General features: G+C 66.8%; 50 protein-coding genes and 1 other RNA gene (2 of these 51 running past the window's edge). 21 read left to right on the forward strand and 30 right to left on the reverse strand.

Annotated features, from left to right (window positions below):
• The 3 genes from ACM0M4_RS29070 to gshA all read left to right on the forward strand — a co-directional run.
• On the forward strand, nt 1-721 hold the final stretch of the coding sequence (locus ACM0M4_RS29070) for a Tex family protein (RefSeq protein WP_095558080.1). 1,619 nt of this gene lie to the left of the window's left edge; only the last 721 of its 2,340 coding nucleotides appear in the window; its start codon lies beyond the left edge, outside the window; the stop codon is at nt 719-721.
• Nucleotides 722-759: 38 nt separating this feature from the next.
• A complete protein-coding gene (locus tag ACM0M4_RS29075; protein ID WP_042115369.1) occupies nt 760-1,122 on the forward strand; it encodes a PaaI family thioesterase in 363 nt (120 codons plus the stop codon).
• Between the two features lie 206 nt (nt 1,123-1,328).
• Nucleotides 1,329-2,912 (forward strand): glutamate--cysteine ligase, encoded by a 1,584-nt coding sequence (gshA, locus tag ACM0M4_RS29080; protein ID WP_003100075.1) that lies wholly within the window; start codon nt 1,329-1,331, stop codon nt 2,910-2,912.
• A gap of 42 nt (nt 2,913-2,954) precedes the next feature.
• Here the strand turns inward: gshA and argA are convergent, their stop codons facing one another.
• The gene (gene argA / locus ACM0M4_RS29085) at nt 2,955-4,253 is read right to left on the reverse strand and encodes an amino-acid N-acetyltransferase (protein ID WP_003096265.1); all 1,299 of its coding nucleotides are present in this window, start codon (nt 4,251-4,253) and stop codon (nt 2,955-2,957) included.
• 336 nt (nt 4,254-4,589) lie between these two features.
• Here argA and ACM0M4_RS29090 point away from each other — a divergent pair, with 336 nt between their 5' ends.
• Complete coding sequence (locus ACM0M4_RS29090; RefSeq protein WP_003096266.1) at nt 4,590-5,291, forward strand: MarC family NAAT transporter; 702 nt, start codon at nt 4,590-4,592, stop codon at nt 5,289-5,291.
• Here ACM0M4_RS29090 and argE read toward each other — a convergent pair.
• The 3 genes from argE to ACM0M4_RS29105 all read right to left on the reverse strand — a co-directional run bounded on the left by argE (nt 5,264) and on the right by ACM0M4_RS29105 (nt 8,508).
• Entirely contained in the window at nt 5,264-6,418 is a 1,155-nt protein-coding gene (gene argE / locus ACM0M4_RS29095) for an acetylornithine deacetylase (protein WP_030047076.1), read from the reverse strand. The genes ACM0M4_RS29090 and argE overlap by 28 nt on opposite strands.
• Before the next feature lie 99 nt (nt 6,419-6,517).
• A complete protein-coding gene (locus ACM0M4_RS29100) occupies nt 6,518-7,786 on the reverse strand; it encodes an inorganic phosphate transporter (protein WP_030047074.1) in 1,269 nt (422 codons plus the stop codon).
• Nucleotides 7,787-7,830: 44 nt separating this feature from the next.
• Nucleotides 7,831-8,508, reverse strand: a complete 678-nt coding sequence (locus ACM0M4_RS29105; RefSeq protein ID WP_003100081.1) for a TIGR00153 family protein — start codon at nt 8,506-8,508, stop codon at nt 7,831-7,833.
• A 113-nt stretch (nt 8,509-8,621) separates the two neighbouring features.
• On the opposite strand from ACM0M4_RS29105, the gene ACM0M4_RS29110 reads away from it, so the two are divergent.
• The 4 genes from ACM0M4_RS29110 to ACM0M4_RS29125 all read left to right on the forward strand — a co-directional run bounded on the left by ACM0M4_RS29110 (nt 8,622) and on the right by ACM0M4_RS29125 (nt 12,943).
• Entirely contained in the window at nt 8,622-9,986 is a 1,365-nt protein-coding gene (locus ACM0M4_RS29110) for an inorganic triphosphatase (protein ID WP_003100082.1), read from the forward strand.
• Between the two features lie 37 nt (nt 9,987-10,023).
• Nucleotides 10,024-11,808, forward strand: a complete 1,785-nt coding sequence (locus tag ACM0M4_RS29115; RefSeq protein WP_221345455.1) for a GspE/PulE family protein — start codon at nt 10,024-10,026, stop codon at nt 11,806-11,808.
• A 221-nt stretch (nt 11,809-12,029) separates the two neighbouring features.
• Nucleotides 12,030-12,482: an NfeD family protein gene (locus ACM0M4_RS29120; RefSeq protein ID WP_115288908.1), complete on the forward strand. Its 453-nt coding sequence runs from the start codon at nt 12,030-12,032 to the stop codon at nt 12,480-12,482.
• 131 nt (nt 12,483-12,613) lie between these two features.
• The gene (locus tag ACM0M4_RS29125; RefSeq protein WP_003096280.1) at nt 12,614-12,943 is read left to right on the forward strand and encodes a DUF2388 domain-containing protein; all 330 of its coding nucleotides are present in this window, start codon (nt 12,614-12,616) and stop codon (nt 12,941-12,943) included.
• A 34-nt stretch (nt 12,944-12,977) separates the two neighbouring features.
• Here ACM0M4_RS29125 and gcvP read toward each other — a convergent pair whose 3' ends face one another.
• From gcvP to ACM0M4_RS29155, 6 genes are all read right to left on the reverse strand, one after another.
• Nucleotides 12,978-15,854 (reverse strand): aminomethyl-transferring glycine dehydrogenase, encoded by a 2,877-nt coding sequence (gcvP, locus tag ACM0M4_RS29130; protein ID WP_115288989.1) that lies wholly within the window; start codon nt 15,852-15,854, stop codon nt 12,978-12,980.
• 173 nt (nt 15,855-16,027) lie between these two features.
• Complete coding sequence (gcvH, locus tag ACM0M4_RS29135; protein ID WP_003107397.1) at nt 16,028-16,417, reverse strand: glycine cleavage system protein GcvH; 390 nt, start codon at nt 16,415-16,417, stop codon at nt 16,028-16,030.
• A 46-nt stretch (nt 16,418-16,463) separates the two neighbouring features.
• Nucleotides 16,464-17,546, reverse strand: coding sequence for a glycine cleavage system aminomethyltransferase GcvT (gene gcvT, locus ACM0M4_RS29140; RefSeq protein ID WP_023089728.1), 1,083 nt, complete (start codon nt 17,544-17,546; stop codon nt 16,464-16,466).
• Nucleotides 17,547-17,696: 150 nt separating this feature from the next.
• On the reverse strand, nt 17,697-19,316 hold the full coding sequence (locus ACM0M4_RS29145) for an ABC transporter permease (protein WP_003099178.1): 1,620 nt from the start codon (nt 19,314-19,316) through the stop codon (nt 17,697-17,699).
• 67 nt (nt 19,317-19,383) lie between these two features.
• A complete protein-coding gene (locus ACM0M4_RS29150; RefSeq protein WP_003096289.1) occupies nt 19,384-20,382 on the reverse strand; it encodes an extracellular solute-binding protein in 999 nt (332 codons plus the stop codon).
• 67 nt (nt 20,383-20,449) lie between these two features.
• Nucleotides 20,450-21,364, reverse strand: a complete 915-nt coding sequence (locus ACM0M4_RS29155; protein WP_003099180.1) for a LysR family transcriptional regulator — start codon at nt 21,362-21,364, stop codon at nt 20,450-20,452.
• 96 nt (nt 21,365-21,460) lie between these two features.
• On the opposite strand from ACM0M4_RS29155, the gene ACM0M4_RS29160 reads away from it, so the two are divergent.
• Both ACM0M4_RS29160 and ACM0M4_RS29165 read left to right on the forward strand, forming a co-directional pair.
• Entirely contained in the window at nt 21,461-22,654 is a 1,194-nt protein-coding gene (locus ACM0M4_RS29160) for an MFS transporter (protein WP_003114048.1), read from the forward strand.
• A 38-nt stretch (nt 22,655-22,692) separates the two neighbouring features.
• A complete protein-coding gene (locus ACM0M4_RS29165; protein ID WP_003118038.1) occupies nt 22,693-23,514 on the forward strand; it encodes a hypothetical protein in 822 nt (273 codons plus the stop codon).
• Nucleotides 23,515-23,549: 35 nt separating this feature from the next.
• On the opposite strand, the gene ACM0M4_RS29170 is transcribed toward ACM0M4_RS29165, so the two are convergent.
• The 5 genes from ACM0M4_RS29170 to ACM0M4_RS29190 are packed head-to-tail and all read right to left on the reverse strand — an operon-like array spanning nt 23,550 to nt 28,373.
• Nucleotides 23,550-24,767: a 2-octaprenyl-3-methyl-6-methoxy-1,4-benzoquinol hydroxylase gene (locus ACM0M4_RS29170; RefSeq protein WP_003120388.1), complete on the reverse strand. Its 1,218-nt coding sequence runs from the start codon at nt 24,765-24,767 to the stop codon at nt 23,550-23,552.
• 28 nt (nt 24,768-24,795) lie between these two features.
• Entirely contained in the window at nt 24,796-25,278 is a 483-nt protein-coding gene (locus ACM0M4_RS29175) for a hotdog fold domain-containing protein (RefSeq protein ID WP_003099189.1), read from the reverse strand.
• 4 nt (nt 25,279-25,282) lie between these two features.
• Entirely contained in the window at nt 25,283-26,467 is a 1,185-nt protein-coding gene (gene ubiH / locus ACM0M4_RS29180; RefSeq protein ID WP_009314483.1) for a 2-octaprenyl-6-methoxyphenyl hydroxylase, read from the reverse strand.
• A gap of 7 nt (nt 26,468-26,474) precedes the next feature.
• Entirely contained in the window at nt 26,475-27,809 is a 1,335-nt protein-coding gene (pepP, locus tag ACM0M4_RS29185) for a Xaa-Pro aminopeptidase (RefSeq protein WP_003096308.1), read from the reverse strand.
• Between the two features lie 9 nt (nt 27,810-27,818).
• Nucleotides 27,819-28,373: a YecA family protein gene (locus tag ACM0M4_RS29190; RefSeq protein ID WP_003099193.1), complete on the reverse strand. Its 555-nt coding sequence runs from the start codon at nt 28,371-28,373 to the stop codon at nt 27,819-27,821.
• A 188-nt stretch (nt 28,374-28,561) separates the two neighbouring features.
• Here ACM0M4_RS29190 and ACM0M4_RS29195 point away from each other — a divergent pair, with 188 nt between their 5' ends.
• The 4 genes from ACM0M4_RS29195 to ACM0M4_RS29210 all read left to right on the forward strand — a co-directional run bounded on the left by ACM0M4_RS29195 (nt 28,562) and on the right by ACM0M4_RS29210 (nt 29,915).
• Nucleotides 28,562-28,771, forward strand: coding sequence for a TIGR02449 family protein (locus ACM0M4_RS29195; protein WP_003096314.1), 210 nt, complete (start codon nt 28,562-28,564; stop codon nt 28,769-28,771).
• A complete protein-coding gene (locus tag ACM0M4_RS29200) occupies nt 28,768-29,082 on the forward strand; it encodes a cell division protein ZapA (RefSeq protein ID WP_003096316.1) in 315 nt (104 codons plus the stop codon). The genes ACM0M4_RS29195 and ACM0M4_RS29200 overlap by 4 nt, the downstream gene beginning before the upstream one ends.
• 33 nt (nt 29,083-29,115) lie before the next feature.
• A non-coding RNA gene (gene ssrS, locus ACM0M4_RS29205) (6S RNA) lies at nt 29,116-29,294 on the forward strand.
• Between the two features lie 9 nt (nt 29,295-29,303).
• Nucleotides 29,304-29,915, forward strand: a complete 612-nt coding sequence (locus tag ACM0M4_RS29210; RefSeq protein WP_003096321.1) for a 5-formyltetrahydrofolate cyclo-ligase — start codon at nt 29,304-29,306, stop codon at nt 29,913-29,915.
• Between the two features lie 50 nt (nt 29,916-29,965).
• Here the strand turns inward: ACM0M4_RS29210 and ACM0M4_RS29215 are convergent, their stop codons facing one another.
• Entirely contained in the window at nt 29,966-30,097 is a 132-nt protein-coding gene (locus tag ACM0M4_RS29215) for a hypothetical protein (RefSeq protein ID WP_003096323.1), read from the reverse strand.
• Nucleotides 30,098-30,281: 184 nt separating this feature from the next.
• Between ACM0M4_RS29215 and ACM0M4_RS29220 the strand changes: the two genes are divergently transcribed.
• A complete protein-coding gene (locus tag ACM0M4_RS29220) occupies nt 30,282-30,740 on the forward strand; it encodes an EVE domain-containing protein (protein WP_003114044.1) in 459 nt (152 codons plus the stop codon).
• A gap of 9 nt (nt 30,741-30,749) precedes the next feature.
• Here ACM0M4_RS29220 and ACM0M4_RS29225 read toward each other — a convergent pair whose 3' ends face one another.
• The 4 genes from ACM0M4_RS29225 to ACM0M4_RS29240 form a co-directional block, all read right to left on the reverse strand.
• On the reverse strand, nt 30,750-31,874 hold the full coding sequence (locus tag ACM0M4_RS29225) for an ABC transporter permease (protein WP_003099197.1): 1,125 nt from the start codon (nt 31,872-31,874) through the stop codon (nt 30,750-30,752).
• A 3-nt stretch (nt 31,875-31,877) separates the two neighbouring features.
• Complete coding sequence (rbbA, locus tag ACM0M4_RS29230; RefSeq protein ID WP_054376187.1) at nt 31,878-34,628, reverse strand: ribosome-associated ATPase/putative transporter RbbA; 2,751 nt, start codon at nt 34,626-34,628, stop codon at nt 31,878-31,880.
• Entirely contained in the window at nt 34,625-35,698 is a 1,074-nt protein-coding gene (locus tag ACM0M4_RS29235) for an HlyD family secretion protein (protein ID WP_003099200.1), read from the reverse strand. Before ACM0M4_RS29235 ends, rbbA begins: the two co-directional genes overlap by 4 nt.
• Before the next feature lie 206 nt (nt 35,699-35,904).
• A complete protein-coding gene (locus ACM0M4_RS29240; protein ID WP_003096328.1) occupies nt 35,905-36,324 on the reverse strand; it encodes a flagellar basal body-associated protein FliL in 420 nt (139 codons plus the stop codon).
• A gap of 154 nt (nt 36,325-36,478) precedes the next feature.
• Between ACM0M4_RS29240 and ACM0M4_RS29245 the strand changes: the two genes are divergently transcribed.
• Together ACM0M4_RS29245 and glpT are read left to right on the forward strand one after the other, a co-directional pair.
• Complete coding sequence (locus ACM0M4_RS29245) at nt 36,479-37,456, forward strand: NADPH:quinone oxidoreductase family protein (protein ID WP_003096329.1); 978 nt, start codon at nt 36,479-36,481, stop codon at nt 37,454-37,456.
• A 249-nt stretch (nt 37,457-37,705) separates the two neighbouring features.
• Nucleotides 37,706-39,055 (forward strand): glycerol-3-phosphate transporter, encoded by a 1,350-nt coding sequence (gene glpT / locus ACM0M4_RS29250; RefSeq protein WP_003110671.1) that lies wholly within the window; start codon nt 37,706-37,708, stop codon nt 39,053-39,055.
• Between the two features lie 33 nt (nt 39,056-39,088).
• Here glpT and ACM0M4_RS29255 read toward each other — a convergent pair whose 3' ends face one another.
• The 5 genes from ACM0M4_RS29255 to trxA form a co-directional block, all read right to left on the reverse strand.
• Nucleotides 39,089-40,057 (reverse strand): CDP-6-deoxy-delta-3,4-glucoseen reductase, encoded by a 969-nt coding sequence (locus ACM0M4_RS29255; RefSeq protein ID WP_003096331.1) that lies wholly within the window; start codon nt 40,055-40,057, stop codon nt 39,089-39,091.
• A complete protein-coding gene (gene ubiD / locus ACM0M4_RS29260; protein WP_003096332.1) occupies nt 40,057-41,523 on the reverse strand; it encodes a 4-hydroxy-3-polyprenylbenzoate decarboxylase in 1,467 nt (488 codons plus the stop codon). The genes ACM0M4_RS29255 and ubiD overlap by 1 nt, the downstream gene beginning before the upstream one ends.
• 78 nt (nt 41,524-41,601) lie before the next feature.
• Nucleotides 41,602-43,590, reverse strand: a complete 1,989-nt coding sequence (locus tag ACM0M4_RS29265) for an acyltransferase family protein (RefSeq protein WP_054376188.1) — start codon at nt 43,588-43,590, stop codon at nt 41,602-41,604.
• 69 nt (nt 43,591-43,659) lie between these two features.
• On the reverse strand, nt 43,660-44,919 hold the full coding sequence (gene rho, locus ACM0M4_RS29270; protein ID WP_003096334.1) for a transcription termination factor Rho: 1,260 nt from the start codon (nt 44,917-44,919) through the stop codon (nt 43,660-43,662).
• Between the two features lie 244 nt (nt 44,920-45,163).
• Entirely contained in the window at nt 45,164-45,490 is a 327-nt protein-coding gene (trxA, locus tag ACM0M4_RS29275) for a thioredoxin TrxA (RefSeq protein WP_003096336.1), read from the reverse strand.
• A gap of 198 nt (nt 45,491-45,688) precedes the next feature.
• Here trxA and ppx point away from each other — a divergent pair, with 198 nt between their 5' ends.
• Entirely contained in the window at nt 45,689-47,194 is a 1,506-nt protein-coding gene (gene ppx / locus ACM0M4_RS29280) for an exopolyphosphatase (protein ID WP_003114040.1), read from the forward strand.
• Here ppx and ppk1 read toward each other — a convergent pair.
• Complete coding sequence (gene ppk1, locus ACM0M4_RS29285; protein WP_003099209.1) at nt 47,181-49,391, reverse strand: polyphosphate kinase 1; 2,211 nt, start codon at nt 49,389-49,391, stop codon at nt 47,181-47,183. The genes ppx and ppk1 overlap by 14 nt on opposite strands.
• Nucleotides 49,392-49,408: 17 nt before the next feature.
• Nucleotides 49,409-50,422 carry a porphobilinogen synthase gene (gene hemB, locus ACM0M4_RS29290; RefSeq protein ID WP_003096352.1) on the reverse strand — a complete coding sequence of 338 codons (1,014 nt, stop codon included), beginning with the start codon at nt 50,420-50,422 and terminating at the stop codon, nt 49,409-49,411.
• Nucleotides 50,423-50,665: 243 nt separating this feature from the next.
• Here hemB and ACM0M4_RS29295 point away from each other — a divergent pair, with 243 nt between their 5' ends.
• The 3 genes from ACM0M4_RS29295 (at nt 50,666) to ACM0M4_RS29305 (ending at nt 52,658) form a co-directional block, all read left to right on the forward strand.
• Nucleotides 50,666-51,256 (forward strand): DedA family protein, encoded by a 591-nt coding sequence (locus tag ACM0M4_RS29295; RefSeq protein ID WP_003096354.1) that lies wholly within the window; start codon nt 50,666-50,668, stop codon nt 51,254-51,256.
• A gap of 164 nt (nt 51,257-51,420) precedes the next feature.
• Nucleotides 51,421-52,089 (forward strand): isoprenoid biosynthesis glyoxalase ElbB, encoded by a 669-nt coding sequence (gene elbB / locus ACM0M4_RS29300; RefSeq protein WP_003099212.1) that lies wholly within the window; start codon nt 51,421-51,423, stop codon nt 52,087-52,089.
• 95 nt (nt 52,090-52,184) lie between these two features.
• A complete protein-coding gene (locus tag ACM0M4_RS29305; RefSeq protein ID WP_003111254.1) occupies nt 52,185-52,658 on the forward strand; it encodes a thioesterase family protein in 474 nt (157 codons plus the stop codon).
• Here ACM0M4_RS29305 and ACM0M4_RS29310 read toward each other — a convergent pair.
• The 3 genes from ACM0M4_RS29310 to ACM0M4_RS29320 form a co-directional block, all read right to left on the reverse strand.
• Entirely contained in the window at nt 52,643-53,125 is a 483-nt protein-coding gene (locus tag ACM0M4_RS29310) for a YaiI/YqxD family protein (RefSeq protein WP_003099218.1), read from the reverse strand. The two genes, ACM0M4_RS29305 and ACM0M4_RS29310, sit on opposite strands and share 16 nt — an antisense overlap.
• Nucleotides 53,126-53,191: 66 nt before the next feature.
• A complete protein-coding gene (locus ACM0M4_RS29315; RefSeq protein ID WP_031633305.1) occupies nt 53,192-55,093 on the reverse strand; it encodes a cytochrome c/FTR1 family iron permease in 1,902 nt (633 codons plus the stop codon).
• A gap of 104 nt (nt 55,094-55,197) precedes the next feature.
• Nucleotides 55,198-55,260: the final stretch of a LysE family transporter gene (locus ACM0M4_RS29320; protein ID WP_003096365.1), read on the reverse strand. It continues 567 nt past the right edge of the window; 63 of the gene's 630 nt are visible here — the last part of the coding sequence; its start codon lies beyond the right edge, outside the window — the gene reads right to left on this strand; the stop codon is at nt 55,198-55,200.

Consider the following 55,260-nt stretch of genomic DNA (forward strand, 5'->3'; position numbering starts at 1 on the left):
GAAGAAAGTCAGCCGCCTGGGCGAAAAGACCTTCGAGCAAGCCGCCGGCTTCCTCCGCGTGATGAACGGCGACAACCCGCTGGACGCCTCGGCGGTGCACCCGGAGACCTATCCGCTGGTGCAGCGCATCGCCGCCGACACCGAGCGCGACATCCGCTCGCTGATCGGCGACTCGGCGTTCCTCAAGCGCCTCGACCCGAAGAAGTTCACCGACGAGACCTTCGGCCTGCCGACCGTCACCGACATCCTCAAGGAACTCGACAAGCCCGGCCGCGACCCGCGTCCGGAGTTCAAGACCGCAGAATTCCAGGAAGGCGTCGAGAGCCTCAAGGACCTCAAGCCGGGCATGGTCCTGGAGGGCGTGGTGACCAACGTCACCAACTTCGGCGCGTTCGTCGACATCGGCGTCCACCAGGACGGCCTGGTGCACATCTCGGCGCTGTCCGAGAAGTTCGTCAAGGATCCGTACGAAGTGGTCAAGGCCGGCGACATCGTCAAGGTCAAGGTCATGGAAGTGGACATCCCGCGCAACCGTGTCGGCCTGTCCATGCGCATGAGCGACACCCCCGGCGAGAAGGTCGAAGGCCAGCGCGGCGGGCGTCCCACCGGCAGCGGCCAGCCGCGCCAGGAGCGTGGCGCCCCGCGCGGACAGAGCGCGCCGCCGGCGAACAACGCCATGGCCGCGCTGTTCGCCAACGCCAAGCAACTGAAGAAGAAGTGACGGAGCCGTCCATGAGCGAGATGCCCGCCCGCGAGCAGATGATCAGCGCCTACAGCGAACTGGTCGGCCTGGACCCGGTCAGCCTCGGCGACGGCGTCGCCGAGGTACGCCTGCCGATGGCCGCGCACCTGCGCAACCGCGGCGGGGTCATGCACGGCGGCGCGCTGTTCTCGCTGATGGACGTGACCATGGGGCTGGCCTGCTCCAGTTCCCATGGTTTCGACCGCCAGAGCGTCACCCTGGAATGCAAGATCAACTACATCCGCGCCGTCGCCGACGGCGAGGTGCGCTGCGTCGCCCGCGTCCTCCATGCCGGGCGCCGCAGCCTGGTGGTGGAAGCCGAGGTGCGGCAAGGCGACAAACTGGTCGCGAAAGGACAAGGTACCTTCGCCCAGTTGTAAACCGGCGCGGCCGCCATGCGGCAGAATGGCGCGCAACGGCGATCCCGATCCGTGCCGGGCGCCCGCCTCGACGGCTCCCGCCGAAGTCGCGGCGACCGGCCCCAGGACGAAGCGAAAACGCATTTACGTCCTCCCTCTTGTAGACCGCTCGGTCCACCCTCATATTGGGGCGACCGATCTGGGACGCGATCACAAGGAATCCCGACTTGAGCGATCTTCTCTCCCGCCGCCTGGCTCTGCTCGGCGCCGCAGCCAACCTGCCCCTGCTGACCGAGTGCCTGCATGGCATCGAGCGCGAATGCCTGCGAGTCGATAGCGACGGCAAGCTGGCGCTCACCCCCCACCCCCGGGCGCTGGGTTCGACCCTGACCCATCCGCAGATCACTACCGACTACTCCGAGGCCTTGCTGGAGTTCATCACGCCCACGGAAACCGACGTCGCCGACACTCTGGGCGATCTCGAGCGCATCCACCGCTTCGCCAGTTCGAAACTGGACGGCGAATACCTGTGGAGCCCATCGATGCCCTGCGAGCTGCCGGACGAGGAGAGCATCCCGATCGCCCGCTACGGCAGCTCGCTGATCGGCCGCCTGAAGTACGTCTACCGCAAGGGCCTGGCGCTGCGCTACGGCAAGACCATGCAGTGCATCGCCGGCATCCACTACAACTTCTCCCTGCCGGAGAGGCTCTGGCCGCTGCTGCGCCAGGCCGAAGGCAGCGAGCTGTCGGAACGCGACTACCAGTCCGCCGCCTACATCGCCCTGATTCGCAATTTCCGCCGCTACAGCTGGCTGCTGATGTACCTGTTCGGCGCCTCGCCGGCCCTCGACGCCGGCTTCCTGCGTGGCCGCCCGAGCCAGTTGGAGCGCCTCGACGAACACACGCTTTACCTGCCCTACGCCACCAGCCTGCGGATGAGCGACCTGGGCTACCAGAACAACGCCCAGGCCGGCCTGACGCCCTGCTACAACGACCTGCAGAGCTACATCGACAGCCTGCGCCAGGCGGTCAGCACGCCCTACCCGCCCTACGAGAAGGTCGGCACCAAGCAGGATGGCGAATGGGTGCAGCTGAACACCAACATCCTGCAGATCGAGAACGAGTACTACTCGAGCATCCGGCCAAAGCGCGTCACCTACACCGGCGAGCGTCCGGTGCAGGCCCTGGCCGCTCGCGGCGTGCAGTACGTGGAAGTGCGCTGCCTGGACATCAACCCGTTCCTGCCGCTGGGCATCGACCTGGACGAGGCGCGCTTCCTCGACGCCTTCCTGCTGTTCTGCGCGTTCAGCGACAGCCCGCTGCTGAACGGCGAGTGCAGCGACGCCACCGACAACTTCCTCGCCGTGGTCAAGGAAGGCAGGCGGCCGGGCCTGCAATTGCAACGTCGCGGCCAGCCGGTGGAATTGCAGGTCTGGGCGAACGAGCTGCTCGAACGAATCGCCGACACCGCGGCGCTGCTCGACCGCGCGCGCGGCGGCGAAGCCCACGCGGCGGCGCTGGCAGCGCAGCGGGCGAAGGTGGCCGATGCGGAACTGACGCCTTCGGCGCAGGTGCTGAAGGTCATGCGCGAGCGCGGCGAGAGCTTCGAAGCGTTCTCCCTGCGCCAGAGCCGCGAACACGCGGAGTATTTCCGCCAGCATCCGCTGGCCGCCGAAGAGCAGGCGCGCTTCGAGAAGATGGCCAGCGACTCCCTGGCCGAACAGACGGAGCTGGAACGCGACCAGGATGGCGACTTCGATACCTTCGTCGCCGCCTACCAGGCGAGCATCCTCGGCCTGATCAGCAACTGAGCCAAGCCGGCGCGCCCCTGCGCCCAGGGACGCGCCGGCGGATCACAGGCTCTTCTCGAATACCTGCGAATTGCGCTGGAAGTTGTACAGCGAGGCCCGCGCCGCCGGTAGCCGTTCGACGCTGCTGGGCTGGAAGCCGCGCTCGCGGAACCAATGCGCGGTCCGCGTGGTGAGCACGAACAGGGTCTTCAGGCCGAGTCCGCGCGCGCGCTCCTCGATCCGCTCCAGCAGTTCGTCGCCACGCCCGCCGTGGCGGTACTCCGGGTTGACCGCCAGACAGGCCAGCTCGCCCGCCTCGGAATCGGCGATCGGGTAGAGCGCGGCGCAGGCGATGATCAGCCCTTCGCGCTCGACGATGCTGAACTGTTCGATCTCGCGTTCCAGCACCTCGCGGGAACGGCGTACCAGGATGCCCTGCTCTTCCAGCGGGCGGATCAGCTCGATCAGCCCGCCAACGTCCTCGATGCCCGCCTCGCGCAACTGCTCGAACTGCTCCTGGGCGACCAGGGTGCCGTTGCCGGTGCGGGTGAATAGCTCGCTGAGCAGCGCGCCGTCCTCGGTGTAGCTGACGATATGGCTGCGCTTGACCCCGGCCCGGCAGGCCTGCGCCGCGGCGTCCAGCAGCTCGGCCTGGTAGCTGTTGCCCAGCCGTTGCAGGTGCGCGGGCACCTGCTGCGGGCGCAGTTCGCGGACCAGCTTGCCGGATGCGTCCAGCAAGCCCTGTTCGGCGCCGTAGAGAATCAGCTTTTCCGCTTCCAGGTCGATGGCGGCGCGCATGGCCACGTCTTCGCAGGCCAGGTTGAAGATTTCCCCGGTCGGCGAGTAGCCCAGCGGCGAGAGCAGGACGATGCTGCGCTCGTCGAGAAGACGGCCAATGCCCTTGCGGTCGATGCGACGGACCTCGCCGGTATGGTGATAGTCGACACCCTCGACCACGCCGATCGGCCGCGCGGTGACCAGGTTGCCGCCAGCGACCCGCAGGCGCGCGCCCTGCATCGGCGAGGCGGCCATGTCCATCGACAGCCGCGCCTCGATGGCGATGCGCAGGCTACCCACGGCGTCGATGACGCACTCCAGGGTCGGTGCATCGGTCACTCGCAGGTCGCGGTGATAGCGCGGAGCCAGGCCGCGCGCGGCCAGGCGCGCCTCGATCTGCGGACGCGAACCGTGCACCAGCACCAGGCGCGCACCGAGGCTGTGGAGAAGGACCAGGTCGTGGACGATATTGCCGAAATTGGGATGCTCCACCCCTTCGCCGGGGAGCATGACCACGAAGGTGCGGTCCCGGTGCGAGTTGATGTAGGGCGAAGCGTGACGTAACCAGTTGACGTAGTCGGGCATGGTGGGGAAAGCCTGTCGTTTCGTGAGCGAGAGCAAAGCGTGAGCGGCCGGGACGGCCCGAAGGGCGCCGTTATCGTCGTCGCAGCAACATCGACAGGCTTCTCCTCACTTTCTGGTTAACGAGACGGATGGATCACGCGCGAGTTTAAACCCTCGGCGGCCCCGCAGCGGCGGGATTCGACCATGGTACGGGGCCTGGGACCGGACCGAACCGTTTTACCACTATTTTTGAAAAAAACTATCCGAAAACCCCGGTTAACTCGCACAGCGCTTTTTCGCTAGGCTGCCTCGTTCGCCGTGCCGTCCGGCGCGCACCCACGCGAACGAGGAAAATCCATGAGCGAATACTTCCATCACGTCCTGGTCGGCCTGCTCGCCGTGCTCCCGGTAGCCAACCCGCTGACCAGCGTCTCACTGCTGCTCGGCCTCGGCGGCAGCCTGCCGCCGGCGGAGCGCAACCGGCAGATATTCAAGGCCAGCCTCTACGTGGCGCTGATCATGCTGGTCAGCTTCTACGGCGGCAGCCTGGTGATGCAGGTGTTCGGCATCTCCATTCCAGGCCTGCGCATCGCCGGCGGGCTGATCGTCGCCTATATCGGCTTCACCATGCTGTTCCCCGCCACCACGCCGGACGAGACCGAAGTCCAGCACGACCTGCTGTCGGACGAGGAAAAGATCACCCCGCACTTCCGCGACCTGTCCTTCGTTCCGCTGGCCCTGCCGGGTACCGCGGGGCCGGGGACCATCGCCCTGGTGGTCAGCTCGGCGTCGACGCTGCAATCCACCTACGGAAGCATTCCGCTGTTCATCCACCTCGCGGCGATCACCGTCACCCTGCTCACCGCGCTGATCTTCTGGATCGCCCTGCAAAGCTCCGGGCGCATCATGAAGTTCCTCGGCGAATCCGGGATCGACGCCATCTCGCGAGTGGTCGGCTTCCTGCTGGTGGCGATGGGCGTGCAGTTCGTCATCAACGGCGGCTTCGAGCTGGTCGCCGGCCACGCCGCGCTTCAGTCGGCGGCGGGCGTCAGGCAGTAATGCTGGATCAGCCGGCGCAGCACGCCGACCATCGGTTCGATACGCGCCAGTTCGAGGTGCTCGTCGGGCTGGTGGGCACAGGCGATGTCGCCGGCGCCGAGGACCAGGGTCTCGCTGCCCAGGCGCTGGAAGTACGGCGCCTCGGTACCGAACGCCACGGCCTCGGCGCGATGCCCGGTCAGGCGTTCGGCGACGCGTACCAGTTCGCTGTCCTGCGCCTGTTCGAACGGCGGCACGGCAGGGAACAGCGGCTGGTAGTCGATGCTCACCTGGTGCCGTTCGGCCAGCGGCCGCAGGCGCTGGCGGATCGCCTCGCGCAACTGCTCAGGCTGCATGCCGGGTAGCGGGCGCAGGTCGAATTCCAGCGAACACTGGCCGCAGATGCGGTTGGGATTGTCGCCACCGTGGATGCAACCGAAGTTCAGGGTCGGCTGGGGCACGCTGAACTGCGGGTTGTTCCAGGCCCGCTGCCATTCCCCGCGCAGCGCCATCAGCTCGCCGATGGTCGCGTGCATGGCCTCCAGGGCGCTACGGCCGAGGTTCGGATCGGACGAATGGCCGCTCTGCCCGAGAATCTCGATGCGCTCCATCATCACCCCCTTGTGCAGGCGGATCGGCCGCAGGTTGGTCGGCTCGCCGATCACCGTGGCGCGACCCAGCGGTCGCCCGCTTTCGGCGAGGGCACGGGCGCCGGCCATCGAGCTTTCCTCGTCGCAGGTGGCGAGGATCATCAGCGGCTGGCGGAACGGCTGGTCGAGCAGCGGCAGCAAGGCCTCGATGGCCAGCGGGAAGAAGCCCTTCATGTCGCAACTGCCGAGGCCGTACCAGCGGCCGTCGCGCTCGTCCAGGCGCAGCGGATCGCTGCTCCACAGCGCTTCGTCGTAGGGCACGGTATCGCTGTGGCCGGCCAGCACCAGCCCGCCGGGACCGCTGCCGTAGCTGGCCAGCAGGTTGAACTTGCCCGGCGAGACTTCCCGGATCTCGCAGCGGAAGCCTAGATCGCCCAGCCAGGAGGCCAGCAGGTCGACCACCGGGCGGTTGGTCTGGTCCAGCTCGGGCTGGGTGCAACTGACGGAAGACGCGGCGATCAGCGCGCCGAACTGGTCTTTCAGAGACGGCAACGGCATGGGACTCTCCACACGGATCGAGCCCCATCATGGCCTATCGCGGCAGTGGATAAAACCGTCCGTTCCGGTTCCGCCTGCGCCAGCCGACGAAGATCGCGCTCAGGCGCCGAACAGCGCGCGCAGGACCAGGAAGAACAGGATCGCCAGCACCGCGCCGGCCGGCAGGGTCACTACCCAGGACAGGAAGATCGAGCCGATCACCCGCAGGTTGAGCGCGCCGATGCCGCGCGCCATGCCGATGCCGAGCACCGCGCCGACCAGGGTATGGGTGGTGGATACCGGCAGGCCGATGGCCGAGGCGCCAACCACCGTGGAGGCGGTCGCCAGCTCGGCGGCGAAGCCGCGGCTGGGGGTCAGCTCGGTGATCTCCCGGCCGATGGTGGCGATCACCCGGTAGCCATAGGTAGCCAGGCCGATGACGATGCCCACCGCGCCCAGCAGCAGTACCCAGGACGGCACCGGCGAACGGCTCACCAGATCCAGGTCGCCGCCGGCCTGGACCACCGCGACGACCGCCGCCACCGGGCCGATGGCGTTGGCCACGTCGTTGGCACCATGGGCGAAAGCCATGGAGCAGGCGGTGAAGATCATCAGCACCGCGAAGACCCGCTCGACGCTGGCGAAGCCGCCACGCGGATCGGCTCCGCCAGTGGATCGAATGCGCAACAGCAGGACGATGCCCAGGCCCATCACCAGGCCGCCGGCGAGCAACGCCAGGCCCAGCGTCTGGAGGCCGGAAAGCTCCAGGCCGACATGCTTCAGGCCCTTGCCGACGGTCATCAGCGCGACCATGAAGCCCGCCAGGAACATGTACAGCGGCACGTAGCGGCGCGCGCTGCGGAACGGGTCCTCGGCATGCAGTACCAGCCACTGCACGCTCCTGAACAGGGCGAAGGCGAGCAGCCCGGACAGCACCGGCGTCACCACCCAACTGGCGACGATCGGGCCGATCGCGCCCCAGTGCACCGCGTGCACCGAGACACCGACCGAGGCGAAGCCGATGATCGCGCCGACGATGGAGTGGGTGGTCGACACCGGCCAGCCCTTGATCGTCGCCAGCAACAGCCAGACCCCGGCGGCCAGCAAGGCCGAGAGCATGCCGAAGACCAGCAGCTCGGGGGTCATGTACTGCGGGTCGACGATGCCGCTCCTGATCGTTTCGGTGACTTCGCCACCAGCGAAATAGGCACCGCAGAACTCGAAGACCATGGCCACCAGGATCGCCTGGCGGATGGTCAGAGCGCGCGAGCCCACCGAAGTGCCCATGGCGTTGGCGACGTCGTTGGCGCCGACGCCCCAGGCCATGAAGAAACCGAACAGGCAGGCGAGTACGAGGAAGGCGAAGCCGTGGTCGGCGATCAGGGACATGGGCGGTATCCGTGTGCAGGCAGGGTCGGAAAGAAGACTGGCGCTCACCGCGCCAGCAATTGCTCCAGGCGGTTGCCGACCCGCTGGGCGCGGTCGGCGACATCGCCGATCCATTCGATGATCTGGTAGAGGAACATCACGTCCACCGGCGGCAGCTCGCTTTCCAGACGGAACAGCTCGCGGCGTACCTCGACCTGGATGCGGTCGGTATCGTTCTCGATCGCCTCGAGTTCCTCCACCATGCTCTCCACCAGGCTGGTCTCGCGCCCGCCGAAGCCGGTCTCGAGCAGTTCGTTGAGTTCGTTGACCACCCGCAACGCCTGGGCGCTGGCGTCCACCGAGCGCTGCACATAGGCGAGCATCTGGCCCTGTAGCGGCAACGGGATGCGCATGCGCCGGCCCAGCATCAGCCCGACGATGTCCTTGGCGCGATTGGCGACTTTGTCCTGTACACTGAGCAGCTCCAACAGATCGGAGCGCGGCACCGGAAGGAACAGGCTCTTGGGCAGGTGCATCCGGACGTTCTTCTTCAGCCGATCGGCTTCCTGCTCCAGTCGCACCATGTCCTGCTGAACCTGTTCGACCTGCGCCCAGTCCTCGGCGATCACCGCGCGGAAGAACGGCAACAGGCCGGCCGCGCATTCGTGGGCCTTGGCGATGTGCTGCTGCATCGGCCCGATCGGCGAACGGCCGAACAGGCTGATGAACGGATTGGTCGGCATGGAACGCCTCCCTGGTGGAAATGCCGAAAAGTATAGGCCACCCACCCCGCGCGCCTTTGATCTGGAACACCTTCACCCGCGGACGCCTGGCGTCCCGAGCCGGACATCGCCCCATGCAGAAAGAAACCGAAATCAAACTCCGCGTCAGCCGCGCCACCCTGGAAGCCTTGCAGGAGCACCCGTTGCTGAAGAAGCGCAACAAATCGGGCTGGGAGCGCCGCGAACTGTACAACCAGTACTACGACACCCCCGGCCGCGAGCTGGCCCGGGCCAAGGTCGCGCTGCGCATGCGCCGCGACGGCGAGCAGTACATCCAGACGCTGAAAAGCCGCGGGCAGAGCGTGGCCGGGTTGTCCGAACGCAACGAGTGGGACTGGTACCTGGAAAAGAACAAGCTCGACCTGAAGAAACTCGACGACAAGTGCTGGCCGGCGGCCCTCAAGGATCTCGACAAGAAGCAGCTCAAGCCGATCTTCAGCACCGACTTCGTCCGCCAGCGCGCCGAGATCGCCTGGGGCCGCGGCAAGGCCAGGGTAGTCGTGGAGGCGGCGCTCGACCTGGGCAAGGTGGTCGCCGGCGACAACCAGGAGGAAATCTGCGAACTGGAGCTGGAACTGCGCCAGGGCGATGCCGCCGCGCTGCTGGAGCTGGCCGCGGAACTGGCCGCCGACCTGCCGCTGATGCCCTGCGACATCAGCAAGGCCGAGCGCGGCTACCGCCTGTTCGATCCGAACAGCTACGAGGTCGATCCCCCGGCCCAGAAACTGCTGGCGGAAACCCCGCTGGACGGTGCCTTCGCCGCCATCGCCTGGTACCTGCTCGGCAGCAGCCAGCGACTGGCCGAACAGTATCGCTTCAACGGCCACTGGCGCCTGCTGGAGGACTGGCTGCAACACCTGCAGGACCTGCGTACCCTGCTCGGCAGCCTCGGCCAGGCGGTGCCACGCGCCAGCAGTCGCGAGCTGCGCGAAGCGCTGGACGCTCTCCTTGCCGACTGGGCGCCGCGCATCGAGCGCGGCCGTGACGACGAGACGCTACGCCAGCAGGCGCCGCAACTGTTCCGCGGCGAACTCGACGAGACCCGCTGGGGCCTGTTCTCCCTGAATGCCTCGCGCTGGCTGCTGGCCAAGGCCTGGACCGAGTCGCGCAACGAGCGCGGCAACCGCCAGGGCTCTGCCGCGCTGGGCAAATGGCTGCTGCGCAGCCTTGCCGAAGAAGCCCAGGCCACGCCGCTGGCGCGCGCCCACCAGCATCCCGAGCTGCTCCCCGACCAAGCGCCGCGCCTGCAGCGCATGCTTACCTGGTTGCGCCTGGCGCGCGGCGTGCTCGACCTGCCGGAAGCCGACCGCCTCTACGGCGAACTGGCCAAGTTGCTGGAGCTGCTGCGGCAACCTGTCGATGCCGAGCGCCTGGCTGCCCGCGCCACGCAGGCCCATACTGTGCTGACGCTCAAACCCTGGAAGGCGCTGATGAAATAAGCTTCGCCGCTACCGCCATCATCCGAAGGGAGTCTGCATGTCCGTGTTCGCCACCGCCGCCCAGGACCGCCTGCTGGACCTCGGCGACCTGCTCCGCGAGCTGGTCGCCCAGGGCCGGGTCGGGCAGGAGCAGGCCGAACAGTGCCTGGCGATCCGCCGCAGCGCGGTGCGCAACCAGCAGCATCCGCTGGAGTTCCTCGCCGCGCAGCAGGTCGAGGATCTCAAGCGCCCCGGACGCAAGCTCGATCTGGAGACCCTCACCCAGTGGCTGGCCGAGTACGCCGGCCAGCCCTACCTGCGCATCGACCCGCTGAAGATCGACGTCGCCGCGGTGACTCCGCTGATGTCCTACGCCTTCGCCCAGCGCCATGGCATCCTCGCCGTCGCGCTGAGTCCGGAGGAAGTCACCATCGCCAGCGCCCAGCCCTTCGTACAGGGCTGGGAAAGCAACCTGGTGCATGTGCTCAAGCGACCGATCAAGCGGGTGGTGGCGAACCCGGCGGACATCCAGCGCTACACCGTCGAGTTCTTCCGCCTGGCCCGCTCGGTCAGCGGCGCCACCTCGCCGGACCAGAAGATCAGCAGCGTCGGCAACTTCGAACAGTTGCTCAACCTCGGCGCCGCCGACCAGGAGCCGGACGCCAACGACGCGCACATCGTCACCATCGTCGACTGGCTGTTCCAGTACGCCTTCCAGCAGCGCGCCAGCGACATCCACATCGAGCCGCGCCGCGAGCAGGGCACCGTGCGCTTCCGTATCGACGGCGTGCTGCACAACGTCTACCAGTTCCCGCCGCAGGTGACCATGGCGGTGGTCAGCCGCCTGAAGTCGCTGGGACGGATGAACGTGGCGGAGAAACGCAAGCCGCAGGACGGCCGGGTCAAGACCAAGACCCCGGACGGCGCCGAGGTGGAGCTGCGCCTGTCGACCCTGCCCACCGCCTTCGGCGAGAAGATGGTGATGCGCATCTTCGACCCCGAGGTGCTGCTCAAGAGCTTCGACCAGCTCGGCTTCTCCGCCGACGACCTGCGCCGCTGGCAGAGCATGACCAGCCAGCCCAACGGCATCATCCTGGTCACCGGCCCCACCGGCTCGGGCAAGACCACCACGCTCTACACCACGCTCAAGCAACTGGCCACCGATGAGGTGAACGTCTGCACCATCGAGGACCCGATCGAGATGATCGAGCCCTCGTTCAACCAGATGCAGGTCCAGCACAACATCGACCTGACCTTCGCCAGCGGCGTACGCGCCCTGCTGCGGCAGGACCCGGACATCATCATGGTCGGCGAGATCCGCGACCTGGAGACCGCCGAGATGGCGATCCAGGCGGCGCTCACCGGGCACCTGGTGCTCTCCACCCTGCACACCAACGACTCCCCCACGGCGATCACCCGCCTGCTCGAACTGGGCGTACCCTACTACCTGATCCGCGCCACGGTGCTAGGGGTCATGGCCCAACGCCTGGTGCGCACGCTCTGCCCGCACTGCAAGGCGCCGATGCAACTGGCGGACAGCGACTGGCACGAACTGACCCGCCCCTGGAGCGCCCCGCCGCCCAGCGGCGCGCACCAGGCCGTGGGTTGCCTGGAGTGCCGCGACACCGGCTATCGCGGGCGCGCCGGCGTCTATGAAATCATGCTGCTCAGCGATAGCCTGAAAGAACTGATCACCGCCGACACCGACCTGGTCGCCCTGCGCCGCCAGGCGTACAAGGAAGGCACCCGCAGCCTGCGCCTGTCCGGCGCGCAGAAGGTCGCCGCAGGTATCAGTACGCTGGAGGAAGTACTGCGGGTGACCCCGCAGAGCGAACAGAAGTAGCGGCACATCCCGTCGGCGGAGTTCCGACGGTTGCACGGCACAACGCCGGACGGGCCTGCCAGGCCCACAGACAAGGATGTAGACGATGACGAGCGTTCCCCCCGCCGTCCCCGCGCCGACGCTCCCCAGCCGCGGCGCACCGCACCTGCGGCGAGCCGCGAGCGGCGTCCCTGGCTCGATGTGGCTCGGCCGGCCGCCGAGCCGGCGCTGAGGGCCGGCCGATGGAAATCCTGCTGCTACGCCTGGACTTCTGGGACTGGCTGGCCTTCGGTACCGTCCTCCTGCTCCTGGAAATCTTCGGTGCCGGCGGCTATCTGCTGCGGGTCGGCCTCACCGCCGCTTGTGTCGGTGCGCTCGGCGCGCTCCTGCCGGGACTGGCCTGGCCTTGGCAGGTAGGGCTGTTCGTCCTGCTCTCCGGGCTGGTCGCCGCCTTGCATCGGCGCCGTCGCCGCAAGGCCGGTAGCGTCGAGAAAACGCCAGGGTTGCAGCGACGCGGCGACGACCTGTTCGGCCGCACCTTTCCCTTGCACCGGGCGATCGTCGGCGGGCTCGGCGAGCTGCGCGTCGAGGACGCGTCGTGGCTGGTCAGCGGTCCCGACCTGCCGCGCGGCGCCCTGGTCCGGGTCACCGGCCAGGACGGCGCCCTGCTGCACGTCGAGCCTGCCGCGCCCTGAATCGCTGTAGCTCCCGGCCGGCGGGGGCTGTACGACAGCGGAAAAAGCGACCGGACGGTCATCCCCGCTGGAACTCCGGGACGGCAAACGCGATCTGATGTAACACGCAGCCCCCTATCAGGAGTTCCCCCATGCGTTCCGTCAAACTCGCCGCCGCCACCCTGGTCATCGCCGCCCTGCCGCTGGGCTCGGCCATGGCCGATACCTTCTGGCGCAACATCATTTCCTCGGGTGCCACCACGGCCTCCACCTACCTGACCTTCCGCCACGACCACAAGCTGATCGTCGCCGCGCAGGACGACGCCGGCAGCTACATCGCCAGCGACGGCGCGATCCGCGGGCCGTACCTGGAAGCCGCCCTGCAGAAGCTGCGCAACGACAACCCGGACCTGCAGGCCAGCGACATGGAACTGGCCAGCGCGATCCTCGCCGGCGGCGAGCAGTCCGCCGTCCAGCAGTAGGCCCCGGCGACCTCGCCTCCGCCCGGAGGCGAGGTCACTCGCGGTAGTCGTCCAGCGGCACGCAGGCGCAGAACAGGTTGCGGTCGCCGTAGACGTTGTCCACCCGGTTAACCGCCGGCCAGTACTTGAACGCCCGCGCATGTTCGCTCGGGGTCACTGCCTCGGCGATCTCGTAGGGTCTCTGCCAGATCCCGGTGACGTCGGCCAGGGTATGCGGCGCCCGTTTCAGCGGGTTGTCCTCCGCCGGCCAGGCGCCGCTCTCCACCTTGCCGATCTCGGCCCTGATGCTCAGCATCGCCTCGACGAAGCGATCCAGCTCCGCCTTCGACTCGCTCTCGGTCGGCTCCACCATCAGCGTGGCCGGCACCGGGAAGGACATGGTCGGGGCGTGGAAGCCGTAGTCCATCAGGCGCTTGGCCACGTCTTCCTCGGTTATCCCGGTCTGCGCCTTGAGCGGTCGCAGGTCGAGGATGCATTCGTGGGCGACGCGCTCGTTGCGCCCGCGGTAGAGCACCGGGAACGCCCCGTCCAGGCGGTTCGCCAGGTAGTTGGCGGAGAGGATAGCCACCTCGCTGGCGTCGGCCAGCTGCGGGCCCATCATGGCGATGTACATCCAACTGATCGGCAGGATGCTGGCGCTGCCCCAGGGCGCCGCGCTGACCGCGTCGTTCAGCGGGTTCGGCCCTTCGACGCGGATCACCGGATGGTTGGCGACGAACGGCGCCAGGTGCCGCTTGACCCCGATCGGCCCCATGCCCGGCCCGCCACCACCATGGGGGATGCAGAAGGTCTTGTGCAGGTTCATGTGCGAGACGTCCGCGCCGATGTCCGCCGGTCGCGCCAGGCCGACCTGGGCGTTGAGGTTGGCGCCGTCCATGTAGACCTGGCCGCCGTGGCGGTGGACCACTTCGCAGATCTCGCCTATCCCCTCTTCGTAGACGCCGTGGGTCGAGGGATAGGTGATCATCAGGCAGGACAGCCGGTCGCCCGCCTCGGCCGCCTTGAGGCGCAGGTCGTCGAGGTCGACGTTGCCGCGGGGATCGCACTCGACGATCACCACCCGCATGCTGGCCATGATCGCCGAGGCCGGGTTGGTGCCATGCGCCGATGCGGGGATCAGGCAGATGTCGCGCTGGCTATCGCCGCGGCTCTGGTGGTAGCGGCGGATCGCCAGCAACCCGGCATATTCGCCCTGTGCTCCCGAGTTCGGCTGCATGCAGATGGCGTCGAAGCCGGTGATCGCCCGCAGCCAGGCTTCCAGTTCGTCGATCATCCGGCGATAGCCCTCGGCCTGCTCGCGCGGCACGAACGGATGCAGTTCGGCGAATTCCGGCCAGGTGATGGGGATCATTTCGCTGCTGGCGTTGAGCTTCATGGTGCAGGAGCCGAGCGGGATCATCGCCTGGTTCAGCGCCAGGTCCTTGCCTTCCAGCTGGCGCAGGTAGCGAAGCATCTCGGTCTCGCTGTGGTGGGCGTTGAACACCGGATGCTGCAGGTAGGCCGAAGTGCGTTGCAGGACTGCCGGGATGCCGTCGGCCACCGCCCCGCCATCCAGGTGCGCGACATCCAGCCCGTGGCCGGCGCCGAGGAAGATCTCGAACAGGGTCGCCAGGGTCGCCGCGTCACAGGTTTCGTCGAGGCTCAGGGCCAGCCGCCGGTCGTCGACCACGCGCAGGTTGACCCGTGCCGCCCGCGCCCGTTCGAGGATCGCCGCCTGACGCTCGCCGACCTCGTAGGTCAGGGTGTCGAAGAAGTGCCGGTTGAGCCGCCGCAGTCCCTTGCTTTCCAGGCCCGCCGCCAGCAGCGCGGTCAGGCGCTGGACGCGTTGGGCGATGCGTTTCAGCTCCTGTGGCCCATGGTAGACGGCATACAGCGAAGCAATGTTGGCCAGCAGCACCTGGGCGGTGCAGATGTTCGAGTTGGCCTTTTCCCGACGGATGTGCTGCTCGCGGGTTTGCAGGGCCATGCGCAACGCCGGGTTGCCGCGGGCGTCGCGGGAAACGCCGATGATCCGCCCCGGCATTGCCCGCTTGTACCCTTCGCGGGTGGCGAAGAACGCCGCGTGCGGCCCGCCGTAGCCCATCGGTACGCCAAAGCGCTGGGCGCTGCCGAGCACCACGTCGGCACCGAGTTCCCCCGGCGGGGTCAGCAACAACAGGGCGAGCAGGTCGCTGGCGACGCAAGCCAGCGCCTGTTGGCCGTGCAACGCCTCGATAAGCGGGCGCAGGTCGCGGATCTCGCCGCGACTGTCCGGGTATTGCAGCAAGGCGCCGAACACCGCGTGGGCGGCAAGATTGTCCGGCTCGTCGACGACCAGCTCGAAACCGAACGCCTCGGCGCGGGTCCGCAACACCGAAACGGTCTGCGGATGGCAATGCGCATCGACGAAGAACCGGTTGCTCCTGGCCTTTGCCACCCGCCTGGCCAGGGCCATGGCCTCGGCGGCGGCGGTGGCTTCGTCGAGCAGCGAGGCGCTGGCCAGGTCGAGTCCGGTGAGGTCGATGGTCAGTTGCTGGAAATTCAGCAGCGCTTCCAGGCGGCCCTGGGCGATTTCCGGCTGGTAGGGCGTATAGGCGGTGTACCAGCCGGGATTCTCCAGCACGTTGCGGAGGATCACCGGCGGCGTCACTGTGCCGTAGTAGCCCATGCCGATCAGGCTGGTCCAGCGCTGGTTGAGCCCGGCGTAGCCGCGCAGGCGCGCCAGGGCGGCCTGTTCGTCGAGCGCGACGGGCAGTTCCAGCGGCCGGTTGAGGCGGATCGCCGGCGGCACCGTCTGCACGATCAGTTCGGCGCGAGTGGAAACTCCGAGGAAGTCCAGCATGGCCTGCTGTTCCGCAGGATCGGGGCCGAGGTGGCGGCGCAGGAAGGCATCGGCGGGCTGGAGCTGGGCGAGGGACGGCGTCTGCGACATGGCTTCGGTCTCGTTGGGGGCGGCATCGCCCTGCCAGCGATCGTCGCCGAACGGATATCGAATGAGAAAGCAACGACGGCGAAAACGCATTTCGCCGCTGCAAAAAGAACAAAGCCTCGAATGATCGAGGCCTTGTCCAAGGATAGCGGGTTTTGTCGCGACTACGCGGCGGCTCAGCCTTCCGCGTCGACGGCGGCCTGGTAGCCAGCGGCGTCGAGCAGCTTGTCCAGCTCGGCCGGATTGCTCGGCTTGAGCTTGAAGAACCAGGACGCGTACGGGTCGTTGTTGACGTCTTCCGGGGTGTCGGCCAGGGCTTCGTTGATGGCGATGACTTCTCCGCCGATCGGCGAATAGATGTCGGAGGCGGCCTTCACCGACTCGACCACGCCCGCTTCCTGCCCGGCGGCGAGGGTCTTGCCCAGCTCCGGCAGCTCGATGAAGACCACATCGCCAAGGGCTTCCTGGGCATGGTCGGAAATGCCCACGGTAACGCTGCCGTCGGCTTCCAGGCGAGCCCATTCGTGGCTCTGGGCGTAACGCAGTTCGGCGGGAATATTGCTCATCTTGTTTTCCTCGAAGTCGGGGGCGACGGCGGTCGCCATTGCCAGGTTAGATCAGGGGCTTGCCGTGACGCACGAAACTGGGCTGGACCACCCGTACCGGGTACCACTTGCCGCGGATTTCCACCTCGGCGCGGTCGCCGGTGGCGGCCGGCACGCGGGCCAGCGCGATGGACTTGTTCAGGGTAGGCGAAAAGCTGCCGCTGGTGATCTCCCCCTCACCAATGCCAGCTACCCGCACCACCTGGTGGGCGCGCAGCACGCCGCGCTCCTCCAGAACCAGGCCGACCAGCTTCGGCTGGTCGCCGGCGGACTTCTGCGCTTCCAGCGCGCGGCGGCCGACGAAGTCCCGCGCAACCGGCTCCCAGGCTACGGTCCAGCCCATGTTGGCGGCAAGCGGGGAAACGCTTTCGTCCATGTCCTGGCCGTAGAGATTGAGCCCGGCCTCCAGGCGCAGCGTATCGCGCGCACCCAGGCCCGCCGGGGAGATCCCGGCGCCAACCAGCTCGTTGAGGAAACCCGGCGCCTCGGCGGCCGGCAGCATGATTTCCAGGCCGTCCTCGCCGGTGTAGCCGGTGCGGGCGATGAACCAGTCGCCCTCGGCACGGCCCTGGAACGGCTTGAGTTCGCGTATCAGCGCGGCGCGTGCCGGGGACACCAGTTCGGAGCTGTGCACGCGGGCGTTGGGGCCCTGGATGGCGAGCATCGCCAGGTCGCCGCGTTCCTGCAGGTCGACCTTGAAGCCGGCGGCCTGCGCCTGCATCCAGGCGATGTCCTTGTCGCGGGTGGAAGCATTGACCACCACCCGGTAGCCGTGCTCGGTCAGGTAGACGATCAGGTCGTCGACCACCCCGCCCTCTTCGTTGAGCATCGCGCTGTAGAGCGCCTTGCCGGTTTCGCCGAGACGCGCCACGTCGTTCGCCAGGAGATGCTGCAGATAGGCCGTGGCCTGCTCGCCGGCGACGTCGACCACGGTCATGTGGGACACGTCGAAGACGCCGCAGTCACGCCGAACCTGATGGTGCTCCTCGACCTGCGAACCGTAGTGCAGCGGCATGTCCCAACCGCCGAAATCGACCATCTTGGCGCCGAGCGCGACGTGCAGCTCGTAAAGCGGGGTGCGCAATCCCATGGGTATTCTCCTTCCGGGCGTAGCGGGTGCCGTCGGCAGGGACCGCCGGCACGAAATCGCGCGCATTGTAGCCGCAAGCCCCGGAGCAGGACACCATGGAAGCGTGCCGCGATCCGTGCATAGACCCTACGACCTGCATGGATACTGGGCTCAGCGATCTGAATGATGGGCAGAACGACGAATCAACCCGACCACCGGTAGCAGGCCGACCAGCACCAGGGTCAGGGCCGGCAGCGAGGCGCGCGCCCATTCGCCCTCGCTGGTCATCTCGAAGATCCGTACGGCCAGGGTGTCCCAACCGAAGGGACGCATCAGCAGGGTCGCCGGCATCTCCTTGAGCACGTCGACGAAGACCAGCAGCGCGGCGCTCAGCGAGGCCGGCAGCAACAGCGGCAGGTAGACCCGCAGGAACAGCAGCGGGCCGCCCACGCCGAGGCTGCGCGAAGCTTCCGGCAGCGACGGGCGGATCCGCGCCAGCCCGCTTTCCAGCGGCCCGTAGGCCACCGCCATGAAACGGATCAGGTAGGCCAGCAGCAGGGCGAACAGACTGCCCAGCAGCAGCGGCTTGCCGGCGCCGCCGAGGGCGCTGGAAAGCGGGATCACCCAGTGATTGTCCAGCCAGCTGAAGGCCAGCATGATCGAAACCGCCAGGACCGAGCCCGGCAGCGCATAACCGAGGTTGCCCAGGCCCACCGCGCCGCGGATAGCGCGGGTCGGCGCCAGGCGCACGGCGAAGGCCAGCAGCAGGGCCACGGCGACCGTCGCCAGCGCGGCGATGCCGCCCAGCGTCAGGGTATGGCCGATCAGGTCCCAGTAGCGCTCGTCGAGGTCGAAACGGCCCTGGCGCCAGAACCAGACAACCAGTTGCGCCACGGGAATCACGAAGGCGCAGAGGAACACCAGCCCGCACCAGGCGCTCGCCGCCAGCGCCCTGGCGCCGCGCAGGCGGTACAGCGGCGCGCCGCGCGGACGCTCGCTGGCGGCCTTGGCTCGGCCTCGCGTGTGGCGCTCGCCGAGCAGCACCAGGCATACCCCGAGCAACAATAGGCTGGCCAGCTGGGCGGCGCTGGAGAGGCTGTAGAAGCCGTACCAGGTCTTGTAGATGGCGGTGGTGAAGGTGTCGAAGTTGAACACCGATACCGCGCCGAAGTCGGCCAGGGTTTCCATCACCGCCAGCGCCAGGCCGGCGCCGATCGCCGGCCGCGCCATCGGCAGGGCGACCCGCAGGAACGCCTGCCAGGGCGACAGGCCGAGAACCCGCGCGGCTTCCATCAGGCCCTTGCCCTGGGCGATGAAGGCGCTGCGCGCGAGCAGGTAGACATAGGGATAGAACACCAGCACCAGGACCAGGATCACCCCGCCGGTGGAGCGTACGCGCGGCAACCGCAGGCCGCTGCCGAACCACTCGCGCAGCAGGCTCTGCACCGGTCCGGCGAAATCCAGCAGGCCGACGAAGACGAACGCCAGGACGTAGGCCGGGATCGCGAACGGCAACATCAGCGCCCAGTCCAGCCAGCGCCGCCCGGGGAATTCGCAGAGGCTGGTGAGCCAGGCCAGGCTGACCCCGAGCAGAGTCACGCCGATGCCGACGCCGAGCACCAGGGTCAGGGTGTTGCCGAGCAGGCGCGGCAACTGGGTATCCCACAGGTGGCTCCAGATTTCCCGGTCGATCTCCAGCCAGCTCAGCAGCAGCACGCTGAGCGGCAGCAGCACCAGCGCGGCAACGGTGAAGGTGATGGGGTACCAGCGGCGGGGAGCGGGATGGGCCACGAAATCCTCGGTGCGGAACGAACGACGCCCCGCTCGGACGAGCCGGGGCGTCGAGTATAACCGGCGGTCAGTTCCAGCCGGCGCGGTCCATCAGGCGAATCGCCTCGGCCTGGCGCTTGCCGGCAACTTCCACCGGGATGCTGTCGGCCTTGAAGCTGCCCCAGCTGGCGACTTCGGCTGACGGCGCGACCTGCGGGTTGGCCGGGAATTCCTGGTTGATCCCGGCGAACAGCGCCTGGGCGTCGGGCCCGGTCATCCATTCCACCAGCGCCTTGGCTGCCTCGGGATGCGGCGCGTGGCGAGTCAGGCCGATGCCCGACAGGTTGACGTGGACGCCGCGGTCGGCCTGGTTCGGCCAGAACAGCTTGACCCGCAGGTTCGGGTTCTGCTTGTGCAGGCGCCCGTAGTAGTAGGTATTGACGATGCCGACGTCGCACTGGCCGGCGTCCACCGCCTGGATCACCGCGTTGTCGTCGGCGAATACGTCGGTGGCCAGGTTGTTCACCCAGCCCTGGAGGATTTCCTCGGTCTTCTGCGCCCCGTGGGTCTCGATCAGGGTCCCGGTCAGCGACTGGTTGTAGACCTTCTTCGCCGTGCGCAGGCACAGGCGGCCTTCCCATTGCTTGTCGGCCAGGGCTTCGTAGGTGCTCAGCTCTTCCGGCTTGACCCGCTCGGTGGAGTAGACGATGGTCCGCGCGCGCAGCGACAGTCCGGTCCAGCTATCGGTGCTGGAACGATACTGCGAGGGAATGTTCCGTTCGATGGTGGCCGACTTGAACGGTTGCAGCAGGCCCATCTGCTCGGCCTGCCAGAGGTTGCCGGCGTCCACGGTGAGCAGCAGGTCGGCCGGGGTGTTAGCGCCTTCGGCCTTGATCCGCGCCATCAGCGGCGCTTCCTTGTCGGTGATGAACTTGACCTTCACGCCGGTCTTGCTGGTGTAGGCATCGAACACCGGCTTGATCAGCTCGTCGATGCGCGAGGAATACACCACCACTTCGTCGGCGGCCTGGGCCAGGCCGGTGATGCCCAGGGCCAGGGCGGCGAGTAGAGCTTTGCTTGCCTGCATGAAGAACAGCCTCGTCAGCGGAACGTAGGCACGAATGATAAGAAATCTCGCTTGCGAACCCGCGCGACTAAATGTGTCGGGGTGTTTCGCCTGCGTCCAGGCCACCGAGGATGGCGAGGAACGCCTCCACCGCGGCGCTGCGGCCATGGCGGCGGGTGAAGACGAGGAAATCGGCCAGCGCCTCGGGCTCGGCCAGCGGGCGATAGACGACTCCGGCCCGGGCCAGCGCGGTGCTGCAACGCGGCACCAGGGCAACGCCCTGGCCGGCCGCGACCAGGGCGATGATCGAGGTGATCTGGCGTCCGGCCGGTCCCCTCGTCAGCGCCAGCCCGGCCTTCCGGTAGAGGCGCTCGATCAGTTCGTTGAGGCCGGAGCCGTAGTCCAGTGGAAACAGGATCAGCGGCCGATCACGCAGATCGTACAGGTCGATCCGCTCTTGCCGCGCCAGCGGATCGCCGTTGGGCACGGCCACCACCAGCGGCTCGCCGCCCAGGGCCAGCACCTCGATGCCGACCTGGCCTTCCGGCGGCGGCAGGCGCCCCAGCCCCACATCGATGCCGCCTTCGGCGATCTGCGCCCATTGCGCCGCCGAAGCGCCTTCGAGCAGCTCCAGTTGCACCTCCGGATGGCGCTCGCGGAACAGTCGGATCGCCTCGGTGAACAGGTCCGACAGGGCGATGGAGCTGGCGTAGCCGAGGGTCAGGTGGCCGGCCAGCCCCTGCGCCAGCTTGCGGGCGAAGCCGGCGGTGCGCTCCAGTTGGTCCAGCAGGGCGCGTGCGTAAGGCAGGAACAGGCTGCCCTCGGCGGTGAGGGTCACCGCCCGGCTGGAGCGGTCGAACAGGCGAAAGCCCAGCTCTTCCTCCAGCGCGGATATCTGCCGGGTCAAGGGCGGCTGCGCCATGTGCAGGCGCTGGGCGGCGCGGCCGAAATGCAGGGTTTCGGCAACGGCTGCGAAGCAGCGCAGGCGGCGTAGGTCGAGCATGCGGTTCCTCGGTATCGATCGGTCCTGAATCGGTATTGGCCAGCCCGTCGGGAGCGCCCCTATAACAGGGGGTTTCTCGTCCAGGCAGAGCGTTCCATGAATTCGTCCCAGGGTTTCCCCCGCCTCGCGCTGTTTCTCTGCGGTTGCGCTGCGTTCCTCAATCTCTATACCACCCAGGGCATCTTCGACGAACTGGCGGCGAGCTTCCACATCAGCGCCCATCAATCGAACTGGAGCATCACCGCCACCACCCTGGCGGTGGCTCTCGCCGCGCCCTTCGTCGGCCGACTCAGCGGCGGCCGCGAGCGCAGCCGGGTGATCGCCTTCGCCGCCAGCCTGCTCTGCGTGCCCATGCTGCTGGCCGCCCATGCCGGCAGCTTCGCCGCCTTCCTGCTCTGGCGCTTCGCCGAAGGGATGCTGATTCCCCTGCTGTTCGCCAGCAGCGTGGCCTACATCGGCGAGCGCTGGAGCGGCGGCGCGGTCATCGAGCTGACCAGCCTCTATGTCGCCGGGACCATCCTCGGCGGCTTCGCCGGACGCTTCCTCACCGGCCTGCTGACCGAGGAGTGGGATTGGCGCGTCGCCTTCCGGATCCTCGCCGGGCTGACCCTGCTCATCGCTGTCGCCATCCGTGCGCTGCTCCCTGCCAATTCTGGCAGGCACGCGCCCGCACCGGGGAAACGCCCCTTAGTATCCCGTGAACTGTTCCGGGCTCCGCTGCTGTCGTCCTACGCGGTGGGGTTCTGTGTCCTCTTTTCCCAGGTCGCCATGTTCACCTATATCGGCATCCATCTCAGCCGTCCGCCGTACAGCCTGGACACCGCTCAGCTCGGCTCGATCTACGCGGTGTTCCTCCTCGCCCTGCTGGTGATTCCCGCCAGCGGCCGCCTGGCCCGCACCCGCCCGCACCGCCAGTTGCTGCTGGGCGCATCGCTGCTGGGCGTGTGCGGCTCGCTGCTGACCCTGGCGCCGGGCCTGCCGACGATTCTCGTCGGCCTGGCCCTCAGCGCCACCGGCGTGTTCCTCGCACAGTCCACGGTCAACGCCTTCACCGCCAGCAATGCCGGGACCGACAAGGCCGGTGCCGTCGGCCTCTACCTGACCTGCTACTACGCCGGTGGCAGCCTCGGCGCGGTGCTGCCGGCGCCATTCTGGGAGCGCTGGGGCTGGCCGGGCTGCCTGGGCCTGATCCTCCTGGCCCAGTTGCTGCCGTTGCTTCTGACCCGCTACGGCTGGTCCGCACCACAGGCCGAACGCGCGGCCCTGCGCGCGTCGCAAGGAAGACCGTAACCATCGCAAGAACAACAAGAACCGACAGGAGGTTAGCCATGAACCATGTCATCACCCCCCACAGCAAGCTGCTCGGCGTCATCGAGCCGGTCCTCAACGACATGCCCGCCGGAACCCTGCGCCACGCACTGTTCCGGGCCTTCTGGGACGAGACGGCGTCGTTGCTGGACATCGAGGACGCCTTCGCCCGGGTCACCGCCCGGCGCCAGGCGGTCGAGCCGCTGCGCAAGTTCTTCGCCAGCTGGTCGAAGACCAACAACTCGGCGGCCAGCGTTTCCGGACTGGCCAATCGCCTTACCCTGCTGGCCCGTTCGGAACAGGGTTCGGCAGCGGCAGACCAGCTCTATCGAGCCTGCGGCAGCCTGCAACGGATCACCGACGAAGACCTCGGCGCCCTCGGCAACACCGTGCATGCCGATCTTTTCTACACCATGGCCACCACCCTTTGCGGCGACGACCGCTGGCTGCTGCGCGAGAACTGCCTGCCTTCGGCGCAGGCGTTCAAGGACTGGACCGACCGCCAGCGCCTGCGCGAGCGCGACCTGATGCAGGGACTGCTGACCACGCTGGTACACGAGGTCTATACCCACGGCGAGGTGGAGTACATCCACCCGCTGTACAAGGAATGGTTCAGCCGCGACATGGGCGTACCCGCCGAACGCGCCCGCGCCACCGTGGCCTGGGTAACGGTGCACACCGGCGGCACCGAGAGCAATCACTTCGCCCACGCCACGGCGGCGGTGAACGCCTTCGTCGAGGCGATGGAAATCGAGGTGAACGAAGAAGCCGCGCGCAACCTGTTCGGGCTCTACCTGCGCAACAAGGCGCAGGTCATGCGTGACTGCGCGGCGCTGTTCTGAGGACTGGCGGCCCTCCCGTCAGGGGGCCGCCCCGCTCAGACTCGTGCCAGCGACGGCAGGTCGCCGCTGAGGCCAAGCGCCTGGCGGACGAACAGCGCCTTCGCCTCGTGATGGCCGTCGACCAGGCGCAGGCCGGCGTTGCGCAGCCAGCGCAGCGGCAACCGGTCGGCCTGGAACAGGCGCTCGAAGCCTTCCATCGCCGTCATCATGCCCAGGTTGTGCGGCATCCGCCGCCGCTCGAAGCGACTCAGCACGCGTTCGTCGGCAAGCCGTTCGCCGCGCTCCAGGGCGTGCAACAGGACCTCGGACAGCACCGCCGCATCGAGGAAGCCCAGGTTCACGCCCTGTCCGGCCAGCGGGTGGATGGTGTGCGCAGCGTCGCCGACCAGCGCCAGGCCCGGCTCGACGTAACGCTTGGCGTGCCGCTGGCGCAGCGGGATGCACAGGCGCCGGTCGGCATGCAGGATGGCGCCCAGGCGCTGTTCGAAGGCTTCGCCGAGGGCGGCGCGGAAGCCATCCTCGTCCAACGCCATCAGGCGTTCTGCCTGTTCCGGGGTGGTCGACCAGACGATCGAGCACCAGTGCTCGTCGCCGCGGTCCGGCAGGGGCAGGAAGGCCAGCGGACCGTCGTCGGTGAAGCGCTGCCAGGCGGTTGCGCGGTGCGCGTTCTCGCAGCGCACGCTGGTGACGATGGCGTGGTGCAGGTAATCCCATTCGCGGGTGGCGCAGCCGGCCAGGCGGCGTACCGCCGAGTTGGCGCCGTCGGCGGCGACCACCAGCGGCGCACGCAGCTGGCGACCGTCGGCCAGGGTCAGCAGCCAGTCGTCGCCGGAGTGGCGCATCTGTTCCAGGCGCGCATTGGCCAGCAGGCCGGTGGTGGAATCGTGCAGGCGTTCCAGCAGGGCGTCCTGCACCACCCGGTTCTCGACGATATGGCCGAGTACCTCGGCGTGCACGCTGGCGGCGCTGAAGCCGATCCGCCCGGTGCCGGAGCCATCCCACACCTGCATCTCGCGATAGGGCTCGGCGCGGCGCGCGACGATGCCGTCCCAGGCATGCAGGCGCTGGAGAATCCGCCGGCTGGCTTCGGACAGCGCGCTGACCCGCGGCTCGTAGGGCGCCTCCGGCTTGAACGGCGCCACGTCGAGCGAGCCGCCGTCCACCAGCAGCACCTCCAGGCCGCTGCCCTCCAGGGCCAGGGCCAGGGCGCTACCGACCATGCCGGCGCCGACGATGACCAGATCCGCGTGCATATCCTCGTTCTCCACTCGTGGGCCCTCTTCAGGCCGCGTTCCGCAGGCGCGGCTTGAGCCGCACGTACAGGGTTTTCTGAACCCGCGCCACCAGGGTGCCGGCGTCGTCGCGCACTTCGGCGTGCAGCCGGGGCAGGTACTTCTCGCCGCCGGCGGTCCGCTCGCGGACCTCGTCGAGCAGCTTCTGGTCGATGCTGAAATGCGCATGCACCGGGCCCTTGCCCGGGCTGACGAACTCGATGTTGGCCGCCTTGTCCCAGACCACGTAGTCGCGGCCCAGGTTCTCCATCAGCATCAGCATGAAGAACGGGTCGGTCATCGCGTAGAGGCTGCCGCCGAACTGGGTGCCTACATAGTTGCGATTGAGCCGGTTCAGGCCCATGCGCACCCGAACCTCGCGGAAATCGCCAGCGATGTGCCGCACACGGATGCCCGCCCCCAGGAAGGGCGGGTAGAGATTCATGGCGAAGCGCAGCAGGCGGGCCTTGCGCGCCCTCGACCAGACCGGCATGGCGCTACAGCGGCCGCGCGCCGAGGCCCATGGCCTGGCGGGCGAACCAGCGCTTGGCCGGCGGCAGCAGGTCGAGCCCGAGCAGGCCGAGGTTGCGCCCGGCGCCGAGCAGCGCGCGGTCGTTGGAGAACAGCCGGGTCACCCGGTCGGAGAAGCCGACGGTCATCTGCTGGTCCAGGCGCTGCCCATCGAGGTAGCGCTGCAGCACGGCGAACTCGCCCAGCGGCGCGTCGTCGTGGAGCAGGGCGTCGACCAGCGCCAGGGTGTCGCGCAACGACAGGTTGAAGCCCTGGCCGGCGATGGGGTGCAGACTGTGCGCAGCGTTGCCCAGCACCACCAGGTGCGGACGCACCTGCTCGCGGGCCTCGACCAGGTGCAAGGGGTAGCAGTGCCGTGCGCCGACCTGGCGGAAGGCGCCGAGGCGGTAGCCGAAGGCAGCCTGCAGCTCGCCGAGGAAGGCCGCGTCATCGAGGCCACGCAGACGTTCGGCGTCCTTGCCTGGGCGGGTCCAGATCAGCGCGCAACGGTTCTCCGGCAACGGCAGCAGGGCCATCGGACCGCTGGGGGTGAAGCGCTCGAAGGCCTGCCCGAGGTGCGCCTCGGAGGGCGATACGTTGGCGATCAGCGCAGTCTGCCGGTACGGCGTCTGCTCCACGGCGATGCCGAGTTGTTCGCGCAGCCCGGAACGACCGCCATCGGCGAGGATCGCCAGCTCGCAATCGAGTTGCGTCTCGTCGTCGAGGGTAAGCCGGTAACCGCCCTCCCGGGCTTCCAGGATCTTCACTTCGGCCGGGCAGTGCCAGCGCACCACCTCGGGGTCGAGCGCCTTCCACAGGCACTGGCCGAGCCAGGCGTTCTCCACCACGTAGCCCAGCGCCGGCACGCCTTCCTCGATGGCGGTCAGGCGGGTGGCGCCGAAGCGGCCGCGGTCGGAAACATGGATATGCAGGATCGGCTCGGCGCGCTCGGCGATCGCCGGCCACAGGCCGAGACGCTCGTAGATCTGCCGGCTGCCGTAAGACAGCGCCGAAGAGCGGGCGTCGTAGCTGGGCTGGTAGGCATTGCCGGGGGCGAAGGGTTCGATCAGCACGATCGACCAGCCGCGCTCCCGAGCGCCGGCCTGCAGGGCCAGCGCCAGCGAGGCGCCGACCAGGCCCCCGCCGATGATCGCCAGGTTGACCTTGCTCATCGTCACCTCAGGCTGCCTCGCTCTTGGCCGCGGCCATCAGCGCCTCGATCTCGGCGACGGTCTTCGGCACGCCGTTGGTCAGCACTTCGCAGCCATTGCGGGTGACCACCACGTCGTCCTCGATGCGTACGCCGATACCGCGCCACTTCTTCGCCACCGAGGTATTGTCCGGGGCGATGTAGATGCCCGGCTCGACGGTCATCGCCATGCCCGGTTCGAGCACCCGCCATTCGCCGCCGACGCGGTACTCGCCGACGTCGTGCACGTCCATCCCCAGCCAGTGGCCGGCGCGGTGCATGTAGAAAGCCTTGTAGGCCTCGTGGGCGATCAGCTCGTCGACGTCGCCCTCCAGCAGGCCCAGGCGCACCAGCCCGGCGGTGATGACCCGTACGGTGGCCTCATGGGCCTCGTTCCAGTGGCGACCGGGGGCGATGTAGTCGAACGCCGCCATGTTGGCTTCCAGCACCAGTTCGTAGATCGCCTTCTGCTCGGGGCTGAAGCGGCCATTGGCGGGGAAGGTACGGGTGATGTCGCTGGCGTAGCAGTCGATCTCGCAGCCGGCATCGATCAGGATCAGGTCACCGTCCTTGATCGCCGCATCGTTCTCGCGGTAGTGCAGGATGCAGGCGTTGCGTCCGGCGGCGACGATCGAGCCGTAGGCCGGCATCTTCGCCCCGCCCTTGCGGAACTCGTATTCCAGCTCGGCTTCCAGGTGGTACTCGAACAGCCCCGGCCGGCACACCTCCATCGCCCGGATGTGCGCCCGGGCGGAGACCTCGGCGGCGTAGCGCATGACCTTCACTTCGTTGGCGCTCTTGTACAGCCGCTGGTCGTGCAGCAGGTGGTCGAGGGCAACGAACTCGTTCGGCGGCTGCGCGCCCTGGCGGGCCTTGGAGCGGATCACGTTGATCCAGTCCATCAGCCGGCGGTCGAAGTCGGGATTGGCGCCAAGGGCGTAGTAGACCCGGTCGCGGCCTTCGATCAGGCCGGGCAGGATGTCGTCGATATCGCCGATGGGAAAGGCGTCGTCGGCGCCGTACTGGCCGATCGCACCGTCCTGGCCGGCGCGCAGGCCGTCCCACAGTTCACGCTCCGGATCCCGCTCGCGGCAGAACAGCACGTATTCGCCGTGGGCACGGCCGGGAATCAGCGCCATCACCGCCTCCGGCTCGGGGAAGCCGGTGAGGTACTGGAAGTCGCTGTCCTGGCGGTAGACATGCTCGACGTCGCGATTGCGGATGTACATCGGCGCCGCCGGCAGGATGGCGATGCTGTTGGGTTCCATCTGCGCCATCAGCGCCTTGCGCCGACGGGCGTACTCCGACTTGGGGATACGGATCATGCAGAAACCTCAGTGCAGTGAAGGCTTGGGAGCGGGCTCCAGCGGCTTGCCGCACTCGGCGAACAGCAGCAGCGGAGCGACCCGCAGGTATTCCATGACTTCCATATAGTCCGTCTCGCCGTCCTCGCTGTCTTCCAGCTGGCCCTGGACCTGGGCGATGGCGGCCATGTCCTGCAGCACTTCCTCGGCTTCGCCGGTCAGGCTGCCTTCGCGGGCGGTGAGGCCGAAACCGGCGAGGAAACCCTGGCACCATTGGCCGAGCGCCTCGGTGCGCTGGGCGAGCGGGGTTTCGTCGTCGGGCAGGAGCATGACGACGGCGACCTCGCCGGCGGAAAAGTCCTGCCGGACCATGCCGAGCAGGCCGGACAACGCGGCCTTGAGTCGTTCGCCCGGCGCGCCGCCGAGCAGTTCGGCGGCAGCGTGTTGCCAGGCGGCCTCGTCGAAGCCGGCGCCGGCGCAGACCCGACCCAGCAGATGGCCGTGCAGTTCGGCCGGCGAGACCGGCATGGCCGCCTCGGCGAGAAGGGAGGAAAAGGCGCTGTAGGCGGAATTCTGAGTGGACATCTCGGGACCCTGACGGCTGGGCGCCATTGGGGCGCTACACGTGAAATGAAGATGGTTATCCTAGCACCGCCCGCCCCGGCAAGACCATGCGACCGGTTGCCGGCGCGCCGGCCCGGCCGGGGCATTGGCCCCGACCGGGGACGATCCTATATAGTTGTCCAATCACCCCAATTCCCAAGCGAGAGCCCATGGAAGACGCCGATCTGCAATTGTTGACGGCCAAGTTCGACCAGCTGCTCCAGAAGCTGGAACAGCTCAAGGCGGAGAACCGGCTGCTGCGGGCGAACGAAAAGTCCTGGCGCGAAGAGCGCGCTCATCTGATCGAAAAGAACGAAATGGCGAGACACAAGGTCGAAGCGATGATTTTGCGTCTGAAAGCCTTGGAGCAGGACACATGAGCCAGTCGAATACCCTCACCGTGCAGATTCTCGACAAGGAATACTGCATCAATTGCCCGGACGACGAGCGCGCCAACCTGGAAAGCGCCGCCCGTTACCTGGACGGCAAGATGCGCGAGATCCGCTCCAGCGGCAAAGTCATCGGCGCCGACCGGGTTGCCGTGATGGCCGCCCTCAACATCACCCACGACCTGCTGCACCGCAAGGAGCGCCTGGACCAGGAAAGCAGCTCGACCCGCGAGCGCGTGCGCGAACTGCTCGATCGCGTCGACCGCGCCCTGGCGAATCCGGCCGATGCCGGCGAAGCCTGACCCGGGCGCGGCCAATTCGGGTATACTGGCCTCCGCTCCCTGGTGTGTTGGCCAGTCGGTGATGTCCCTGAGCCGATAACTGCAACAACGGAGGTTGCCAGTTGGACCGGTGTGCATGTCCGCACGACGGAAAGCCTTAAGGTCTACTGCAACCGCCACCTTGAACTTTCGGGTTCAAGGGCTAACCCGACAGCGGCACGACCGGGGAGCTACCTTTCCACATGATCGAATCGCAAGACCTCAGCCGCCCGGCCCTGCGCCGCAAGCTCCGCCAGGCGCGCCGCGCGCTCTCCCCCCTGCAGCAACGCCTCGCCGCCCGCGCCCTCTATCGACAACTGGCGCAGCATCCCCTTTTTCGCCGTGCCCGCCATATCGCCCTGTACCTGCCCAACGACGGCGAGATCGACCCGCGTCCGCTGCTGCGTGCGGCGCAGAAGCGCGGCAAGGCCACCTACCTGCCGGTGCTGGCGCCCTGGCCGCGGACGCGCATGGTGTTCCAGCGGGTCGGCAGCGGCGAACGCTGGACCCGCAACCGCTTCCGCATCAGCGAACCGCTGGCCGACGCCGGCCGCCAGCGCAAGGCCTGGGCGCTGGACCTGGTACTGCTGCCGCTGGTGGGGTTCGACGAACAGGGCGGGCGCCTGGGCATGGGCGGCGGCTTCTACGACCGCAGCCTGGCCTACCTGGCGAGGCGCAAAAATGGTCACAAACCGACGCTGATCGGCCTGGCCCATGAATGTCAGAAGGTGGATCGACTGGCGCTGGCCAGCTGGGACATTCCCCTGGCGGGAACGGTGACCGATGCGGGCTGGTACGTGGCAGGGAAACGCTAGGAAGGAGGGAGAACCCTGGGTACCGCGTTCCATGCGATACCCGGCGAGTCTTACGGCTGTTGCGTCACCTGGGCGGGCGTACTGGCCTGTCGTTCCCAGAGGCTCTGGGTATAACCGGTGGTGACGACCCCAAGTCCGAAGATGATGACCAAAACCCACAGCAAGTCTGGCTTGCGCTTCATCGATTGCCTCCCCCTTCCAGGCAATTTTCGAGGCCGGTCCTTGCGATTATCTTATCGCCTGAGCACCCTGCCCCGCTGAAAAACGGCATTTTCCGATAAGCTGAAGTCATACGCAATTACACCGGCGACCGGTGGTCACGCGCAGACGTTTCCTACGTATATCTACGAAAGAGGAGCAAAGTTCATGCCTGCCTACTGGCTGATGAAATCCGAGCCGGACGAACTCTCGATCCGCGACCTGCAACGCCTCGGAACCGCCCGCTGGGATGGCGTGCGCAACTATCAGGCGCGCAACTTCATCCGCAGCATGAACCCCGGCGACCTGTTCTTCTTCTACCACTCCAGTTGCCCGCAGCCCGGCATCGCCGGTATCGCTCGCATCGAAGGCGAAGCCTACCCCGATCCCACGGCCCTGGATCCCGCCAGCCCCTACCACGACCCCAAGGCCAGCGCCGGGAAGAACCCCTGGAGCGCCCGCGACGTCAGCTTCGTCGAAGCCTTCGCCGAGGTCGTTCCACTGGCCCGGCTGAAGGCCCAGGACGCCCTGGCCAACCTCGCCCTGGTGCAGAAGGGCAGCCGCCTCTCGGTAATGCCGGTCAGCGCCGAGGAATGGCAGGCGATCCTGCCGCTGGCGAAACGCTGAAGCCATCGCTCAGGCCATCTGCGAGATGGTCCGGCGGAAACGCCAGAGCGCGCCGAAGAAGAACGCCGAACCGATCACCACGATACCGGCGAACTGCGGCCAGACGATGTCGAAACCGGCGCCGCGGAACAGGATCGCCTGGGCCAGGCTGACGAAATGCGTGGTCGGCGCCGCCAGCATGATGTTCTGCACCAGTTCCGGCATGCTTTCCCGTGGCGTGGTGCCGCCCGAAAGGATGTTCAGCGGCAGCAGCACGAGGATGGTCAACAGTCCGAGCTGCGGCATCGAACGCGCCACCGTGCCGAGGAATATGCCCATGGAGGTGGTGGCGAACAGATGCAATCCGGCGCCGAGCAGGAACAGTCCCACCGAGCCGCTGATCGGCACGTCCAGCCAGCCACGCACCACCCACTGCAACGAGAGCCCCGCCGCCACCAGCACCACCAGCCCCATCGACCAGACCTTGGCCATCATGATCTCGAAGGCCGACAGCGGCATCACCAGCAGGTGCTCGACGGTGCCGTGCTCGCGCTCGCGGATCAGCGCGGCGCCGGTGAGGATGATCGACAGCATGGTGATCTGGTTGATCACTTCCATCACCCCACCGAACCAGGCCTGGGTCAGGTTCGGGTTGAATTCCATGCGCACCTCGATCTGCGCCGGCATGCTCGGCTCCGCGCGGTAGCGGCTGACGAATTCGCGCACCTCGGTGGCGACGATGTTCTGGATGTAGCCCGCGCCAGAGAAGGCCTGCCCGGTCTGGGTCGCGTCGACGTTGACCTGGATCGAGGGCTTGCGCCCGGCGAGCACGTCGCGCTGGAAGTCCGGCGGGATATCGAGGGTGAAGGTATACAGGCCGACGTCCATGCCGCGATCCATCTCGGCATGTCCGATCATTTCCGGCGGCCGGAAGTATGGGGGCTGGAAGGCATTGACGATACGCGACGAGAGCTGCGAGCGGTCCTCGTCGACCACCGCGATCGGCGCGTGATGCAAGGTTTCCGGAATACCGGTGGCGGAACTGTAGACGCCCAGGGTGAAGGCCCAGACGATCAGTGCCAGCATCGCGTAGTCGCGGCCGAGACTGCGGAACTCCTTGATGCCCAGGTTGAAGATGTTGGCCAGGCTGCGCATCGCTCAGTCCTCCTGCTTCTTCAGGCAGGCCACGCTGAGCAGGGTCAGCACCACGATGGAAGCGGCAAGCGGCAGGTAGTAGGCCCAGAGATCGGACAGGCCCAGCGATTTGGAAAAGGCGCCGCGGCTGACCACCAGGAAATGCGAGGTCGGATAGAGCTTGCCGATCCAGGCCGCCGCACCCTCCAGCGAGGACACCGGGTGGATCAGCCCGGAGAACTGGATCGCCGGGATCATGGTGGCGATCGCCACGCCGAATACAGCGGCGATCTGGCTGCGCATGAACGTCGAGAGGAACAGCCCTAGGCCAGTGCTGGTGACCACATAGAGGAAAGCGCCGATGGTCAACGCCAGGAAGCTGCCCTTGAGCGGCACGCGAAATACCACGATGGCCAGGACCAGCATCAGCAGGAAGTTGATCATGCCCATGGCGACGTAGGGCAGCTGCTTGCCGACCAGGAACTCCAGGCGCGTCACCGGGGTGACATAGAGGTTGGTGATCGAACCCAGTTCCTTTTCGCGCACCACGCCGAGGGCGGTGAGCATGGCCGGGATCATGATCAGCAGCAGCGGGATCACCGCCGGCACCATCGCCTTCAGGCTTTCCACGTCGGGGTTGTAGCGATAGCGCACCTCGGTGCTGGCCGCCGCGCTGGCCTCGGCCCCACCCGCCTGCCGCGAGAGGTCCGCCAGGTAGCTGGTGTGCAGACCCTGCACGTAGCCGAGCACGGTGTTGGCACGGGTCGGCATCGCTCCGTCGATCCACACGCCGATGGCCGGATCGGAGCCACGCTTGAGATCGCGCCCGAAGTTCGGCGGAATCTCCACCGCCAGGCTCAGCTCGCCGCTGCGCAGGCGCCGGTCGAGGTCGTCCGGGTCGGTGATCGGCGCATGTTCGACGAAATAGCGCGAGCCGGCGATGTTCAGCGCGTAGGCCTGGCTGGTGGTGGTCTGGTCACGGTCGAGGACCGCCCAGGAGAGGTCCTCGACGTCCATGTTGATGCCATAGCCGATGATGAACATCAGCAGCGCGGTGCCGAGCAGGGCCAGGGTCAGGCGGATCGGGTCGCGGCGCAGCTCCATGGCTTCGCGGCGCGCATAGCTGAACAGCCGCAGGGGGCTGAAGCGTTCGCGTTGCGCCTGGCGCTCCTGGCCATCGCCGGGCTGCTCCGCGACGGCCGGCGCCTCGGCCGGTTGCGCTGGCGCGGCGGCACCCGCGGCTTCCTCCAGGTAAGCGATGAAGGTCGCTTCCAGGGTCGGCAGACCACGCTGGCGCACCAGCTCATCGGGAGTATCGCTGGCCAGTACCTTGCCGGCATGCATCAGCGAGATGCGATCGCAGCGCTGAGCCTCGTTCATGAAGTGGGTGGAAATGAAGATGGTCACCCCGTCGCGGCGCGACAGCTCGACCATCAGCTCCCAGAAGCCGTCGCGAGCCACCGGGTCGACCCCCGAAGTGGGCTCGTCGAGGATCAGGACTTCCGGCTTGTGGATCACCGCCACCGCCAGCGACAGACGCTGGCGAATGCCCAGCGGCAGGTCGTTGGGCAGCTCGTCGGCCACCTTCTCCAGGTCGAAGCGCCGGAGCATTTCGCCGACCCGTGCCGGGATGCCATCCGCCGGCAGGTGGAACAGCCGGGCGTGCAACACCAGGTTCTGCCGCACGCTCAGCTCGGCATACAGGGAAAAGGCCTGGGACATGTAGCCGACCCGGCGACGGGTCGCCATGTCGCTGGCGTCCACCGGCTGGCCGAACAGCGCGCACGTGCCTTCGCTGGCCGGCAGCAGGCCGGTGAGCATCTTCATGGTGGTGGACTTGCCGCAGCCGTTGGAGCCGAGAAAGCCGAAGATTTCCCCACGCTCGATACGGAAGCTGACGTGATCGACCGCGACGAAGTCGCCGAAACGACAGGTCAGGCCCTCGGCCTCGATGGCGATCCGCGGCGCGCCTTCGCTCTGCGGTCGCGGCGGGATCACCAATCGATGGTGGCCGGCGCGCTTGCTTTCCGGCAGCAGGGCGATGAACGCCGACTCGAGGCTCTGCGTCCCGGTACGCTCGCGCAGCTCCTGCGGCGTACCGGTGGCCAGGACCTTTCCGTCATCCATCGCCACCAGCCAGTCGAAGCGCTCGGCTTCCTCCATGTAGGCGGTGGCGACCAGCACGCTCATGCCTTCGCGGCCCGCGCGGATACGGCCGATCAGCTCCCAGAACTGGTTGCGCGACAGCGGGTCGACGCCGGTGGTCGGCTCGTCGAGGATCAGCAGGTCGGGATCGTGGATCAGCGCGCAGCACAGCCCGAGCTTCTGCTTCATGCCGCCGGACAGCTTGCCCGCAGGACGCTCGGCGAACGGCGCCAATCCGGTGCTTTGCAGCAGATCGGCGATGCGCCGCTCGCGCTCGGCCTTGTCGTGGCCGAACAGCCGACCGAAGAAGTCGACGTTCTCGAACACCGAGAGCGTCGGGTAGAGGTTCTTGCCCAGCCCCTGGGGCATGTAGGCGATGCGCGGGCAGACCGCCCGGCGGTGGCGGCGGTCGCGCATGTCGCCATCTAGCACGCGGATCTCGCCATCCTGCATCTTCCGTGCGCCGGCCAGCAGCGCCAGCAGGCTGGACTTGCCGACCCCGTCCGGACCGATCAGGCCGACCATGCGGTTGGCCGGGATATCCAGGCTGACGTCGTCAACCGCACGCGTCTCGCCGTAGCGCAGCGAAACGCCCCGGAGGCTCGCCACGCCGCTCCCGCCAGCGGTCATTGCGGAACCTTGATCTGCAGGTTGGCCGGCCACTCGACCTCAGGGTCCAGTCGCAGGTAGGCCATTCCGGGCACGCCGGTCTTGACGTAGGTGATGTATTTTTCCAGCAGCGCCGGATCGAGCCGCGCCTTGACCCGGAACATCAGCTTCTCCCGCTCGTTGGCGGTTTCCACCGTTTTCGGGGTGAACTGGGCGACACTGGCGACATAGGAAACCTTGGCCGGGATCACGTAGTCCGGCACCGCGTCGATCACCAAGCGCACTTCCTGGCCCAGTCCGACCCTGCCGGCCTGCATGGATGGCAGGAAGAAAGTCATGTAGACGTCGGCCAGGTCGACCATGTTGAGGAGCTTGCCACCGGCCGGCAGCACTTCCCCCGGCTGTGCCACGCGGTACTGCACGCGGCCGTTGCGCGGCGCCTTGAGCAGGCTGTCGTCGATATCCGCCTGGAGCCGGGCGACGCTGGCCTTGGCCGCCTCGATGGCCGACTGCGCCTCGATTACCTGGGAACGCCCGGCCTCGATCGCCGCCTGCGCCGAAATCACTTGCGAGCGTGCCGCGGACAACGCCGCCTGGGCGCTCTGCAGGGTCGCCCGATCGTCGTCGAGTTGCTGTTGCGGCAGGGCATTGCGCTTGACCAGCGCCTCGGTACGGGTGAAGCGCTTCTGCGCCGCTGTCAGCTCTGCCTGGCGCTGCGCCACCACGGCCTGGGCGGTGCTCTTCTCGCTCTCGCGCTGGGCCACCAGCGAGGTCGCGGTGAGCTTGGCGTTCTCCGCCTGGCGCACCTGGGCCTGGGCCTGGGCCAACTGCGCCTCGAGCACCTGGGTATCCATCCGCGCGACGATTTCGCCGGCCTTGACGAAGTCGCCCTCGTCGACCTTGATCTCGGCGACCCGCCCGGGAAGCTTGGCCGCCACGTCCACCTCGGTGGCCTCGATGCGTCCGTTGCCGCTGGCGAATCCCTCGCCCAGGCCGGTCGGTCGCGATACCTGCCAGACCAGCACGCCTACGCCGAGCAGCGCCGCCACGATCAAGGCACGGCTCAGCCACCGTTTGCTTTCCTGTTTCATCCCTTCTCCTCGCACGTCCGGCCAGGCCGCGGCGATGGCGCTCACGCTGGAAAGCGCGGCCGCCGCGGACTTCACTGGCTCGATTGTCCCTCCAGGGCGGCGCGCGGGTGTTGATGCACGTCAGACGCGCCCGACCGAATCTCACAGGAAAGCAGAATCGCCGGTGCCTCGCATCCGGGAGCGCGGGACAGAACGGATAGTTGACCTCAGGGCTGGACGATGAGGTTGTTGAACAGCAGGTCGGTCACCAGCGGCTTGCCCTCTTCCTGCTCGAGGGTCTGCTGGACCTGCTTCAGCGCCTCCTGGCGCAGGCTTTCCTTGGCCTCGACCGTACCCAGGCTCTGGTCGGTCTGCTGGGCGAACAGCATGATCAACTGGTTGCGGATCAAGGGCTCGTGATGCTCGACCTTGGTCGCCGCGTCCTTGTCGGCCACCTGCAGGGCGATGTCGGCCTTGTAGTACTGCAGGCGCGGCCCGCTGCCGTAGTTGCCGACCAGCGCCGGGGTCAGGTCGACGTAGACCGGCTTGTTCGCGCCCTCGCCTTCCGGCGCGGCCTCCTCGGCCGAGGCGAACGACGGGAACAGACTCAGGCACAGGGCCAGCGACAGGGCAATGGGGGTTCTCACGGGCGCATCTCCTCGACGAATGCCGGCAAGCATAGCCAGACTCTCGGCCGGGCCCAAGCCCGGGGTTTATGGACAACCATCAGTTGCGGCGATGCTGATTGACCCCCGGCGTCTCCCTCCTACACTGGCCGGACCGCAAACTGGAGCGTCCCCGATGAAAGCCGTCCTCTGCAAAGCCTTCGGCCCGGCCAGCAGCCTGGTCCTGGAAGAAATCGCCAGCCCGAGCCCGGCGAAGAACGAAATCCTCCTCGATGTGCACGCCGCCGGGGTCAACTTCCCAGACACCCTGATCATCGAGGGCAAGTACCAGTTCAAGCCACCCTTCCCCTTCTCCCCGGGCGGCGAGGCGGCCGGGGTGGTCGCCGCGGTCGGTGAAAAGGTCGCCCACGTCAGGCCCGGCGACCGGGTCATGGCCCTGACCGGCTGGGGCAGCTTCGCCGAGCAGGTCAAGGTGCCCGGCTATAACGTGATGCCGATTCCCGAAGGCATGGACTTCGCCAGCGCCGCCGCCTTCGGCATGACCTACGGCACCTCGATGCACGCCCTGAAACAGCGCGCCAACCTGCAACCCGGCGAGACCCTGCTGGTGCTCGGCGCTTCCGGCGGGGTCGGGCTGGCTGCCGTGGAGATCGGCAAGGCCATGGGCGCCCGGGTGATCGCTGCCGCCAGTACCCCCGACAAGCTCGCCGTGGCCAAGGCCGCCGGCGCCGACGAACTGATCAACTACAGCGAAGGTAGCCTGCGCGAGCAGCTCAAGGCCTTGACCGGCGGCCAGGGCGTCGATGTGATCTACGATCCGGTGGGCGGCGAACTGTTCGAGGAGGCCTTCCGCAGCATCGCCTGGAACGGACGGATGCTGGTGGTCGGCTTCGCCAGCGGCAGCATCCCTTCGCTGCCGGCCAACCTGACCCTGCTCAAGGGCGCCTCGCTGGTCGGCGTGTTCTGGGGATCGTTCGCCCAACGCCAGCCGCAGGACAACGCTGACAACTTCCGCCAGTTGTTCGCCTGGCACGCCGAAGGCAAGCTGAAACCGCTGGTGTCGCAGCGCTTCCCGCTGGAACGGGCCGGTGACGCCATCGACGCCCTCGGCCAGCGCAAGGCGGTCGGCAAGGTGGTGGTGGAGGTTCGCTGAGCCACGAAGGCGGCGAGTATTGCCTCCCGCCCCTGCGGAGAAAGGCATGGCGGGCCGGAGCGATACACCGGCCGAGGCCCACGCTGTCAGATGTTTTTCCCCTATGAAGGCCCCGGTTTCCGACCGGGGCTTTCTTATTTCCGACCAATGCACTCAACCTGTAACATTTCCGCTATTTTTTCATTTACGAAAAATGTAGTGTTCGCAACCGCGTAAAAAGGCGCGACACAACAACAAGCGGAGCTCGCGATGTTCGGAATCTTTCGTCCCGCGCCACACCAGGCGCCACTGCCCGATGCCGAGGTGGACAGCACCTACCGGCGCCTGCGCTGGCAGATCTTCGCCGGTATCTTCATCGGCTACGCGGGTTACTACCTGCTGCGCAAGAACTTCTCCCTGGCCATGCCCTACCTCATCGAGGACGGCTACAGTCGCGGCCAGCTGGGCGTCGCGATGTCGGCCATCGCCATCGCCTACGGCCTGTCGAAATTCATCATGGGCCTGGTCTCGGACCGTTCCAACCCACGGGTCTTCCTGCCGTTCGGCCTGTTGGTGTCGGCGGCGGTGATGTTCATTTTCGGATTCGCGCACTGGGCTACCTCCAGCGTCGCCATCATGTTCGTCCTGCTCTTCATTAACGGCTGGGCCCAGGGCATGGGCTGGCCGCCGAGCGGACGGACCATGGTCCACTGGTGGTCGCAGAAGGAGCGCGGCAGCGTGGTCTCGGTGTGGAACGTCGCCCACAATGTCGGCGGCGGCCTGATCGGCCCGCTGTTCCTGCTCGGCCTGGCGCTGTTCGGCGACTGGCGCTCGGCCTTCTACGTGCCGGCCATCGTCGCCGTGGGCGTAGCCGTGTTCGCCTATTTCGCCATGCGCGACACCCCGCAATCCTGCGGCCTGCCGCCGATCGAGAAGCATAAGGACGACTACCCCGAAGGCTACGACGAACACCACGAGCGCGAGCTGTCGACCAAGGAGATCTTCGTCACCTACGTGCTGCGCAACAAGCTGCTCTGGTACATCGCCCTGGCCAACGTGTTCGTCTACCTGCTGCGCTACGGTGTGCTCGACTGGGCGCCGACCTACCTCAAGGAGGCCAAGCACTTCAACGTCGACAAGTCGTCCTGGGCGTACTTCTTCTACGAATGGGCGGGGATTCCCGGCACCCTGCTCTGCGGCTGGCTGTCGGACAAGCTGTTCAAGGGCAATCGCGGCGCCACCGGCGTGGTGTTCATGATCCTGGTGACCGTCGGCACCCTGATCTACTGGCTGAACCCGGCCGGCAACCCGGCGATCGACATGGCCGCGCTGATCATGATCGGCTTCCTGATCTACGGCCCGGTGATGCTGATCGGCTTGCAGGCCCTGGAGCTGGCGCCGAAGAAAGCGGCCGGCACCGCCGCCGGCTTCACCGGTCTGTTCGGCTACCTCGGCGGCTCGGTGGCAGCCAACGCCCTGGTCGGCTACACGGTGGACCACTTCGGCTGGGACGGTGGCTTCAAGCTGCTGATCGGCGCCTGCCTGCTGGCCATCCTGTTCCTCTGCCTGACCCTGCGCAAACCCGCGGTCCAGGCCGCGCCGCAGCAAGCCGGCGGATGACGCGGCGGCTCCGGCGCCAGGCCGGAGCCGCGTTCAGTCCCGCGGCGCGTAGGCGAACACGTCGGCGCGCATCTGGTGCGCGTCCATCCCTGCTTCGACCAGGGCATCCAGGGTCGCGTAGACCATCGCCGGCGAGCCGCTGGCATACACATGCAGGCTCGACAGGTCGGCGAAATCCTCGCGCACCGCCTCGTGCAGCAAGCCGCAACGCCCCTCCCAGCCACAGAGGTCGCTGACCACCCGGTGCAGGAACAGGTTCGGCAGGCCTTCCCACTCCGTCCAGTGCGGCAGTCGGTAGAAATCCTCCGGACGCCGAACGCCCCAGTAGAGATGTACAGGATGGGCGAAGCCGGCGGCGCGGCAGTGCTCGATCAGGCTGTGCATCTGAGACATGCCGGTTCCCGCAGCGATCAGCACCAGCGGACCGTCGGGCAGTTCCGCCAGGTGCGCGTCGCCGAACGGCAGCTGGATCCGTGCCAGGCGCTCGCGCTGCAACTGCGCGATCAGCGCGACGGCACTGTCTTCCTTGGCCAGGATGTGCAACTCAAGGTCGCGTCCCGCATGCGGCGCGGAGGCCAGGGAAAACGCCGCGCTGTCGCCGCCGTCACGCTCCAGCAACAGGTACTGCCCGGCGTGATAGCGTGGCGGCTTGCCGGCCGGCGCGCGCAGGCCGACCCGGTAGACGTCGCCGCCGACCTCTTCGCAGAAGCTCAACTGGCAGGTCAGCTTGCGCAGAGGCAGTTCACCCGGCGCCAGCACCCCGTCCCAATGCAGCACGCAGTCTTCCAGCGGCTCGGCGAGGCAGGTGAAGAGTTCGCCATGATCGCGTACCTCGCCGTTCTGGCGTACCCGCCCCTCCACCAGCAGCGCCGCGCAGATATGGCAGTTGCCGTTGCGGCAGCTCTGCGGACAGTCGTAGCCAAGCCGCCGGGCGCCATCGAGGATGCGTTCCCCCGGCAGCAGCTCGAGGCAGGCGCCGGACGGTTGCAGGACGATACGCATCAGTCGATCCCGAGGCTCGACCAGAGCGCGTCGATGCGCCGTGTCACCGCTTCGTCCTTGACGATGGCGCGCCCCCATTCGCGGCTGGTCTCGCCCGGCCACTTGTGGGTGGCATCAAGCCCCATCTTCGAGCCGAGGCCGGAGACCGGCGAGGCGAAGTCGAGGTAGTCGATGGGCGTGTTGTCGATCATCACCGTGTCGCGCTTGGGGTCCATCCGCGTGGTGATGGCCCAGATCACATCGTTCCAGTCGCGCGCATCGATGTCATCGTCGGTGACGATGACGAACTTGGTGTACATGAACTGCCGCAGGAACGACCAGACCCCGAGCATCACGCGCTTGGCGTGCCCTGGGTACTGCTTCTTCATGGTCACCACCGCCATCCGGTAGGAACAACCTTCCGGCGGCAGGTAGAAATCGACGATTTCCGGGAACTGCTTCTGCAGGATCGGCACGAACACTTCGTTCAGCGCCACCCCGAGGATCGCCGGCTCGTCCGGCGGACGCCCGGTGTAGGTGCTGTGGTAGATCGGTTTCTGCCGGCGGGTGACGCGCTCGACGGTGAACACCGGGAAGCGATCGACCTCGTTGTAGTAGCCGGTGTGATCGCCATAGGGACCTTCGTCGGCCATCTCGCCGGGGTGGATCACCCCTTCGAGGACGATCTCGGCGCTGGCCGGCACCTGCAAGTCGCTCCCGCGACACTTGACCAGCTCGGTACGATGCCCGCGCAACAGGCCGGCGAAAGCGTATTCGGAAAGGGTGTCCGGCACCGGCGTCACCGCACCGAGGATGGTCGCCGGATCGGCGCCCAGCGCCACGGCTACCGGATAGGGCTGGCCCGGATGCTTCTGGCACCACTCGCGGTAGTCCAGTGCGCCGCCGCGATGGCTGAGCCAGCGCATGATCACCTTGTTGCGGCCGATCACCTGCTGGCGGTAGATGCCCAGGTTCTGCCGTTCCTTGTTCGGCCCGCGGGTAACGGTCAGGCCCCAGGTGATCAGCGGCCCGACATCGCCCGGCCAGCAGGTCTGGACCGGCAGCCGGCCGAGGTCGACGTCCTCGCCCTCCTCGACCACTTCCTGGCAGGGGGCGTCCTTGAGCACCTTCGGCGCCATGGACAGGACCTTCCTGTACATCGGCAGCTTGGCCCAGGCGTCCTTGAGGCCCTTCGGCGGCTCGGGCTCCTTGAGTTGCGCCAGCAGCTTGCCGATCTCGCGCAGCGCGCCGACGTCCTCGGCGCCCATGCCCAGCGCCACGCGCTCCGGCGTACCGAACAGGTTGCCAAGTACCGGCATGTCGAAGCCGGTCGGCTTTTCGAACAGCAATGCCGGGCCCTTGGCGCGCAACGTGCGGTCGCACACCTCGGTCATCTCGAGCACGGGGGAAATCGGCACCTGGATGCGCTTCAACGCACCGCGCTGCTCCAGCTGGGCGATGAAATCGCGGAGATCCTTGAACGTCATTGGCCTAACCATTCACTGCAAGACCCCACATCCTACCTGCTCCCGGCCCATCCGGCAGCAGGCAAACGCGGCATTCGGTCACTGCTGGCTGGCGATCCGCGAGTCGTCGAGGCTCTGTAGCATCGGCTCGAACAAAGGCCCGAGTTCATGGGCCCCCTGGGTCGAAAGGTGGTTGTTATCCATGTACAGCGACCAGCCATCACGTTCGGCGAAACAATCCAGGCCATCGCAGAGCACGCTGGAGGGGTCGAGCACGCTCACCCGCGGGTTGCCTTCGGCCAGCGCATCGAACAGCGCATTCACGTAGGCGACGCGCGCGGCGTGCTCAGCGAAGGGAAAACGTGCGCGCCCGACATCCTCCCCGCTCAGACTCAGCCGCACCAGCCGCGCCGGTGCCTTGAATGGCAGCAGCGGTACGTCCTTGACCAGCCAGACATGTACGTCGGCCGCGTTCAGCCTTTCGATCATCCCGCTCAGGCGTTGCCGCAGCAGCGCCTCGGCGATCGAGCTGTCCGGCGTGTCGTCCGGCTCGCGGAGAATGTTGCGGGTGCCGTCCTGCGAGTCGCCGTAGACATACATGTCCCAGCGCCCGGCGAGGATCACCCCGCCCGGCCGCTGCTGTTCGACGAACTCGAGCATCTGCTGGTTGAAACGCAGGCAATTGTCCTTTTCCAGCATCCCCAGCAACGGCGGACAGCCCGCCAGCGAAGCCTGCCAGATCGGCACCCGGCGACTGGCAGCCAGTTCGCGCAGCAGCGGGCTCAACGCCGCGGAATGGCTGTCGCCCCAACTGAGCAGCAGCGGTCGTTCGGCAGCCAGTTCCGCCGGGAAGCGGCAGATGCTTTCCTGACTGAGCGCCTTCTTGTCGAACATGCAGTCGGTCTGCCCATCGCGCCACTTGGACGCCTTGGCATAACGCAAGGCTTCCTCGGAAAGACGCGACGGCACGCCGTCGTAATGCCGCACCAACTGGCCGACGACTCCCAGCAGCAGCAAGCTGCACAGCGCCGCGCCAAGCATCTGCCGGCGCACGGCGAACAGCTTGCGCTCGCGGAACGGTGCCTCGACGTAGTACAGCGACAGTGCCGCCAGGCCGATGCTCGCCGCCAGCAACCCCAGGCGTGCCGGCAGGCCCAGGGTTTCCAGTGCGTGGTACTGGACGAAGACGTACAGCGGCCAGTGCCAGAGGTACAGCGAATAGGAGATCAGACCGAACCAGACCAGCGGTTGCCAGCCCAGCAGGCGGCGAGCCCAGGTGTCGCCTGCGCCGTTGGCCCAGATCAGCAGGGCGGTGCCAAGCACCGCCGGCAGCGCCGCGAGGCCGGGGAAAGGAGTGTCGCTGTCGTAGAAGAACACCGGCAGGAGAATCGCCGCTATGCCGAGGGTGGCCGCCAGTTGCAGGGACCACTGCGAATGACCGCGGCTAGCGCCCGGCAGCAACGCCAGCACGGCACCCGCCAGGAGTTCCCAGGCGCGCATCGGCAGGAGGAAGAATGCACTGCCAGGTCGCTGGCTAACCGCCCAGACGCTGGCCGCCAGCGATAGCGCCAGGACCGCGAGGAGGATGGCGAGCCGCCAGCGCAGCAGACGCCCGGAGACCGCGGCCAGCAGTAGAGGGAAGAGAATGTAGAACTGCTCTTCCACCGACAATGACCAGGTATGCAATAGCGGCTTGAATTCGGACGCGGCGTCGAAATAGCCATCCTGCTTCCAGAACAGGATGTTCGAGGCGAACATCGTCTGGTAGCGAACCGAACGCCCTAACTCTTCGTAGTCGCGCGGCGCCATGAGGAACCAGCCGATCACCAGGCTCGCCGCCATCATCACGAACAGCGCGGGGAGAATGCGGCGTGCCCGGCGCGCCCAGAAGTCGACGAAGCTGAAACGTCCGGCCTGCTGCTCGCGCCGGATGATCGAAGTGATCAGGTAGCCGGAAATGACCAGGAAAACATCGACGCCCACATAGCCGCCGGTGATGCCCCCCAAGCCAAGGTGGTAGAACACCACCGGCAGAATGGCCAACGCTCGCAAACCATCGATGTCCCTTCGATAGGCCAGGCTCGACATCCACGTCCCTCCAGATATGCAAAAGGCGCCCCGGTCAACCGGAGCGCCTTTGTTTGGTACTCTCGAAGACTACTTTCGTTTCATCGAATCGAAGAACTCATCGTTGGTCTTGGTCTGCTTGAGCTTGTCGATGAGGAATTCGATCGCGGAGATCTCGTCCATCGGGTGCAGGATCTTGCGCAGGATCCACATGCGCTGGAGCTCGTCCTCGCTGGTCAGCAGCTCTTCGCGGCGGGTACCCGAACGGTTGATGTTGATGGCCGGGAACACGCGCTTCTCGGCGATCTTGCGATCCAATGGGAGTTCCATGTTGCCGGTACCCTTGAACTCCTCGTAGATCACCTCGTCCATCTTCGAGCCGGTTTCCACCAACGCCGTGGCGAGAATCGTAAGAGAACCGCCCTCTTCGATATTCCGCGCGGCGCCGAAGAAGCGCTTCGGCTTCTCCAGGGCATGGGCGTCGACACCGCCGGTGAGCACCTTGCCGGAGCTGGGGATCACGGTGTTGTAGGCCCGCGCCAGACGGGTGATGGAGTCGAGCAGGATGACCACGTCCTTCTTGTGCTCGACCAGGCGCTTGGCCTTCTCGATCACCATCTCGGCGACCTGTACGTGACGGGTCGGCGGTTCGTCAAAGGTCGAGGCGACCACTTCGCCGCGCACGGTGCGCTGCATTTCGGTCACTTCCTCAGGGCGCTCGTCGATCAGCAGTACGATCAGGTGGCATTCGGGGTTGTTGCGGGTGATGTTGCTGGCGATGTTCTGCAGCATGATGGTCTTGCCCGCCTTCGGCGGCGCCACGATCAGGCCGCGCTGGCCCTTGCCGATCGGCGCGCAGAGATCGATGACGCGGCCGGTCAGGTCTTCGGTGGAGCCGTTGCCGGCTTCCATCTTCATCCGCTCGTTGGGGAACAGCGGCGTCAGGTTCTCGAAGAGAATCTTGTTCTTCGCATTCTCCGGACGATCGAAGTTGATCGAGTCGACCTTGAGCAGGGCGAAGTAACGCTCGCCCTCTTTCGGCGGCCGGATCTTGCCGATGATGGTGTCGCCCGTGCGCAGGTTGAAGCGCCGGATCTGGCTCGGCGAGACATAGATGTCGTCGGGGCCGGCCAGGTAGGAAGAGTCGGCGGAGCGCAGGAAGCCGAAGCCGTCCTGAAGAATCTCCAGCACGCCATCGCCGGAGATCTCTTCACCACTTTTCGCGTGCTTCTTCAGCAGGGCGAAGATGATGTCCTGCTTGCGCGAACGGGCCATGTTTTCCAGGCCCATGGCATCGGACATTTCCAGCAGTTCGGCAATCGGCTTTTGCTTGAGTTCGGTCAGATTCATAGGAAAGAGATAGGTACGCAGAAAGAGGAATTGGAGAAAGCGTCGAGCTTGGGAAAGCCGTGTCGCAAGGGGGCGACAGGAGCGCTAGAAAGTTCGAGTAGGAAGTGCGTCCGGGACGGCATGCAGAAGGCGACGGAAAAAACGTCGCGAACCCGAATTTAACACCGTGGCCGCGTGGCGTCTATAGAAACGCAAAAAAAAGCCCCGCGAATCGCGGGGCTTTCCAGCGAGGCCTGGGCCCGGCTCAGATATTGGCGTCGAGGAAGGCCGCCAGCTGCGACTTGGACAGTGCGCCGACCTTGGTCGCCTCGACATTGCCGTCCTTGAACAGCATCAGGGTAGGGATGCCACGCACGCCGTATTTCGGCGGGGTATCCTGGTTCTCGTCGATGTTCAGCTTGCAGACCTTCAGCTTGCCCTGATAGTCCCTGGCGACTTCGTCCAGCACCGGCGCGATCATCTTGCACGGACCGCACCACTCGGCCCAGTAGTCCACCAGCACAGGGCCGTCGGCCTTCAGCACGTCCTGCTCGAAGCTGGCATCAGTAACGTTGACGATATGTTCGCTCATGAAATCTCTCCGTAGTCGGACGCGAATTGAAACGCGAAAGTGCCGACCATCATATCCCGCCTTGACCCTCGCCGGAAGGCGCAGCCGATTGAGAGTCTCTATCGTTGGTCGGCTGATTCCCGATTGATCGGCTGCCGCATTGGCGACCCTCGCCCTATCGTGGCAGGATGGCGCAGTTTTCCAATGGACTTGCAAAGCATGCCGCAAAAACCTGCCGAGGCATTCCCGCTGATTGCCGCCCTGGACCTAGGCTCCAACAGTTTCCACCTCTGTCTGGCCAAGGCCAATATCCACGGCGAAGTCCGCATCCTCGAACGGCTGGGCGAGAAGGTCCAACTGGCCGCCGGCCTCGACGAGGAGCGCAATCTCAGCGAAGAGGCCACCCAGCGCGGCCTCGACTGCCTGCGCCGCTTCGCCCAGTTCATCAGCGGCATGCCCCAGGGTTCCGTACGCGTGGTCGCGACCAACGCCTTGCGCGAGGCGCGCAACCGCAGCGATTTCATCCGTCGTGCGGAAGAGGTTCTCGGCCATCCCGTGGAAGTCATCTCCGGCCGCGAGGAAGCCCGCCTGATCTACCTCGGCGTCGCCAACAGCATGCCCGACAGCGGCGGTCGCCGGCTGGTCAGCGACATCGGCGGCGGCAGCACCGAGTTCATCATCGGCCAGGGTTTCGAGTCCGAGCTGCGGGAAAGCCTGCAGATGGGTTGCGTCAGCTACACCCAACGCTACTTCCGCGACGGCAAGATCACCCCGGCCCGCTACGCCCAGGCGTACACTGCTGCACGCCTGGAACTGATGGGCATCGAGAACAGCCTGCGGCGCCTCGGCTGGCAACAGGCGGTCGGCGCCTCCGGCACCATCCGCGCAGTGGCGCTGGCGATCAAGGCCGGCGGCCACGGCAACGGCGAGATCAGCCCGGACGGACTGGCCTGGCTGAAGCGCAAGGTGCTCAAGCTCGGCGACGTGGAGAAGCTCGATCTGGAAGGGATCAAGCCGGACCGCCGGACCATCTTCCCGGCCGGACTGGCCATTCTCGAAGCGATCTTCGACGCGCTGGAACTGGAACAGATGGTTCACTCCGAGGGCGCCCTGCGCGAAGGCGTTCTCTACGACCTGGTCGGCCGTCACCAGCACGAGGACGTGCGCGAACGCACCATCAGCTCGCTGATGCAGCGCTACCACGTCGATCCGGAGCAGGCTTCGCGGGTGGAGGCCAAGGCCCTCAAGGTGCTTGCCGAAGTCGGCGACGCCTGGGAGCTGAACGGCGAACTGCACCGCGACCTGCTGAGCTGGGGCGCACGGGTCCACGAGATCGGCCTGGACATCGCCCATTACCACTACCACAAGCACGGCGCCTACCTGATCGAGCACTCCGACCTGGCTGGCTTCTCGCGCCAGGACCAGCAGATGCTGTCGCTACTGGTACGCGGCCACCGCCGCAACATTCCGGCGGACAAGCTGGCGGAGTTCGCCGAGGAAGGCGACAAGCTGGTACGCCTGTGCATCGTGCTGCGCTTCGCGATCCTCTTCCACCACATTCGCGGCACCCAGGAAATGCCCTCGGTGCGTCTGAAGGCAGAGCCCAAGAGCCTTTCGGTGACCTTCCCCGAGGGCTGGCTGGAAGCCAACCCGCTGACCCAGGCCGACTTCGCCCAGGAAGCCGAATGGCTCAAGCGGGTCGGCTACAGCCTCAACGTGCGGTAAGCACCGGCGCGGCCAGCTTCTCCAGCAGGGTCGCCTGGGTATTGCGGGGGTTCTGGTTACCGGTGGGACTGAGCCGCTGGTAGCTACCGTCGGCCTGCAACACCCAGGCCTGGGTGTTGTCGGTCAGGTACGTTTCCAGTTCCTTCTTGACCCGCTGCACCAGCTTCTTGCCTTCCACCGGGAAGCAGGTCTCGACGCGCATGTCGAGGTTGCGCTCCATCCAGTCGGCGCTGGAGAGATAGAGCTTCTCGTCGCCGCCGTTGAGGAAGTAGTAGATGCGGCTGTGCTCGAGGAAGCGCCCGATGATCGAGCGCACGTGGATATTGTGCGAGACCCCCGGGATGCCCGGCCGCAGGCAGCACATGCCACGCACCACCAGGTCGATCCTGACCCCGGCCTGGCTGGCCTTGTACAGGGCGCGGATGACCTTCGGATCGGTCAGCGAGTTGACCTTGGCCATGATGTGCGCAGGCTGGCCGAGCGCCGCCTGGGCCGCCTCGCGGTTGATCATTTCCAGCAGGTTCTTCTTCAGGGTGAACGGCGCATGCAACAGCTTCTTCATGCGCAGCGTCTTGCCCATCCCGATCAGTTGGTTGAACAGCTTGTGCAGGTCCTCGCAGAGCGCCACGTCGGCGGTCAGCAGGCTGTAGTCGGTGTACAGGCGAGCGTTGCCGGCATGGTAGTTGCCGGTGCCCAGGTGCGCGTAGCGGCGCAGTTCGCCGTCCTCGCGACGGAGGATCAGCATCATCTTGGCGTGGGTCTTGAAGCCGACCACGCCGTAGATCACTACCGCGCCGGCCTGTTGCAGGCGGCTGGCCAGTTGCAGGTTGGACTCTTCGTCGAAGCGGGCGCGCAGCTCGATCACCGCGGTGACCTCCTTGCCGTTGCGTGCCGCCTCGACCAGGGCGTCGACGATCTCAGAGTTGGCGCCGCTGCGGTACAGGGTCTGCTTGATCGCCAGCACGTTCGGATCCTTGGCGGCCTGGCGCAGCAGGTCGATCACCGGAGTGAAGGACTCGAACGGGTGCATCAGCAACACGTCGAGCTTGCTGAGGACGTTGAAGAGGTTTTCCTTCTTCTGCAAAAGACGCGGGATCGCCGGGGTGAAGGGCGGGTACTGCAGCTCCGGATGGCTTTCCAGGCCGGTGACGCTGAACAGGCGGGTCAGGTTGACCGGGCCGCTGACCTTGTACAACTCGCTTTCGGACAGGCCGAACTGCTTGAGCAGGTAGTTGGTCAGGTTCTGCGGGCAGGTATCCACCACCTCCAGGCGTACCGCATCCCCGTAGCGACGCGAGAACAGCTCGCCGCGCAGCGCGCGGGCCAGGTCCTCGACATCCTCGGTGTCCACCGACAGGTCGGCGTTGCGGGTCAGGCGGAACTGGTAGCAGCCCTTCACCTTCATGCCGGGGAACAGGTCGTCGGCGTGGGCGTGGATCATCGACGACAGGAACACGTAGTTGTCGCCCTCGCCGCCAACGTCTTCCGGCAGCCTGATGATCCGTGGCAGCAGGCGCGGCGCCGGGATGATCGCCAGGCCGGAGTCGCGGCCGAAGGCATCCATCCCCTCCAGCTCGACGATGAAGTTGAGGCTCTTGTTCACCAGCAGCGGGAACGGGTGGGTCGGGTCGAGGCCGATCGGGGTGATGATCGGCGCGATCTCGTCGCGGAAGAAGCGCCGCACCCAGGTCTTGATCTTCAGCGTCCAGTGACGCCGGCGGATGAAGCGGATCTGGTGCTTGGCCAGCTCCGGCAACAGGGTCTCGTTGAGGATCCGGTACTGCCGCGACACCTGCTCGTGGACCAGCTCGCTGATCCGCGCCAGTGCCTGGTGCGGCAGCAGGCCGTCGGCGCCGGCCTGCTCGCGGGCGAAGGTGATCTGCTTCTTCAGGCCGGCGATGCGGATCTCGAAGAACTCGTCGAGGTTGCTCGAGAAGATGAGGAGGAACTTCAGCCGCTCCAGGAGCGGGTAGGACTCGTCCAGCGCCTGTTCCAGCACGCGGATGTTGAACTGCAACTGGGAGAGCTCGCGATGAATGTACAGGCTGCTGTCATCCACGCTGGGAACCACCGCAGGTGGCGTTTCCACCGGGATCGTTTCGGCCATCTTCACTTCTGCTTCGCTTTCCACGTTCGCCACTACGGTTTCGTCGGCGGCGATACGTTCGATCTCATCAAGTCCTTGCTGCGTATTCATTCATCTTCCCGAGGGGGTCAACGCCCCCGTCTTAATTGTTCTGCGGCCTGCTTGGCGAAGTAGGTCAGAATGCCATCGGCGCCGGCACGTTTGAAGGCGGTAAGGGACTCGAGGATCACCGATTCGGCCAGCCAGCCGTTCTGGATGGCGCCCATGTGCATCGCATACTCGCCGCTGACCTGGTAGACAAAGGTCGGGGCGCGGAATTCATCCTTCACCCGACGCACGATGTCGAGGTAGGGCATGCCCGGCTTGACCATCACCATGTCGGCGCCTTCGGCCAGGTCGGCGGCCACTTCGTGAAGTGCCTCGTCGCTGTTCGCCGGATCCATCTGGTAGGTGGCCTTGTTGCCCTTGCCGAGGTTCGAAGCCGAGCCGACCGCATCGCGGAACGGACCGTAGTAGGCGCTGGCGTACTTGGCCGAGTAGGCCATGATCCGCACATTGGTGTGGCCGGCAGACTCCAGGGCCTCGCGGATCGCACCGATGCGACCGTCCATCATGTCCGAGGGCGCTACCACCTGGGCGCCGGCCTCGGCGTGGGACAGCGCCTGCCGTACCAGCACGTCGATGCTGACGTCGTTGAGGACGTAGCCATCGTCATCCAGGATGCCGTCCTGGCCATGGGTGGTGAACGGGTCGAGCGCCACGTCGGTGATGATGCCCAGCTCCGGAAAGCGCTCGCGCAGGGCGCGGGTGGCGCGCTGGGCGATGCCTTCCGGGTTGTATGCCTCGGCGGCGTCCAGGGACTTCTTCTCCACCGGGGTCACCGGGAACAGCGCCAGCGCCGGAATGCCCAGGGCCACCCACTCTTCCGCCTCGATCAGCAACTGGTCGATGGACAGGCGCTCGACGCCGGGCATCGACGGAATGCTTTCACGCTGGTTGACCCCATCGAGGACGAACACCGGCAGGATCAGGTCGTCGACGGTGAGGACATTCTCGCGGACCAGGCGGCGGGAGAAGTCATCGCGGCGATTGCGCCGCAGGCGGGTGTAGGGATAGGCGCGATTGGCGGGAGTGAAGCTCACGGTTTACTCCAGGGCCCAGATAACGGGCACAGTGTGACAGTTATAGTCCCTGATTATGACGGATTGGCAACAAGCGACGACAGTGACTCAAGGTCGCGGCATCCTGCCGCACCGCCAATCATCGCAAAAAGCCAGCGGCAAAGGCCATTCATTGCACAATCAATGACCTGGGCCGTGACGATCGCGCTTTCCCCACGCCCTCAACCGAGTTAGGCTGCGCGTTCATTTCGCTTCGCTGCCCCGATGATGCTCCAACAATTCCTGCAGGACTTCGGCTATTTCGCCCTTTTTCTCGGTACTTTCTTCGAGGGCGAAACCATTCTCGTGCTGGCCGGGTTCCTTGCCTTCCGCGGCTACATGCAGCTGGATACCGTGATTCTCACCGCCTTCCTCGGCAGCTACGCCGGTGACCAACTCTGGTACTTCCTCGGCCGCCGCCACGGCCGCCGGTTGCTGGCGCGCAAGCCGCGCTGGCAGAAGCTCGGCGACAAGGCGCTGGACCATGTGCGCCGCCATCCCGACCTGTGGGTGCTGAGTTTCCGCTTCGTCTATGGCCTGCGTACGGTGATGCCGGTGGCCATCGGCCTGTCCGGCTATCCACCGGCCCGCTATCTTCTTCTCAACGGCATCGGCGCCATCGTCTGGGCCGCCGCGCTGGGCTCCGCCGCCTACTATTTCGGCAGCGTACTGGAAGGCATGCTCGGCAACATCAAGAAATACGAACTCATGGTCCTCGGCGGCCTGATCGTGCTGGGCCTGCTGCTCTGGCTATGGCGGCGTTTCAAGACACCGCGCGGCAACGGCGCGGGCGGCAACGCCGACAAATCCGAGTGAACCCGCGCCGACGCGACTGAACAGCCGGCCCCTTCGTACACTCCAACTCCTTGTACCCTCCGCTCCGGCTGGCCGCCGGGGCCGGCGGCTCGCTATGCTTGCGCGATACCGACCCCGGCCAGGCCCGTCCGGTCCGGATCCTGCGTTCCCAAGGAGTAAGCCTCATGCACAAGAAAGTTGCCGTCATCCTCTCCGGTTGTGGCGTCTACGATGGCGCGGAAATCCACGAAAGCGTGATCACCCTGCTCCGCCTCAGCCAGCGTGGCGCCGAGGCACAATGCTTCGCGCCGAACATCGCCCAGCACCATGTGGTCAACCACCTGACCGGCGAGGAAATGCCGGAAAGCCGCAATGTCCTGGTCGAGTCCGCGCGTATCGCCCGCGGCGAAGTCAAGGACCTGCGCGAAGCCCGCGCCGAGGACTACGACGCGCTGATCGTGCCCGGTGGCTTCGGCGCTGCGAAGAACCTCAGCGACTTTGCCATCAACGGCGCGCAATGCCAGGTGCAGCCGGACGTGCTGGCGCTGGCCAAGGCTTTCGCCGAAGCCGGCAAGCCAGTCGGGCTGATCTGCATCGCTCCGGCGATGGCGGCGAAGATCTACGGCGCCGGCGTCCAATGCACCATCGGCAACGACGCCGACACCGCCGACGCGCTGAAGCAGATGGGTGCCGAGCACATCGACGCGCCGGTGGACGAGATCGTCGAAGACAGCGCGCGCAAGCTGGTGACCACCCCGGCCTACATGCTCGCCCAGTCGATAGCCGAAGCCGCTTCCGGGATCAACAAGCTGGTCGACCGGGTGCTCGAACTGGTGGACCAGGACAAGGCCTGATCGGCCAAGCACGAGGGCGGTCGCGCCGCCGCCCTTTTCAAATCCGTGCCGCTACGCCAGCGTGCGTCTCGAAACCATCGAATCGAGACGCCGCGATGAGCGAAACGCCCTCCTCCGCCCTGCCTGACGACGTCCACCAACTGGTGGCGGATTTCTTCCAGCGCATCCCCTTCAACCGCATGCTCGGCATCCGCGTGGCGAGCCTGGGCCGCGAGCGGGTAGTCCTCGACCTGCCGATGAAGGACGAACTGATCGGCAACTTCGTCCAGGGCATTCTCCACGGCGGGGTGATCTCCAGCCTGCTCGACGTCACCGGCGGAGCGATGGCCCTGATCGGCGCCCTCGAACGGCATCGCGAACTGCCAGGCCACGAGCGCATGGCGCGGCTGTCGAAACTCGGCACCATCGACTTGCGCGTCGACTACCTGCGCCCGGGACGCGGCCGGACGTTCACCGCCCATGCGGTGCCGCTTCGCTCGGGCAACAAGGTCGCAGTGGTGCGCTCGGAACTGCATAGCGACGACGGCACGCTGGTCGCCGTCGGTACCGGTACCTATCTGTGCGGCTGACTCGCGCGTAGATCGGCTTCCCGCTGCAGGCGGGTGAGCAGGCGGTCCAGGGCGTTGGCGAACGCCTGGCGGTCACGCTCACCGTAGGGCGCCTGGCCGCCGCCCATCTGCCCCTGGTCACGCAGGTCGGCCATCAGGTTGCGCATGGCCAGCTTATCGCCCATGTTCCGCGCGTCGAACTCGCGGCCGCGAGGATCGAGGGCGGCAACCTGTTTCTTGATCAGCCGATCGGCCAGCGGTACGTCGCTGCAGATCGCCAGGTCGCCCGGCTCGGCCTGCTCCACCAGGTAATCGTCAGCCGCATCCATCCCGCTTTCCACCACCACCAGACGCACGCAGGCGAACGGCGGCTTGACCTGCGGCTGGCCGGCGACCATCCAGACTTCCAGCTTGCGCTTGAGGGCGAACTTGCAGACCAGTTCCTTGGCCGCCTTGGGGCAGGCGTCGGCATCGATCCAGATACGCATGAACGGACTTCCGTAGAAATGACGACGGCCAGTATCGCACTGGCCGTCGTGGTTGCGCGAACCCGCTCAGTCGGCCGCGTTGGCCGCCGCACGCCGGCGCTCGACGATCCGGCTACGTCCGTAGAGCAGCGCGATGGCCACCAGCGCCATGGCCTGGGCCGACAGCGAATAGGCGTCGGCCTTGATCCCCAGCCAGTCGAAGTCGAAGAACGGGACCGGACGAGTGCCGATCACCCCGGCTTCCTGCAAGGCGATGACGCCATGTCCGGCGAACACCACCGAGAGCGCACAGAGCAACGCCGCGTTGATGCTGAAGAACAACCCCAGCGGCAGTTTCGCCGAACCACGCAGGATCACCCAGGCCAGGCCGATCAACAGGACCACGGCGGTCGCCGCACCGCCGATCACGGCATTGTGCCCGGCCGGTCCGGCCTGCAACCAGAGGGTTTCGTAGAACAGGATGACCTCGAACAACTCGCGGTAGACCGAGAAGAACGCCAGCACTGCGAAGCCGAAGCGTCCGCCACCGCCCACCAGGCTGCTGCGGATGTAGTCCTGCCAGGCTGCCGCGTGGCGGCGGTCGTGCATCCAGACGCCGAGCCAGAGCACCATCACGCAGGCGAACAGAGAGGTGAAGCCCTCCATCAGCTCGCGCTGGGCACCGCCGATATCGATCACATAGGCGGCCAACGCCCAGGTGGCGAAGCCGGCGACGAAGGCCAGCCCCCAGCCGACGTGCACGCCACGCACGGCACTTTCCTGCCCGGTATTGCGCAGGAAGGCGAGGATGGCGGCAAGCACCAGGATTGCCTCTACCCCTTCGCGCAACAGGATCAACAAGGCGGAAACGAAACTGATGGAGAAACTCAGCGAGTCGCCGCCAAGCTGCTTGGCGGCCTCTGCCAGCTTGCCCTTGGCCAGCTCCAGCTGTTGCGCCACCTGGGTTTCCGGGAGGCCATCGCGCAACGCCTGGCGGTAGGCCATCAGCTGCTTCTCGGTGGAGCGGCGCAAATCGGCGTCGACGTTGTCCAGCGAGCTTTCCACCAGCTCGAAGCCTTCCAGGTAGGCCGCCACCGACAGGTCGTAGGCCTGGTCGCGGTCGCCTTCGCGATAGACCGCGAAGCTCTTGTCCAGGGTGGCGGCGGTATAGTCGATCAACTGCCCAGGACCGCGCTGCTCCAGCGGCGGATGCGCACGCAGGGCGCGGAAGCTCTCCGCAGCGGCCTCGCCGTCGTACTCGGCGACTTCGGCCGGAGTCTGCGTGGCCAGGGTCGCCAGCGGGTAGGCATGGGCCTTGTCCGGCTGCGCACTGCGGGCGCTCAGGCCGGCCACATAGCTGGCCAGATCCCAGCGCTGGCGTTCGTCGAGCTGGTCGGCGAACGCCGGCATGTCGGTGCCCGCCACGCCCAGGCCGATGACGTTACGCAGGTCGTAGAGGCTCAGGTGGTCGAGGCGCTGGCGATCGGTGAGGTTCGCTGGCGGCGGTTCCAGGCCGATGCCGGCGGGGCCGTCGCCCTTGCCCGCATCGCCATGGCAGATCGCGCACTGCTGGGCATAGATCGGCGCCGCGCGGCTCGGGTCGGGGGTGATCGCGGGGGTCTGCACCACCTGGTAGATATCCGCCACCCGTGCCTCGAGGTTGCGCGCCTGGAGGGCCACGTCCCTTCCCGGCAAGCGCTGCTCGATGGCCTGGCGCAGGCTGGCGACGCCCCTCTCCAGCTCGGCGCGCTCGGGGCGCATCGGCAGGGTCAGGACCAATGCCTGCAGGTTGCCGACGAACTCCACCTGTTCCTGGTATTCGCTGGGGTCGACGATCTTGCCGTCAGCCACGGTCGGCGGATAGTCGGCCGCCAGGTAACTCAACAGATGCAAGGCTTGGGAGGGGTCGACGGCCGTGTCGGCAAGAGCTCCAAGGCTGAACGCGCAGACCAGCGGCAGCAGCCACAGCAGGATTTTCGGAGGGTGCATGGCGAAGACGAAGTGAGAATGGAAGAGATTAAATTGTCCCTTCGCCTTCCCGCCCATGCAAGAAATACTCTGTAACAATCACGCCCATCAGCGTGTCGGGCGGCTCAGAGCGGCGCTCGGCGTACCGTCGCCAGCAGCCCCGCGGCACCGACGAACAGGCTGGCGAA

Origin of the sequence: Pseudomonas sp. 18-147, from assembly GCF_051048045.1 — a bacterium.
Taxonomy (GTDB): Bacteria; Pseudomonadota; Gammaproteobacteria; order Pseudomonadales; family Pseudomonadaceae; genus Pseudomonas; species Pseudomonas aeruginosa.

What these genes read in the sequence shown, in the direction of transcription:
- ACM0M4_RS29075 (WP_042115369.1), top strand. Translation starts at nt 760, where the DNA reads ATGATCAGCGCCTACAGCGAACTGGTCGGCCTGGACCCGGTCAGCCTC.
- argA (WP_003096265.1), bottom strand. Translation starts at nt 4,253, where the DNA reads ATGCCCGACTACGTCAACTGGTTACGTCACGCTTCGCCCTACATCAAC.
- ACM0M4_RS29090 (WP_003096266.1), top strand. Translation starts at nt 4,590, where the DNA reads ATGAGCGAATACTTCCATCACGTCCTGGTCGGCCTGCTCGCCGTGCTC.
- argE (WP_030047076.1), bottom strand. Translation starts at nt 6,418, where the DNA reads ATGCCGTTGCCGTCTCTGAAAGACCAGTTCGGCGCGCTGATCGCCGCG.
- ACM0M4_RS29100 (WP_030047074.1), bottom strand. Translation starts at nt 7,786, where the DNA reads ATGTCCCTGATCGCCGACCACGGCTTCGCCTTCCTCGTACTCGCCTGC.
- ACM0M4_RS29105 (WP_003100081.1), bottom strand. Translation starts at nt 8,508, where the DNA reads ATGCCGACCAATCCGTTCATCAGCCTGTTCGGCCGTTCGCCGATCGGG.
- ACM0M4_RS29110 (WP_003100082.1), top strand. Translation starts at nt 8,622, where the DNA reads ATGCAGAAAGAAACCGAAATCAAACTCCGCGTCAGCCGCGCCACCCTG.
- ACM0M4_RS29115 (WP_221345455.1), top strand. Translation starts at nt 10,024, where the DNA reads ATGTCCGTGTTCGCCACCGCCGCCCAGGACCGCCTGCTGGACCTCGGC.
- ACM0M4_RS29120 (WP_115288908.1), top strand. Translation starts at nt 12,030, where the DNA reads ATGGAAATCCTGCTGCTACGCCTGGACTTCTGGGACTGGCTGGCCTTC.
- ACM0M4_RS29125 (WP_003096280.1), top strand. Translation starts at nt 12,614, where the DNA reads ATGCGTTCCGTCAAACTCGCCGCCGCCACCCTGGTCATCGCCGCCCTG.
- gcvP (WP_115288989.1), bottom strand. Translation starts at nt 15,854, where the DNA reads ATGTCGCAGACGCCGTCCCTCGCCCAGCTCCAGCCCGCCGATGCCTTC.
- gcvH (WP_003107397.1), bottom strand. Translation starts at nt 16,417, where the DNA reads ATGAGCAATATTCCCGCCGAACTGCGTTACGCCCAGAGCCACGAATGG.
- gcvT (WP_023089728.1), bottom strand. Translation starts at nt 17,546, where the DNA reads ATGGGATTGCGCACCCCGCTTTACGAGCTGCACGTCGCGCTCGGCGCC.
- ACM0M4_RS29150 (WP_003096289.1), bottom strand. Translation starts at nt 20,382, where the DNA reads ATGCAGGCAAGCAAAGCTCTACTCGCCGCCCTGGCCCTGGGCATCACC.
- ACM0M4_RS29155 (WP_003099180.1), bottom strand. Translation starts at nt 21,364, where the DNA reads ATGCTCGACCTACGCCGCCTGCGCTGCTTCGCAGCCGTTGCCGAAACC.
- ACM0M4_RS29160 (WP_003114048.1), top strand. Translation starts at nt 21,461, where the DNA reads ATGAATTCGTCCCAGGGTTTCCCCCGCCTCGCGCTGTTTCTCTGCGGT.
- ACM0M4_RS29165 (WP_003118038.1), top strand. Translation starts at nt 22,693, where the DNA reads ATGAACCATGTCATCACCCCCCACAGCAAGCTGCTCGGCGTCATCGAG.
- ACM0M4_RS29170 (WP_003120388.1), bottom strand. Translation starts at nt 24,767, where the DNA reads ATGCACGCGGATCTGGTCATCGTCGGCGCCGGCATGGTCGGTAGCGCC.
- ACM0M4_RS29175 (WP_003099189.1), bottom strand. Translation starts at nt 25,278, where the DNA reads ATGCCGGTCTGGTCGAGGGCGCGCAAGGCCCGCCTGCTGCGCTTCGCC.
- ubiH (WP_009314483.1), bottom strand. Translation starts at nt 26,467, where the DNA reads ATGAGCAAGGTCAACCTGGCGATCATCGGCGGGGGCCTGGTCGGCGCC.
- pepP (WP_003096308.1), bottom strand. Translation starts at nt 27,809, where the DNA reads ATGATCCGTATCCCCAAGTCGGAGTACGCCCGTCGGCGCAAGGCGCTG.
- ACM0M4_RS29190 (WP_003099193.1), bottom strand. Translation starts at nt 28,373, where the DNA reads ATGTCCACTCAGAATTCCGCCTACAGCGCCTTTTCCTCCCTTCTCGCC.
- ACM0M4_RS29195 (WP_003096314.1), top strand. Translation starts at nt 28,562, where the DNA reads ATGGAAGACGCCGATCTGCAATTGTTGACGGCCAAGTTCGACCAGCTG.
- ACM0M4_RS29200 (WP_003096316.1), top strand. Translation starts at nt 28,768, where the DNA reads ATGAGCCAGTCGAATACCCTCACCGTGCAGATTCTCGACAAGGAATAC.
- ACM0M4_RS29210 (WP_003096321.1), top strand. Translation starts at nt 29,304, where the DNA reads ATGATCGAATCGCAAGACCTCAGCCGCCCGGCCCTGCGCCGCAAGCTC.
- ACM0M4_RS29215 (WP_003096323.1), bottom strand. Translation starts at nt 30,097, where the DNA reads ATGAAGCGCAAGCCAGACTTGCTGTGGGTTTTGGTCATCATCTTCGGA.
- ACM0M4_RS29220 (WP_003114044.1), top strand. Translation starts at nt 30,282, where the DNA reads ATGCCTGCCTACTGGCTGATGAAATCCGAGCCGGACGAACTCTCGATC.
- ACM0M4_RS29225 (WP_003099197.1), bottom strand. Translation starts at nt 31,874, where the DNA reads ATGCGCAGCCTGGCCAACATCTTCAACCTGGGCATCAAGGAGTTCCGC.
- rbbA (WP_054376187.1), bottom strand. Translation starts at nt 34,628, where the DNA reads ATGACCGCTGGCGGGAGCGGCGTGGCGAGCCTCCGGGGCGTTTCGCTG.
- ACM0M4_RS29235 (WP_003099200.1), bottom strand. Translation starts at nt 35,698, where the DNA reads ATGAAACAGGAAAGCAAACGGTGGCTGAGCCGTGCCTTGATCGTGGCG.
- ACM0M4_RS29245 (WP_003096329.1), top strand. Translation starts at nt 36,479, where the DNA reads ATGAAAGCCGTCCTCTGCAAAGCCTTCGGCCCGGCCAGCAGCCTGGTC.
- glpT (WP_003110671.1), top strand. Translation starts at nt 37,706, where the DNA reads ATGTTCGGAATCTTTCGTCCCGCGCCACACCAGGCGCCACTGCCCGAT.
- ACM0M4_RS29255 (WP_003096331.1), bottom strand. Translation starts at nt 40,057, where the DNA reads ATGCGTATCGTCCTGCAACCGTCCGGCGCCTGCCTCGAGCTGCTGCCG.
- ubiD (WP_003096332.1), bottom strand. Translation starts at nt 41,523, where the DNA reads ATGACGTTCAAGGATCTCCGCGATTTCATCGCCCAGCTGGAGCAGCGC.
- ACM0M4_RS29265 (WP_054376188.1), bottom strand. Translation starts at nt 43,590, where the DNA reads ATGTCGAGCCTGGCCTATCGAAGGGACATCGATGGTTTGCGAGCGTTG.
- rho (WP_003096334.1), bottom strand. Translation starts at nt 44,919, where the DNA reads ATGAATCTGACCGAACTCAAGCAAAAGCCGATTGCCGAACTGCTGGAA.
- trxA (WP_003096336.1), bottom strand. Translation starts at nt 45,490, where the DNA reads ATGAGCGAACATATCGTCAACGTTACTGATGCCAGCTTCGAGCAGGAC.
- ppx (WP_003114040.1), top strand. Translation starts at nt 45,689, where the DNA reads ATGCCGCAAAAACCTGCCGAGGCATTCCCGCTGATTGCCGCCCTGGAC.
- ppk1 (WP_003099209.1), bottom strand. Translation starts at nt 49,391, where the DNA reads ATGAATACGCAGCAAGGACTTGATGAGATCGAACGTATCGCCGCCGAC.
- ACM0M4_RS29295 (WP_003096354.1), top strand. Translation starts at nt 50,666, where the DNA reads ATGATGCTCCAACAATTCCTGCAGGACTTCGGCTATTTCGCCCTTTTT.
- elbB (WP_003099212.1), top strand. Translation starts at nt 51,421, where the DNA reads ATGCACAAGAAAGTTGCCGTCATCCTCTCCGGTTGTGGCGTCTACGAT.
- ACM0M4_RS29305 (WP_003111254.1), top strand. Translation starts at nt 52,185, where the DNA reads ATGAGCGAAACGCCCTCCTCCGCCCTGCCTGACGACGTCCACCAACTG.
- ACM0M4_RS29310 (WP_003099218.1), bottom strand. Translation starts at nt 53,125, where the DNA reads ATGCGTATCTGGATCGATGCCGACGCCTGCCCCAAGGCGGCCAAGGAA.
- ACM0M4_RS29315 (WP_031633305.1), bottom strand. Translation starts at nt 55,093, where the DNA reads ATGCACCCTCCGAAAATCCTGCTGTGGCTGCTGCCGCTGGTCTGCGCG.